Annotated in this window: 33 protein-coding genes; 22 read left to right on the forward strand and 11 right to left on the reverse strand. The window is 62.3% G+C overall.

Features of this window, described 5'->3' with window-relative positions:
• The first annotated feature begins 187 nt into the window (after positions 1 to 187).
• The 19 genes from K0H47_RS14570 (at position 188) to K0H47_RS14660 (ending at position 24,726) form a co-directional block, all read left to right on the forward strand.
• Entirely contained in the window at positions 188 to 1,183 is a 996-nt protein-coding gene (locus K0H47_RS14570) for an aldo/keto reductase (RefSeq protein ID WP_219273034.1), read from the forward strand.
• Positions 1,184 to 1,348: 165 nt separating this feature from the next.
• Positions 1,349 to 3,343, forward strand: coding sequence for a methyl-accepting chemotaxis protein (locus K0H47_RS14575; RefSeq protein WP_063030701.1), 1,995 nt, complete (start codon positions 1,349 to 1,351; stop codon positions 3,341 to 3,343).
• An 81-nt stretch (positions 3,344 to 3,424) separates the two neighbouring features.
• On the forward strand, positions 3,425 to 3,880 hold the full coding sequence (locus tag K0H47_RS14580) for an SRPBCC family protein (protein WP_063030703.1): 456 nt from the start codon (positions 3,425 to 3,427) through the stop codon (positions 3,878 to 3,880).
• A 154-nt stretch (positions 3,881 to 4,034) separates the two neighbouring features.
• A complete protein-coding gene (locus K0H47_RS14585; RefSeq protein WP_093210056.1) occupies positions 4,035 to 4,481 on the forward strand; it encodes a DUF411 domain-containing protein in 447 nt (148 codons plus the stop codon).
• Positions 4,482 to 4,484: 3 nt separating this feature from the next.
• Positions 4,485 to 4,916 (forward strand): YqaA family protein, encoded by a 432-nt coding sequence (locus K0H47_RS14590; RefSeq protein ID WP_219273036.1) that lies wholly within the window; start codon positions 4,485 to 4,487, stop codon positions 4,914 to 4,916.
• 56 nt (positions 4,917 to 4,972) lie between these two features.
• Positions 4,973 to 5,986 (forward strand): alpha/beta fold hydrolase, encoded by a 1,014-nt coding sequence (locus K0H47_RS14595; protein WP_219273038.1) that lies wholly within the window; start codon positions 4,973 to 4,975, stop codon positions 5,984 to 5,986.
• A 25-nt stretch (positions 5,987 to 6,011) separates the two neighbouring features.
• A complete protein-coding gene (locus K0H47_RS14600) occupies positions 6,012 to 6,965 on the forward strand; it encodes a D-2-hydroxyacid dehydrogenase family protein (RefSeq protein ID WP_093197473.1) in 954 nt (317 codons plus the stop codon).
• Between the two features lie 458 nt (positions 6,966 to 7,423).
• On the forward strand, positions 7,424 to 8,983 hold the full coding sequence (gene glgA, locus K0H47_RS14605; protein WP_063030711.1) for a glycogen synthase GlgA: 1,560 nt from the start codon (positions 7,424 to 7,426) through the stop codon (positions 8,981 to 8,983).
• A gap of 17 nt (positions 8,984 to 9,000) precedes the next feature.
• Positions 9,001 to 10,752: a malto-oligosyltrehalose trehalohydrolase gene (gene treZ, locus K0H47_RS14610; RefSeq protein ID WP_177026723.1), complete on the forward strand. Its 1,752-nt coding sequence runs from the start codon at positions 9,001 to 9,003 to the stop codon at positions 10,750 to 10,752.
• Positions 10,749 to 12,833 carry a 4-alpha-glucanotransferase gene (gene malQ / locus K0H47_RS14615; protein WP_219273040.1) on the forward strand — a complete coding sequence of 695 codons (2,085 nt, stop codon included), beginning with the start codon at positions 10,749 to 10,751 and terminating at the stop codon, positions 12,831 to 12,833. Before treZ ends, malQ begins: the two co-directional genes overlap by 4 nt.
• Positions 12,830 to 15,586, forward strand: coding sequence for a malto-oligosyltrehalose synthase (locus tag K0H47_RS14620; RefSeq protein WP_219273042.1), 2,757 nt, complete (start codon positions 12,830 to 12,832; stop codon positions 15,584 to 15,586). The genes malQ and K0H47_RS14620 overlap by 4 nt, the downstream gene beginning before the upstream one ends.
• A 23-nt stretch (positions 15,587 to 15,609) precedes the next feature.
• The gene (locus K0H47_RS14625) at positions 15,610 to 15,870 is read left to right on the forward strand and encodes a DUF2934 domain-containing protein (protein ID WP_093197492.1); all 261 of its coding nucleotides are present in this window, start codon (positions 15,610 to 15,612) and stop codon (positions 15,868 to 15,870) included.
• 123 nt (positions 15,871 to 15,993) lie between these two features.
• Positions 15,994 to 18,153 (forward strand): glycogen debranching protein GlgX, encoded by a 2,160-nt coding sequence (glgX, locus tag K0H47_RS14630; RefSeq protein WP_003207536.1) that lies wholly within the window; start codon positions 15,994 to 15,996, stop codon positions 18,151 to 18,153.
• Position 18,154: 1 nt separating this feature from the next.
• Complete coding sequence (locus K0H47_RS14635; RefSeq protein WP_219273043.1) at positions 18,155 to 19,153, forward strand: acyl-CoA dehydrogenase family protein; 999 nt, start codon at positions 18,155 to 18,157, stop codon at positions 19,151 to 19,153.
• Entirely contained in the window at positions 19,150 to 19,908 is a 759-nt protein-coding gene (locus tag K0H47_RS14640) for a PIG-L deacetylase family protein (protein ID WP_177026727.1), read from the forward strand. Before K0H47_RS14635 ends, K0H47_RS14640 begins: the two co-directional genes overlap by 4 nt.
• The gene (locus K0H47_RS14645; protein ID WP_063030722.1) at positions 19,905 to 20,504 is read left to right on the forward strand and encodes an SAM-dependent methyltransferase; all 600 of its coding nucleotides are present in this window, start codon (positions 19,905 to 19,907) and stop codon (positions 20,502 to 20,504) included. Before K0H47_RS14640 ends, K0H47_RS14645 begins: the two co-directional genes overlap by 4 nt.
• Complete coding sequence (locus K0H47_RS14650) at positions 20,501 to 21,160, forward strand: glycosyltransferase family 2 protein (protein WP_063030724.1); 660 nt, start codon at positions 20,501 to 20,503, stop codon at positions 21,158 to 21,160. The genes K0H47_RS14645 and K0H47_RS14650 overlap by 4 nt, the downstream gene beginning before the upstream one ends.
• A gap of 186 nt (positions 21,161 to 21,346) precedes the next feature.
• On the forward strand, positions 21,347 to 22,108 hold the full coding sequence (locus K0H47_RS14655) for a PIG-L deacetylase family protein (RefSeq protein WP_063033986.1): 762 nt from the start codon (positions 21,347 to 21,349) through the stop codon (positions 22,106 to 22,108).
• A 110-nt stretch (positions 22,109 to 22,218) separates the two neighbouring features.
• The gene (locus K0H47_RS14660; RefSeq protein WP_219273045.1) at positions 22,219 to 24,726 is read left to right on the forward strand and encodes an autotransporter outer membrane beta-barrel domain-containing protein; all 2,508 of its coding nucleotides are present in this window, start codon (positions 22,219 to 22,221) and stop codon (positions 24,724 to 24,726) included.
• Positions 24,727 to 24,854: 128 nt separating this feature from the next.
• Here K0H47_RS14660 and glgB read toward each other — a convergent pair whose 3' ends face one another.
• The 4 genes from glgB to K0H47_RS14680 all read right to left on the reverse strand — a co-directional run bounded on the left by glgB (position 24,855) and on the right by K0H47_RS14680 (position 33,453).
• Complete coding sequence (gene glgB / locus K0H47_RS14665; RefSeq protein ID WP_093197516.1) at positions 24,855 to 27,089, reverse strand: 1,4-alpha-glucan branching protein GlgB; 2,235 nt, start codon at positions 27,087 to 27,089, stop codon at positions 24,855 to 24,857.
• Positions 27,086 to 30,433, reverse strand: a complete 3,348-nt coding sequence (gene treS, locus K0H47_RS14670; protein WP_219273047.1) for a maltose alpha-D-glucosyltransferase — start codon at positions 30,431 to 30,433, stop codon at positions 27,086 to 27,088. The genes glgB and treS overlap by 4 nt, the downstream gene beginning before the upstream one ends.
• Before the next feature lie 167 nt (positions 30,434 to 30,600).
• Positions 30,601 to 32,598 carry an alpha-1,4-glucan--maltose-1-phosphate maltosyltransferase gene (locus K0H47_RS14675; protein WP_219273048.1) on the reverse strand — a complete coding sequence of 666 codons (1,998 nt, stop codon included), beginning with the start codon at positions 32,596 to 32,598 and terminating at the stop codon, positions 30,601 to 30,603.
• Between the two features lie 360 nt (positions 32,599 to 32,958).
• Positions 32,959 to 33,453, reverse strand: coding sequence for an MgtC/SapB family protein (locus K0H47_RS14680; protein WP_063030734.1), 495 nt, complete (start codon positions 33,451 to 33,453; stop codon positions 32,959 to 32,961).
• A 120-nt stretch (positions 33,454 to 33,573) separates the two neighbouring features.
• Between K0H47_RS14680 and K0H47_RS14685 the strand changes: the two genes are divergently transcribed.
• The 3 genes from K0H47_RS14685 (at position 33,574) to mapR (ending at position 36,931) form a co-directional block, all read left to right on the forward strand.
• The gene (locus tag K0H47_RS14685) at positions 33,574 to 33,813 is read left to right on the forward strand and encodes a DUF3203 family protein (RefSeq protein WP_063030736.1); all 240 of its coding nucleotides are present in this window, start codon (positions 33,574 to 33,576) and stop codon (positions 33,811 to 33,813) included.
• A gap of 184 nt (positions 33,814 to 33,997) precedes the next feature.
• Positions 33,998 to 35,413: a cytochrome c oxidase accessory protein CcoG gene (gene ccoG, locus K0H47_RS14690; RefSeq protein ID WP_219273050.1), complete on the forward strand. Its 1,416-nt coding sequence runs from the start codon at positions 33,998 to 34,000 to the stop codon at positions 35,411 to 35,413.
• 108 nt (positions 35,414 to 35,521) lie between these two features.
• Positions 35,522 to 36,931 (forward strand): GntR family transcriptional regulator MpaR, encoded by a 1,410-nt coding sequence (gene mapR / locus K0H47_RS14695; RefSeq protein WP_093197530.1) that lies wholly within the window; start codon positions 35,522 to 35,524, stop codon positions 36,929 to 36,931.
• Positions 36,932 to 37,047: 116 nt separating this feature from the next.
• On the opposite strand, the gene K0H47_RS14700 is transcribed toward mapR, so the two are convergent.
• The 7 genes from K0H47_RS14700 to K0H47_RS14730 form a co-directional block, all read right to left on the reverse strand.
• Complete coding sequence (locus K0H47_RS14700; protein WP_063030742.1) at positions 37,048 to 37,794, reverse strand: SDR family oxidoreductase; 747 nt, start codon at positions 37,792 to 37,794, stop codon at positions 37,048 to 37,050.
• Positions 37,795 to 38,031: 237 nt separating this feature from the next.
• Positions 38,032 to 38,466 (reverse strand): kelch repeat-containing protein, encoded by a 435-nt coding sequence (locus tag K0H47_RS14705; protein WP_219273051.1) that lies wholly within the window; start codon positions 38,464 to 38,466, stop codon positions 38,032 to 38,034.
• Between the two features lie 282 nt (positions 38,467 to 38,748).
• The gene (locus tag K0H47_RS14710; RefSeq protein WP_219273053.1) at positions 38,749 to 40,839 is read right to left on the reverse strand and encodes a bifunctional diguanylate cyclase/phosphodiesterase; all 2,091 of its coding nucleotides are present in this window, start codon (positions 40,837 to 40,839) and stop codon (positions 38,749 to 38,751) included.
• Positions 40,840 to 41,112: 273 nt separating this feature from the next.
• Positions 41,113 to 42,591, reverse strand: coding sequence for an efflux transporter outer membrane subunit (locus K0H47_RS14715; protein ID WP_219273054.1), 1,479 nt, complete (start codon positions 42,589 to 42,591; stop codon positions 41,113 to 41,115).
• Positions 42,588 to 45,695 carry an efflux RND transporter permease subunit gene (locus K0H47_RS14720; RefSeq protein ID WP_063030750.1) on the reverse strand — a complete coding sequence of 1,036 codons (3,108 nt, stop codon included), beginning with the start codon at positions 45,693 to 45,695 and terminating at the stop codon, positions 42,588 to 42,590. Before K0H47_RS14720 ends, K0H47_RS14715 begins: the two co-directional genes overlap by 4 nt.
• Positions 45,692 to 48,793, reverse strand: coding sequence for an MdtB/MuxB family multidrug efflux RND transporter permease subunit (locus K0H47_RS14725; protein WP_063030752.1), 3,102 nt, complete (start codon positions 48,791 to 48,793; stop codon positions 45,692 to 45,694). The genes K0H47_RS14720 and K0H47_RS14725 overlap by 4 nt, the downstream gene beginning before the upstream one ends.
• A partial coding sequence (locus K0H47_RS14730) for an MdtA/MuxA family multidrug efflux RND transporter periplasmic adaptor subunit (protein ID WP_219273056.1) occupies positions 48,790 to 50,075 on the reverse strand: 1,286 nt, incomplete at its 5' end. The genes K0H47_RS14725 and K0H47_RS14730, both read right to left, overlap by 4 nt.

Raw genomic sequence — 50,075 nt, forward strand, 5'->3', positions numbered from 1 at the left:
GGCCGCCCTGGCAAACCCGCCCAGTTCGACAATCCGCACGAATACTCGCATCGCATTAAAACGGTCCACGGGCCGACATCCTTCAGGGATTATTTAGAATTTCATAATAGTGATAGTGGTTTTAGCCGGTTTATCCCGCTTTTGTCGAGGGCAACAATGGAGCCCTTCCCACACAGGAGCTGGACCCATGCACACACGTCAACTCGGTAAAAACGGCCCCCAGGTATCCGCCATCGGCCTCGGCTGCATGGGCATGACCGATTTCTATACCACCGGCACCGACACCGCCGAAGCCATCGCCACTCTGCACCGCGCCCTGGAGCTGGGGATCAACCTGCTGGACACCGCCGACATGTACGGCCCCCACACCAACGAAGAACTGATTGGCAAAGCCATCGCCGGCAAGCGCGACCAGGTCTTTCTCGCCAGCAAGTTCGGCATCGTGCGTGACCCGGCGAACCCGGCGCTGCGTGGGGTGAATGGCCGTCCCGAGTACATTCGCGACGCCATCGACGGCACCCTGAAACGCCTCGGCGTGGAAACCCTGGACCTCTACTACCAGCACCGCATCGATCCTGACGTGGCGATTGAAAAAACCGTCGGCGCCATGGCCGAGTTGGTCAAGCAAGGCAAGGTGCGTTACCTGGGCCTGAGTGAAGCGTCGGCGGCCACCCTCGAACGCGCTCACAAAGTACATCCCATCAGCGCCCTGCAAAGTGAATATTCACTGTGGAGCCGCGACCAGGAAGACAACGGTTGCCTTGCCGCCTGTGAACGCCTGGGGATCGCGTTTGTGCCTTACAGCCCACTGGGTCGTGGCTTCCTGACCGGCGCGCTGAAAAGCCCGGATGATTTTGCGGCGGATGATTACCGCCGCTTCAGCCCGCGTTTCCAGGGCGAGAACTTTGCGAAGAACCTGCTGCTGGTGGACCAGGTACAAGCCCTGGCTGCCGACAAGGGCGTGACGGCCGGGCAACTGGCGCTGGCCTGGGTGCTGGCGCAAGGGGATTACCTGATCCCGATCCCGGGGACCAAGCAACGCAAGTACCTGGAAGAGAACGTCTCGGCATTAGAGGTCAAGCTGAGCCCGGCCGAGTTGGCGGCGCTGGAGGCGATCTTCCCGGCCAATGCAACGGCAGGGCTGCGTTACCCGGAAGCGGTTATGCAGATGCTGGATAAATAGTCCTGCCACTCTGGACCGGGGCTGGCTCGCCAGCTCCGCGCCTTAAATCCCTGCCCTGGGTTTTCTTGCACGATAGTACCTAAAGCTCGCCCTTCCCAAGCCGATAGCCCTTCGAAGCTCTAACAAAGCCGCGTCGCACAATAAACGCTTCGTAAGGACGACCCCATGCCCTCATTGCGCTCTATCCAAACTCGCTACACCCTGTTTCTGGTGCTGTTCGTCCTGTTGTTATTCGTATTGACGGTCGTGGGCATCGGACAGTTGGTGGCCCCCAAGCTGCGCCACACCGAAGAACAGGTGGCCCTCAATCGCATTGCCGAAGTGGCCGAGCAGATCCAGGGCGAACTGAACAAGGTCCAGGCCCAGCAACGCAGCATCACCCAAACCATCCCGCTGCTGGACAGCGACGCCATCGACAAGGTGCTACCCGGCCTGGTGGACCAGTACGGCGAATTGAAAGTGTTTGGCGGCGGCATCTGGCCCCTGCCCAACCAACGCACCCCGGGACGCAACAAGCACAGCACCTTCTGGCACCGTGATGCCTCGGGCAAGCTGGCGGTCAATACGTTCTGGAACAGCGACGCGGCCCCGAACTACTACGACCAGAGCTGGTACAAAGGCGGCCTCGCGTCGCCGCGCGGCCAATGTGCCTGGGCCGCGGCCTACAAGGATGACGCCAGTCAGGAACCGCGCACCAACTGTGCCATGGCCATCCAGCGCGACGGCGCGGCTTACGGCGTCGCCACCATCGACGTGACCCTGGGCTTCTTCAACGACCTGGTGGCCAGCAAGGAAAAAGACCTTGGCGCGCAAATGCTGATTGTCGAAGGCGACGGCAAGATCATCAGCAACAGCACGCGCATCAGCGGCCCGGTGGTGTTGAAAAACATCAGCGAACTGGCTGGCACCTCGGCGTTTGCCGCCCAGGTCAGCGCCGGCCTGGCCCATCGCGACCAATCCCTGCAGCGCAGTGAGTTCGACAACCAGGGCGTGGCCAGCACCTTCTTCATGCGCCCGATCGAGGGCACCCCGTGGTTCCTGGCGACTGCGCTGCCGACTTCGCTGATCACCGCCCAACGTGATGATGTGCTGGGTACGCTGGCGATGCTGCAAATCCCGATGATTCTGCTGCTGGTGCTGTTGCAGGTGTACGCCATCCGCCAGCTGGTACACCGGATGACTGCGCTGAAAACCAATATCGACGCGCTGTCCAACGGCGACGCCGACCTGACCCGGCGCATCACCATCCGCGCCGAGGACGAACTGGGCGCGATTGGCCATTCGGTGAATCGCTTTATCGTCTACCTGCAAAACATGATCGGCGAAGTGACCCTGGCCACCGGCGCCATGTCGTCGAGCCTGGCGCAGTTGCAGCAGACCTCGGCCCAGACCAACCAGATCCTGGTGCGCCATGCCTCGGAAACCGACCAGACCGTCACCGCCATCACCGAAATGAGCTCCACCGCCGATACCGTGGCCGAGAACGCCGCCGAAACTGCGGCGTTCACCCAGCGCGCCAACGAACATGCCGACCGTTCGCGGGTGGTGGTCGGGGAAGCGTCCCGCAGTGTCAGCGCGCTGATCGGCGAAGTTTCCAGCGCCACCCACACCGTGGAAAATATGCGCCAGGATGCCGCGCGCATCACCGAAACCCTCGGCGTGATCGGCGCCATCGCCGGCCAGACCAACCTGCTGGCACTCAATGCGGCCATCGAAGCCGCCCGGGCTGGCGAACAGGGCCGGGGGTTTGCGGTGGTAGCCGACGAAGTCCGCGCCCTCGCCGCCCGTACCCAGGCCAGCACCTCGCAGATCAACGAAATGCTCGCTCGCCTGACTACCGGCGTGAGTTCTTCGGTGACCGCCATGGAAGCCACCCAGGCCAGCTGCCAGTCTGCGGCCGACGCCACGGCCCGGGTGAACACGGGGCTGGACGAGATGGCCGGCTCCGTCAGCCATATCAACAACCTCAGTACCCAGATCGCTACTGCGGCTGAACAGCAAAGCGCGGTGACCGAGGAAATCAACCGCAGCATGGTGCACATCCGCCACATGGTCGAAGAACTGGTGCAAAGCGGCCACGCCACGGAACACAACACCCAGAGCTTGCTGGATGCCAATGGCCGGGTTATTGCATTGATGGGACGCTTCAAGGTGCGTTAAAAAAATAGCCTGAAAGCTCCCGTGCAATGCGCGGGAGCCCGACTATTCTGACAGTTCGCTCCGCCACACAGGAGGTGTGTCATGCACGCAGTTGAGCACCCGATCCGTCTGGAGCGGATCAGTCAGGAACGCTATATCCAGGCCCCTATCGAAACCGTTTACGACTATGTCACCCAACCGGATCGCTGGCATGAATGGCATCCGACATCCCTGGGCGCCGACACCGGCACCACGGGCTCATTGCCCACTGGCCACCGTTTTACCGAGACCATCGACCTGCTGGGTGTGCAGGTACCCATGAGTTATCGCGTGCAGATTGCGCTGCGACCGCGGGAATTCAAGACTGCCTTTACTTCGCTGGCGGTCGACGGCTGCATCCATTATTTCTTGCAGGCCCAAGGCAGTGGCACCTTGTTTACCCGGATCCTCACCTATGAAACCGAACTGCAACTGACCACCCTGCATGCGCGCATGATTGCGCTTTCCAACCAGGCCCTTGACCAACTCAAGCAGCGCCTGGAATCCCCGTCTACCTGACAAATCCGTCATCTCCCTCTCAGCTTTCCGACAGCACCAGGCGGTTATTCTGGTGCTGTCGGTGCTTCGTAAAACTTCGTAACACTCCGCAAGAAACCTTTTGTAAAAAGCAGGGAGAATGCCCGGCTGTTGCCCTTTATCTGACGAGATGACGATGAAAACCACCTTGCGACTGGCCGCGCTGTCGGCCCTGCTCATGAGTACCCTGGCCCAGGCCGCCGAGCTGATCCCGATTGATGTACACCGTGATGCCAATTGCGGTTGCTGCAAGAAGTGGATTGCCCACCTGGAAAGCAACGGGTTCAAGGTCAATGACCATGTGGAAGCCAACATGAGCGAGGTCAAGCAACGCCTGGGCGTGGCACCGCGCCTTGCGTCGTGCCATACCGGCGTGATCGACGGCAAATTCGTCGAAGGCCATGTGCCTGCCGATCAGGTACTGGCCCTGCGCAAGCGCGACGACTTGCTGGGCATTGCTGCACCGGGCATGCCGTTGGGCTCGCCGGGCATGGAAATGGACGGCAGCAGCGATGCCTACCAGGTCATCGGCCTGACTCGCGATGGCAAAGACGTGGTAGTGGCTGACTATCCGGCACGCTGATTGATGCTTGCCGGTTACCTGGGACTGTTTTTCGCCGCCTTCGGCGCCGCCACGCTGTTGCCGATGCAATCAGAGGCGGTGCTGGTGGGGCTGTTGATCAGCGGGCATTACAGCCTGTGGCTGCTGCTCGGGGTAGCAACGGTTGGCAACGTAGTGGGCTCGGTAGTCAATTGGCTGCTGGGCCGCTCGGTGGAGCGGTTCAAGGAGCGGCGCTGGTTTCCGGTGAGTCCGAAGCATCTGGAAAAGGTCCGTACCCACTATCAACGCTGGGGCCATTGGTCATTGTTGCTCAGTTGGGTGCCCATCATTGGTGACCCCCTGACCCTGGTGGCCGGGGTCATGCGCGAGCCGTTCTGGCGTTTCCTGCTGCTGGTGACCCTCGCCAAAGGGGCGCGCTACGGGGTATTGGCCATGCTCACCCTGCACTGGATTTAATCTCCCGTTAATCCCCTCGCCACAGCATCCGGGCACTGTTCCCGGAGCCTGTACCCATGTCCAAAATCCGCTCACTCTGCGTCGCCAGCCTGCTGCTCGGCAGCGCACTTCCCGCTTTTGCCGCCACTGAGGGCCCGACCTACGGACCCGAACTGCAAGGTTTCAAATACCCTTACCCGGTGGAACACTTCACCTTCCAGTCCCAGGGCAAATCCCTGCAGATGGGCTACATGGACGTGCCGGCCAAAGGCAAGGCCAACGGGCGCAGCATCGTGCTGATGCACGGCAAGAACTTCTGTGGCGCCACCTGGGAAGAGTCGATCAAGACGCTGAGCGACGCCGGCTACCGGGTGATCGCTCCCGACCAGATCGGTTTCTGCACCTCCAGCAAGCCGGACAATTACCAGTACAGCTTCCAGCAACTGGCGATCAATACCCACCAACTCCTGGAAAAACTCGGCATTCAGAAGGCCACCCTCCTCGGCCATTCCACCGGCGGCATGCTTGCGACGCGCTACGCCCTGCTCTATCCGCAGCAAACCGAACAGCTGGCACTGGTGAACCCTATCGGCCTGGAAGACTGGAAAGCCATTGGCGTGCCCTATCGCAGTGTTGACCAATGGTACGAGCGCGAGTTGAAACTGACCGCCGACGGCATCCGCAAGTACGAGCTCGACACCTACTATGTTGGCCGCTGGAAGCCTGAATACGACCGCTGGGTCGATATGCTCGCCGGCATGAATAAAGGGCCCGGCCACACCCAGGTAGCATGGAACTCGGCGCTGATTTACGACATGATCTTCACCCAGCCGGTGTACTACGAGTTCAAGGACCTGCAGATGCCCACCCTGTTGCTGATCGGCACTTCCGACAATACCGCCATTGGCAAAGACCTGGCGCCACCGGCGGTCAAGGCGAAGATCGGCAACTACGCGGTGTTGGGCAAACAAGCGGCCAAGCTGATTCCCCACGCCACCCTGGTGGAATTCCCGGGCCTGGGCCACGCACCGCAAATGGAAGAGCCGGCACAGTTTCACAAGGCGCTGTTGCAAGGGCTGAACGCCCTTTAATCCAACCTTTTCGAGGCACGCGTGCATGTCGGTACAGATCGCAGTGATTGATGATTGGCAGAATGTGGCCAGTGGCGTAGTGGACTGGTCAGTCCTGGCGTCGGTCGGCCAGGTGCACTTCCTCCACGACTACCCGGCGGACACCGCCACGCTGATCGAACGCTTGCAGGGCTTCGAGGTGATTTGCGTGATGCGCGAGCGCACCACTTTCGATCAGGCCCTCCTGCAAGGTTTGCCCAAGCTGAAGTTGCTGGTGACCGGCGGCATGCGCAACGCCGCCATCGACATTCCTGCGGCCAAGGCCTTGGGCATTCAAGTCTGCGGCACCGACAGTTACAAGCATGCCGCCCCGGAACTGACCTGGGCGCTGATCATGGCCTCCACCCGCAACCTGCTGGCCGAAGCCAATTCCCTGCGCGCCGGCGGTTGGCAGGTGGGCCTGGGCGGTGATCTGCACGGCAAGACCCTGGGGATTCTCGGACTGGGCAGCATTGGCCAGAAGGTCGCCAAATTTGGCCAGGCCTTCGGCATGCGCGTGATTGCCTGGAGCGAGAACCTCACGCCGGAACGCGCCGCCGAATCCGACGTGACCTGGGTCAGCAAGCGCGAACTGTTCGAGCAAGCGGATGTGTTGTCGATTCACCTGGTACTCAGCGACCGCAGCCGCGGGCTGGTAGACGCCGAGGCGTTGGGCTGGATGAAACCTACAGCGCATCTGGTGAACACCGCCCGCGGGCCGATTGTCGATGAAGCGGCTTTGATCGATGCGCTGGCCAGTGGCCGCCTGGCAGGCGCGGCACTGGACGTGTACGCCCAGGAGCCGCTGCCGGCCGAACACCCGTTCCGCCGTTTGCCCAACGTCTTGGCCACGCCTCATGTGGGGTACGTCAGCGAGCAGAACTACCGCCAGTTCTACCAGCAGATGATCGAAGACATCCAAGCGTGGGCCAAAGGAGTGCCCCTTCGCGCACTAAGCTAGTGCACACATTTCACTTCCCACTCCCCCGTAGCAGCTGTCGAGCCCCAGCGAGGCTGCGTCGGGCGCACTGCCGATCTTGAACCGGAGCGCGCCCGACGCAGCCTCGCTGGGGCTCGACAGCTGCTACGACGTTCATGAAAAAAATTTGTCCTACAAAAATACCCCACAGACCCCACAGGCTCTAGGATCTGTCCTAGACTCATGACCGATGGGTCCGATCCAAAACAAAAACCCCGCAAAAAATCGAAACTTTCCAACTCTGCCACAGGTCAGGTTTAAGGTAAGGCGAGCGCTGACGGTTCACACCGAACGCCCGCCCATCCACTCTATTTAAGACTCCAGCACAACTGGCATAAGCCTTGCCAGTCTGTGTAGCGCTTGTGCGCCTGGCCGCAGGATGCGGTCAACCTTCGCTGATTGCCATATGCCATCAGCCGACCAAAACACGGGAGAGAACCATGATCAGTGCCGCTGTAGATACTCAGGGAGAGCGTTTTAGTCAGCCGGTTGGCGGGCCGACCTCTTTGGTTGACCTTCCCAACGCGGTGCGGCCAGTACCACGTGTCAATCCCAATCGCAAAAAAGTGCTGTTTGTCACGTCCGAAATTGCCGACCTGGTGAAAACCGGTGGCCTGGGCGACGTGTCCGCTGCCTTGCCCCGCGCCATGGCGCACCTGCACGATGTGCGCGTGCTGATCCCCGGCTACCCGCAGGTGCTGGACAGCGACAACCCCATCCATATCATCGGTGAGCTGGGTGGCCACGCTGCATTGCCGCCGTGCAAGATCGGGCGCATGGACCTCAAGGATGGCCTGGTCATCTACGTGCTGATCTGCCCCGAGCTTTACGAGCGCGAAGGCACGCCCTACGGCGCCAACAACGGCCGAGACTGGCCCGACAACCATATCCGCTTCGCCCGCCTGGGCCTGGCCGCCGCCGATATTGCCGCCAACCTGGCGCAAATCCACTGGTGTCCGGACCTGGTGCACGCCCATGACTGGCCCGCCGGCCTGGCCCCGGCCTATATGCACTGGCGCGGGTCACGCACCCCGACGTTGTTCACCATTCATAACCTGGCCTACCAAGGTGTGGTCAGCCTGGCCTCGTGCCCGGAATTGGGGATTCCCGAACACGCCTTGCAACAGGAAGGCATGGAGTTCTACGGCAAGTTGTCTTTCCTGAAGGCCGGCATGGCGTATTCCAGCCACATCACCACGGTCAGCGCCACGTACGCCCAGGAAATCACCACCCCCGAATTCGGCTGCGGTCTGGATGGCTTCCTCGCCAGCAAGACCCAGCAAGGCTTGCTCAGCGGTATTCCCAACGGCATTGATGAAAGCTGGGAATCGTCCACCGACCCGCACCTGACTCACCCTTTCAACATCGGTGACTGGGAAGGCAAGGCACAGAACGCCGCCCATGTACGCAACCTGTTCGGCCTCGATGACTCTACCGGCCCGCTGTTCGCCGTGGTGTCGCGCCTGGTCTATCAGAAAGGTCTGGACCTGACCGAAGCAGTCTCCAGTTTTATTGTCGAAAACGGCGGCCAGATCGCGATCATTGGTCGTGGCGAGCCGGAAGAAGAGCAAGCCATGCGTGCCCTGGCCTTGCGCTTTCCCGGCCAGATCGGCGTGCGCATTGGCTTCAACGAAACCGATGCCCGACGCATGTTCGCCGGCAGCGACTTCCTGTTGATGCCGTCCCGCTACGAACCCTGCGGCCTGAGCCAGATGTACGCCCAGCGTTTCGGCTCGTTGCCGGTCGCCCGCAACACCGGCGGCCTGGCCGACACCATCGAGAATGGCGTAACCGGCTTCCTGTTCAACGAATCCACTGTCGAAAGCTACAAAGCGGCCCTGAGCCGCGCGTTCAAGGTTTTCGCCTTCCCAGGCTTGCTCAACGCCATGCGTTGCCGGGCCATGGCCGCACCGTTCAACTGGTGCCAGGCAGTGGAACCCTATGCCGAACTTTATGAGCAACTGGTAGCGAAAGCGCTGGGAAGATCGGGGAAACAGTAAAAAAGAGGTCTTCATAGATGCCGTCAAGGACTCTGGAAACCTGGCCCCACGGCGCGATCATGCTGGATGCGGAACACACCCGTTTCGCCTTGTGGGCGCCAGACGCGTTTTATGTCAGCGTTGAATTTGAAGAAGGTAAATCGGTCGCGATGCTGCCCCAGGCCGATGGCTGGTTTGTGGTGCAGCTGCAATGTCCACCGGGGACACGCTACCGCTACAACATCGACGGCGAACAGGACGTTCCCGACCCGGCTTCCCGGGCACAGGCCACGGACGTTCACGGCTTCAGCGTGGTGGTCGACCCGCTGGCCTATCAGTGGCGCCAAAGCCACTGGCAAGGCCGGCCCTGGCACGAAGCGGTGATCTACGAGTTGCACGTGGGCGTACTGGGGGGCTACGCGGAGGTCGAGAAACAACTGCCGCGCCTCGCGGAACTGGGCTTCACCGCCATCGAGCTGATGCCCATCGCGCAGTTCCCCGGCGAACGTAACTGGGGCTACGACGGTGTCCTGCCCTACGCCCCTCAATCCTCCTACGGTTCGCCCGAGCAACTGAAACAGTTGATCGACAGCGCGCACCACTATGGCCTCGCGGTGATCCTTGATGTGGTCTACAACCACTTCGGCCCCGACGGCAACTACCTCGGCACCTACGCCAAAGGCTTCTTTCGCGAAGACGTGCACACGCCCTGGGGCGCCGGCATCGACTTTGACCGCCGGGAAGTCCGGGATTTCTTCATCGACAACGCGCTGATGTGGCTGCTGGAATACCGCTTCGACGGCCTGCGCCTGGACGCCGTGCACGCCATCAACGATCCCGAATTTCTTGAGGAGCTGGCGCAAAAAGTACGCCAGCAAGTCGACACCGGCCGCCATGTGTGGCTGGTGCTGGAAAACGAATTCAACCAGGCCAGCCTGCTGGAGCGCGGTTTCGACGCGCAGTGGAACGATGACGGCCACAACGCCCTGCACGTGCTGCTCACCGGCGAAACCGATGCCTACTACACCGACTTCGCCGAAGACCCTACCGGCAAACTGGCCCGTTGCCTGAGTGAAGGCTTTATCTACCAGGGCCACACCACGCGCCATGGCCACGCACGCGGCGAGCCCAGCGGCCACCTGCCGCCCAGCGCCTTTGTGCTGTTCCTGCAGAACCACGACCAGATCGGCAACCGCGCCCTGGGCGAACGCCTGCATCAACTCTGTTCTCCCCAGGCCCTGAGTGCCGCGACGACCTTGTTGCTGATGTCGCCGATGATCCCGTTGGTGTTCATGGGCGATGAAGTCAACGCCGAGGAGCCGTTCCTGTTCTTCACCGATCACCACGGCGAACTGGCCGAGGCGGTACGCGAAGGCCGGCGCAATGAGTTTGCCGACTTTGCCTCGTTCAGCGACCCCGAGCGTCGCAAACGAATTCCCGACCCCAACGCCCTGCAAACCTTCCGCCGCTCGGCGCCCGCCCTCGCCGATTGCGGCGACTCGCAGCTCTACCGCCAGCTACTGAGCCTGCGCCACCAACATATCCTGCCGCACCTGCCCGGCAGCATCGCCTTGGGTGCGCAAGTGCTGGCGGCGGGCGCAGTCACGGCGCGTTGGCGGCTGGGCAATGGCAGCCTGTTGCAGATCGACCTCAACCTGAGCGCCGATTCTCTGAACTACCCGGCCGCCGAGCACCTCCTATTTGTGACGCAGGCCAGCGGGACCGAACAATTGGCCCCCTTCAGTGCCCGCGTCAGCCTCACCCATTCCCCTGTTGGAGAGCACCCTTGAGCGACGCGCAATTGGAAATACTCGCCAGCCGAGCGGGCCTGGCCGTCGATTGGATCGACGCGAATGGCCGCCCGCAACATGTCAAAGCCGACGCCCTGCGCGCCGTGCTCAAAGGCCTGGGCCACCCGGCCGACACCGATGCCGAGATCGAAGCCAGCCTGCAAGACCTGGAGCGCGTGCAACAAGACAAGCACCTGCCGCCGCTGATGACCGTCGACAGCGGCGCGGGTCTGGACCTGGCGCGCTACTTCGCCCCCGGCACGCCGTGCCAGATTCACCTCGAAGACGACAGCGTGCTGGACCTGCGCCTGGACGATAATGCGGTGTTGCCCGGATCGATTCCGGTGGGCTACCAACAAGTGCATATCGACGACCAGCATTTCACCCTGGCCGTGGCACCGACTCATTGCTACACCGTTGCTGAAGCGGTCGACACCGAGACCGCCCGCGCCTGGGGCCTGAGCGCCCAACTGTATTCCCTGCGACGCAGCGGCGACGGCGGCTTTGGCGACACTCAGGCCCTGGAGCAACTGGCCCGCTCTGCCGCCGAACGCGGTGCCGATGCCCTGGCCATCAGCCCGATGCACGCCATGTTCAGCGCCGACACCGAGCGCTTCAGCCCGTACTCCCCGTCCAGTCGTCTGTTCCTCAACAGCCTGTACGCCTCCCCCGGCTGCATCCTCGGTGAGCGCGCGGTGCAAATCGCCATCGAAGCCAGCGGCCTGGCCGACGAGCTGAATGACCTGGAACAACAAAGCCTGATCGACTGGCCATCTGCCGCCAAAACCAAGCAGCGTTTGTTGCGCACCCTGTATGAAGACTTTCGTCAGGGCGACCACCCGCAACATGCCGACTTCCTGAGCTTCCGCCAGGCGGGCGGCGAAGCCCTGGAAAACCACTGCCGCTTTGAAGCGGTGCAGGCCGAACGTGCGGCCAACGGCGAGAGCCTCGACTGGCGCCACTGGCCCGAGGATTGGCAGAGCCCGCAAAGCCCGGCGCTGGTGCAATTTGCCGAAGCCAATCGGAATGAAATCGGCTTCTACGCCTTCAGCCAATGGCTGATCGCCCGTTGCCTCGAACGCGCACAACAAGCGGCCCGCGGCAGCGGCATGGGCGTCGGCTTGATCGCCGACCTGGCGGTGGGCGCCGATGGCGGCGGCAGCCAGGCCTGGAGCCGCCAGGACGAACTGCTGGCAGAACTGACCGTAGGTGCCCCACCCGACATTCTCAACCGCGCTGGCCAGGGCTGGGGCATTTCCGCGTTCTCTCCCGAAGGCCTGAAACGCAATGGCTTTCGCGCATTCATCGAAATGCTGCGTGCCAACTTCGCCCACGCCGGCGGCTTGCGCATCGACCATGTGATGGGGCTGCAACGCCTTTGGGTGATCCCGATGGATGCCTCACCGCGCGAAGGTGCCTACCTGTATTACCCGGTGGACGACCTGCTGCGCTTATTGGCGCTGGAATCGAGCCGACACCAGGCAATCGTTCTCGGTGAAGACCTCGGCACCGTGCCCGACGGCCTGCGGGAAAAACTCATCGCCCGCTCGATCCTTGGCATGCGCGTGCTGCTGTTCGAGCAAGACCACGACGGCCAGTTCAAGCCGATTCTGGATTGGCCGGACAACGCGCTGGCCACCACCAGCACCCACGATCTGCCGACCCTCAACGGCTGGTGGCACAGCCGCGATATCGACTGGAATATCCAGTTGGGCCTGATCGATGCCCCCACCGTCGAACAATGGAGCGAGCACCGCCTGCGGGAACGCCAGGCGTTGCGCCAGGCCTTGAGCCAGGACCCGCAGAACTTCACCGACGAAGTGCGCAACGAAACCGACCACGTCATCGACGCCAGCGTGCGCTACCTGGGCCACACCCGTGCGCCCTTGGTGTTGCTGCCGCTGGAGGACGCGCTGGGGGTTGAAGAGCAATCCAACCTGCCCGGCACCACCGACACCCATCCGAATTGGCGCCGTCGCCTGGCGGGCGATGCAGCCACCCTGCTCGATGATGAAAACGCCGCCCGCCGCCTTGAACTGCTGGCCGTGGCGCGCATCCAGGCCCACGAGCGTGACCGATGAAGCCATTGACGCTACGGGCCACCCAGCGCCTGCAATTTCATAAGGGCTTCACCCTCAACGACGCCGTGCCCCTGGTGCCGTACTTCGCCGAGCTGGGCATCAGCCATCTCTATGCGTCACCGCTGCTGAGCGCCCGTGCCGGCTCCATGCACGGCTATGACGTGGTCGATCCCACCACCGTCAATCCCGAACTGGGCGGCGAACCGGCGCTGCGCCGGCTGGTAGCAGCGCTGCGCGAACATGACATGGGGCTGATCCTCGATATCGTCTCCAACCATATGGCCGTCGGCGGCGCCGATAACCGGTGGTGGCTGGACCTGCTGGAATGGGGCCGCCTGAGTCCCTACAGCGAGTTCTTCGACATTCAATGGCACTCGCCAGACCCGCTGCTCAAGGGCCAATTGCTGATGCCGTTCCTCGGCAGCGACTACGGCGAAGCCCTGCAAACCGGTGCCCTGCCCCTGCGTTTCGACCCGCAACACGGCAGCTTCTATGTCGAGCATTACGAACATCGCTTCCCGATCTGCCCAAGAGATTATGGCGAATTGCTGCCGATCAAGACGTTGGCTGACCGTTTCAGCGGCCTGGCCTACCAGCCAGACGCCTACCTCCAGGCCGTCGCGCTGAAACAGGAGCTGGTCGAGGCTGCCCGCGATCCGAAAACCCTCGAGGCCATCGAAGACAATCTCAACCTCTACGACGCGCGCCAGCCCGAAGGGTTTGCCCGCCTGCACCACCTGCTGGAACAACAAAGCTACCGCCTCGCCAGCTGGCGCACGGCGGCGGACGATATCAATTGGCGGCGGTTCTTCGACGTCAACGAGCTGGGCGGCCTGCGGGTTGAGCGCAGCGCGGTGTTCGAGGCGACCCACGGCAAGATCTTCCAGTTGATCAGCGAAGGCCTGATCGATGGTCTGCGTATCGACCATATCGACGGCCTCGCCGACCCGCGCGGTTACTGCCGCAAACTGCGCCGCCGGGTGGACTCCCTGGCCGGTGGGCGACACTTGCCGATCTTCGTCGAGAAGATCCTCGGCGAAGGCGAAACCCTGCGCGAAGACTGGCAAGTGGACGGCACCACCGGCTACGAATTCATGAACCAGCTGTCGTTGCTGCAACACGGCCCCGATGGCTTCGAGCCCCTGGCCGAGTTGTGGACGCGTCACACCGAACGCCCGTCGTCGTTTATCGAAGAAGCCTGGCTGGCCCGTCAGCAGATCCTCAACGGCTCCCTGGCCGGGGATTTTGAAAGCGTGGCCCAGGCCCTGCTGCAAGTGGCCCGGGACGATGTGATGAGCCGCGACCTGACCCTGGGTGCGATTCGCCGCGCGTTGCAGGAATTGATCGTGCACTTCCCGGTGTACCGCACCTACATCAGCGCCCGGGGCCGCAGCGAACTGGATGACGTGTTTTTCCTGCAAGCCCTGGCCGGTGCCCGCAGTACCTTGAGCGAAGGCGACTGGCCGGTGCTCGACTACCTGGAAAAATGGCTCGGCGGCCAACCCTGGCGCGACCGCCCCTTGGGCCGCGAACGCAAGATGCTCAAGCACGCCTGCGTGCGCTTCCAGCAACTGACCTCGCCGGCAGCGGCCAAGGCCGTGGAAGACACCGCGTTCTATCGCTCGGGCGTCTTGCTGTCGCGCAATGACGTGGGCTTCAGCACCGAACAGTTCAGCGCACCGCTGGAAGACTTCCACGCAGTGAATCAACAACGCCTGCGCACCTTCCCCGACAACCTGCTGGCCACCGCCACCCACGACCACAAGCGCGGCGAAGATACCCGCGCGCGCCTGGCCGTGCTCAGCGAGGCCGCCGACTGGTATGTCGAGCAAGTGGAGCAATGGCGCCCCCTCGCCGCCCGCCTGCGCAGCGATGCCAGCACCCCCTCAGCCGGTGACGAGTTGATCCTCTATCAGGTACTGCTGGGCAGTTGGCCCCTGGACCTGCATCGCGATGATGCCGAAGGCCTGGCGGACTATCACCAGCGCCTCTGGCAGTGGCAACAAAAGGCCCTGCGCGAAGCCAAGCTGCAGAGCAGCTGGAGTGCGCCCAACGAGCTGTATGAACAAGGGGTCGAAGCGTTCCTGTCACGGCTGCTGCTGGAAGATTCCGGCAAGGCCTTGCGCGACGCCATCGGCGAAGCCGCCCAGGCCATCGCCCCCGCAGGCGCCCTCAACGGGCTGGCGCAATCCTTGCTTCGCCTCACCGTGCCGGGAGTGCCGGATCTGTATCAGGGCGATGAGTTCTGGGACTTCACTCTGGTAGACCCTGATAACCGCCGGCCGGTGGACTATCACGCTCGCCAACAGGGGCTGCACACGCCGCCGGACATCGGCGAGCTGATGTTCAACTGGCATGACGGGCGTATAAAACAGGCGTTGATCAGCCAGGTCCTGGGGTTGCGCAAGGTGCATCCGCAACTGTTTCGCCAGGGCACCTACGAGCCTCTGGAAGTGGTGGGCGAACATGCCGAACGGGTGGTCGCTTTCTACCGGGAATACCAGGGCAAACAGCTGCTGGTGGTGGTGCCACGCTGGCCTCACCAGCTGCTTGAAAACGGTGTGTATCCCCTGGTCAACGCGCAGATTTGGGGCGATACCCGGGTCCGATTACCGTTCGCCGCATCAACCCAAAATTGGAAGGGACTTTTCCGAACAGGCGCAGTCACACCAAACAAGGAGCTCATGATCAGCGCTGCCCTGGGGGACTTCCCGGTCAATGTCTTTATCAATCCTGATGATCAAGAAAGCTGAAATTTTCTGTGAGGAGCATTGCGATGAGTACTGAAGACAAACGCATACGCGAACTGGCGCATCAGATCTGGGAGTCGGAAGGTAAACCCCACGGCGAGGACGCGCGACACTGGGAGATGGCGCGCAAACTGGCGGAAGCCGAAGCGTTGACGCCATCCAAAGCGCCAAAGGCCGCTGCCAAGGCCAAGCCTAAACCCAAGCCGCCAGCGCCCAAGCCGGCCGCCAAGCCAAGCGCTGCGCCAGCAGCGAAGAAACCTGCGGCGAAGAAGCCCAAGGCACCCTGACCCGAAGATCCTCCTGCGCGTGCGCCCGCACCGCAGGAGGCCATCCAACCACCGATTTCTCTCCGGCTTCACGCCGGCAAGGCCCCGTTCGGCCCGGAAAAACCCTTTTGCAGGAGCATCTCAATGAGCAAACCCAACAAGCCCAACTCGACGCCGGAAAACGAGCCGTCGCGGATTCGTGAAGGTTTGCCCTTCCCCCTCGGCGCGACCTGGGACGGTCTGGGGGTCAACTTTGCGCTGTTCTCGGCCAACGCCACCAAAGTCGAACTGTGCATCTTCGACGACAGCGGCGAAGTCGAGCTGGAGCGCATCGAACTGCCGGAGTACACCGACGAGACCTTCCACGGCTACCTGCCCGACGCCCACCCGGGGCTGATCTACGGCTACCGCGTGTACGGTCCTTATGACCCGGCCAATGGTCATCGCTTCAACCACAACAAATTGCTGATCGACCCCTACGCTAAACAGCTGGTGGGTGAACTCAAATGGTCCGAAGCCCTGTTTGGCTACACCATCGGCCATCCGGACGCCGACCTCAGTTTCGACGAACGCGACAGCGCGCCCTTCGTGCCCAAGTGCAAAGTCATCGACCCGGCCCACACCTGGGGCAACGACCAGCCGGTGCGCACGCCGTGGGACCGCACGATCATTTATGAAACCCACTTGCGCGGCATCACCATGCGCCACCCTTCAGTGCCTGAAGAAGTTCGCGGTACCTGCGCCGGGCTGATGGTTGACGATGTGCTCAAGCACATTCGCCAGTTGGGTGTGTCGTCGGTGGAACTGCTGCCGGTGCACGCCTTCGTCAACGACCAGCACCTGCTGCAAAAAGGCATGACCAACTACTGGGGCTACAACAGCATTGCGTTCTTTGCCCCGGACCCACGCTACCTGGCCAGCGGCAAGATCGCCGAGTTCAAGGAGATGGTTGCGCACCTGCATGAAGCCAAGCTGGAAGTGATCCTTGACGTGGTCTACAACCACACCGCCGAAGGCAACGAGCAAGGTCCGACCCTGTCCATGCGCGGCATCGACAACGCCTCGTACTACCGCTTGATGCCCGACGACAAGCGCTTCTACATCAACGATTCCGGCACCGGCAACACCCTCGACCTGAGCCACCCGTGTGTGCTGCAGATGGTCACGGACTCGTTGCGTTACTGGGCCACCGAAATGCACGTCGACGGTTTCCGCTTCGACCTGGCAACCATTCTCGGCCGCTACCGCGACGGTTTCGACGAGCGCCACAGTTTCCTCGTGGCCTGCCGCCAGGACCCGGTGCTGCGCCAGGTGAAAATGATTGCCGAGCCGTGGGACTGTGGCCCCGGCGGCTATCAGGTCGGCGGCTTCCCGCCGGGCTGGGTGGAATGGAACGACCGTTTCCGCGACACCGTGCGCTCGTTCTGGAAAGGCGACGACGGCCAACTGGCGGACTTCGCCGGGCGCATGACAGCCTCGGGCGAGATGTTCAACCAGCGGGGTCGCCGGCCATACAGCTCGGTGAACTTCATCACCGCCCACGACGGTTTCACCCTGCACGACCTGGTGTCCTACAACGACAAGCACAACGAGGCCAACGACGAGAACAACCAGGACGGCAGCAACAACAACCTGTCGTGGAACCACGGTGTCGAAGGCCCCACCGACGACCCGGAAATCAACGCGCTGCGCCTGCGCCAGATGCGTAACTTCTTCGCCACGTTGCTGCTGGCCCAGGGCACACCGATGCTGGTGGCCGGTGACGAGTTCGCCCGCACCCAGCACGGCAATAACAACGCCTATTGCCAGGACAGCGAGATCGGCTGGATCAACTGGGAACTGGATGAAGACGGCAAGGCCCTGCTCAAGTTCGTCAAGCGCCTGATCAAGCTGCGCCTGGCGTACCCGATCCTGCGTCGCGGACGCTTCCTGGTGGGCGACTACAACGAAGACATCGGCGTCAAGGACGTCACCTGGCTCGCGCCGAGCGGTGATGAAATGACCATCGAGCAATGGCAGGACAGCCATGGCCGCTGCCTCGGCATGTTGATGGATGGTCGCGCCCAGGAAACCGGGATTCGCCGCCCAGGCGCCGATGCCACGTTGTTGCTGGTGGTCAACGCCCACCACGACATGGTCAATTTCCGCCTGCCACCGGTGCCGGATGGCGGCTTCTGGACGTGCATGCTCGACACCAACCAGCCAGCGGTGCGGGGCCAGGAGCGCTTCGATTTCGATCACGAATACGCCGTCACCGGGCGTTCGCTGCTGCTGTTTGAATTGCAGCATGAGGACGAGGTGTGACATGGCCTTGCATGAGTTTCTTCGCGGCTACCGGGATTACCCGGACACCCATGCCCTTGGCGCTGCGCTGAGGGCTTTGGTGGAGGAAGGCCTGGACCAGTTGCCCTTGCCGGGCAGCGGGCAAACCCTGGAACGTTTCAGCCGACTGGCGCAAGTCGCCGGCCATGACCTGCGCTTGTGCAAGTTGTTTGAAGGCCACACTGACGCCCTGGCGATCATCGCGGAACTCGACAGCCCGTTGCCCCCGGTTGGCAGCACGTGGGGCATGTGGGCGGCCGAGCCGCCCACCGCCAAGGTGCGAATCCGGCGCGATGGCCAGCGCGTGCGGCTGGAGGGCCGCAAGGCCTGGTGCTCGGGCGCAGCGGTGGTCAGCCACGGGTTGCTCACGGCATGGGATGAAGAGAACCGCCAGCAACTGGTTGCAGTGCAAATGCACCAGCCCGGCGTAACCGTCACCGATGAGGGCTGGGCGGCCGTGGGCATGGCCGCTACGGGCAGTGTTGAAGTGCTTTTCCATGACGCCGTTGGCCTGGCTATCGGCAAGCCTGGGGACTACCTGGCACGCCCGGGCTTCTGGCAAGGCGGCATCGGCATCGCCGCTTGCTGGTACGGCGCGGCACAACGCCTGGCCGAGGCTTTGCGCGAGCAATGCAGCAAGCGCCCGGAGCCCCACGCCCTGGCGCACCTTGGCAGCGTCGACAGCGCCTTGCACAGCGCGGCCTGTGTGCTGCGTGACTGCGCCACGCATATCGACCGCCAACCCAAGGCCGATGCCCGGCTATTGGCACAACAGGCACGGGCTTGTATCGAGGAGACGGTCGACCAGGTAATCCATCACGTCGGTCGTGCGCTGGGCGCCGGCCCGTATTGCAAGGACCCGCATTTTGCGCAGTTGATGGCCGACTTGCCGGTGTACCTGCGCCAGAGCCACGCCGAACGCGACCTGGCGGCCCTCGGTGAACAGGTCGCCGGCGAGCCCACAGGGAGGTGGCAACTATGAAAACCAATCCAATCGTTGGCCAGGGCACCCCATTGCACCTGTGGCAAAGCTCGTCGCGGCTGGCCGAACTGCCTTGCGTGACCATTGCCGAACTGGTGCCTGAAGGCCGCCGTGCCGTGATCATCGCGCCGCATCCGGACGATGAAGTCCTCGGTTGCGGCGGCCTGTTGCAAGGCCTTGCCGCGCTGGATCGCCCTATCCTGCTGATCTCCGTCACCGACGGCAGCGCCAGTCATCCCGGCTCACACCGCTGGCCGGTGGAACGCCTGAGCGTGGTGAGGCCGCAAGAGTCGGCGCAGGCCCTGCACCGACTGGGCTTGCCGTTGCACAGCTTGAAATGGCTGCGGGCCGGCTTTCGTGACAGCCAGGTCGCCGAGGGCGAAGAGGATTTGAGTCAATTTATCGAACGCTACCTCAAGCCCGGCGACGTGGTGTTCACCACCTGGCGCGAAGACGGTCACTGCGACCATGAAGCCGTAGGCCGGGCCAGTGCCAAGGTCGCGCGGGCCGTGGGCGCGACTTTACTGGAACTGCCTGTGTGGACCTGGCACTGGGCAACTCCCGAAGATGGCCAGGTGCCTTGGCACCGCGCACGCAAGATCCTCCTGACGCCTGAGGAAGTAGCCCGTAAACGGCACGCTATCCACGCGTTCGCCAGCCAGTTGGAAGGCGACCCGCAGATCGGCTTGCCGCCGGTGCTCGCGCCTTATGTACTGGAGCGCCTGCTGCAACCCTTCGAAGTGGTGTTTGTATGAGTGTCGCCACGCCCTACTTCGATGAGCTGTTCGCCGGCAACGACGATCCTTGGGCCTTTCGCCAACGCTGGTATGAACAGCGCAAACGGGCCCTGACCCTGGCGATGCTGACCCGGCCCCGCTACGCCTCGATTTTCGAGCCCGGCTGTGCCAACGGTGAGCTGAGCTTCGAGCTGGCCCCGCGCTGTGACCGCCTGCTGTGCTGCGACACGGCGCAAGCGGCCGTCAGCCTGGCACAGGCGCGGCTGCAGGGTTTCAGCCATGCCACGGTGCAGCAGAGCCGCTTGCCGGAGCAGTGGCCCAGTGAAACCTTCGAGCTGATCGTGCTCAGCGAGCTCTGCTACTACCTGGACCCGAAGGATTTCGATGAGCTGATCGATCGCGCCCTCGCCTCCCTGACGCCTGACGGACAAATCCTCGCCTGCCACTGGCGCCCGGTCATCGAAGGCTGCCCGCAGACCGCCGAACAGGTGCATGCACGCCTCGGCCAGCGATTGGGCATGCCACATCTGGCGCAGCATCACGAAAGCGATTTTCTACTGGATTTGTGGAGCCGCGACGGCACCACGGTTGCGACCTTGGAGGGACTGCGATGATCGGCATCCTGATACCCGTGCATAACGAAGAAAAACTGCTGCCCGAATGCCTGAAAGCCGCGATGGTCGCCGCCAGTCATCCGGGCCTGCTGGGTGAAGAGGTGCAGATTCTGGCAGTGCTCGACAGCTGCAGCGACCGCAGCGCCATGATCGCCCGCGAATATCAGGTGCACAGCCTGGAAGTGCAGGCGCGAAACGTGGGCCATGTGCGTGGCGTGGGTGCGCGGCATCTGCTCAACAACGGCGCGCGCTGGATCTCCTGCACCGACGCTGATAGCCGAGTTGCTCCCGACTGGCTCGTGGCCCAGCTCGCCTTGGGTGTGGATGCCGTGTGCGGCACGGTGACGGTGGATGCGTGGAGCGAAGGCTTCGACCCGGCGGCGCAAATCCGCTATCACCAGGCCTATGAGGCCCGGGACGGGCATCGGCATATCCACGGTGCCAACCTCGGAGTCAGCGCGGGCGCCTACGTGCGGGCCGGCGGTTTTGAGCCCTTGCCGTGCCATGAAGACGTGGAGCTGGTGCGCCAGCTTGAGCGCTGCGGGGCTTCCATTGCCTGGAGCCACTCGCCCCAGGTCATAACCAGCGCCCGCCTGGATTGCCGCGCCCAGGGCGGCTTCGGTGACTACCTGAAGAGTCTGATGCAAGCCTCCTGAAAAAATTGCGACACCCGGCGGTGTTAAAGCGGCGATTCATAACTATCATCAGTATTCCTTGCACGGCAATCCAGGGTTGGAACGCCGTCGCGCCGCGAGTGCGCCTTGCATGCTCTCGCGTACCACAAGAGCCGTCCCGTCAACGGGGTACGGCCTGCATCACCGATGAACAAGGACGTGACACTCATGAAGCCTGCACTGTTAAGTGACAACCGCCGGGGCCCCGCGCAAATCTGGAACAGCGCCCCGCAACTCGCGCAAATCCCTGCCATCAATCCCGCAACCCTGGTGCCAGCCGGCGCCCGCGTGGTGGTCATCGCCCCGCATCCCGGTGACGAAGTGATCGCCTGTGGCGGTCTGCTGCAATTGCTCAGTACCCTTGAATACCCTCTGCAACTGATCTCTATCACCGACGGCAGCGCCAGCCATCCCGGTTCCACGGTGTGGCCGGTCAAACGCCTGAGTGTGGTGCGGCCCCAGGAAAGTGTCGAAGCCCTGCGCCGCCTGGGTGTGCCCCTGCACAGCCTGAAATGGATCCGTGGCGGCTTTGCCGACAACGCCCTGGCCGCGCGGGAGCAGCAGATGAGCCAGTTCATCGCGCGCTATCTGCAACCCGGCGACGTGGTGTTCACCACTTGGCGCAACGACGGCAACGACGACCATGACGCTGTAGGCCGCGCCACGGCCAAGGCCTGCGGACTCAAAGGCGTGCGCCTGCACGAACTGCCGATCTGGGCGTGGCATTGGCCCGTTCGCGAGACCGCCGCGATCCCCTGGCAGCGCGCACGCAAAGTACGGCTCGACACCTGGAGCGTCGCCCGCAAGCTGCATGCCGCCCACGCCTATGCCAGCCAATTGGCGGGCGACCCGGAAATCGGCCTGGCGCCGATCCTGGCGCAGGTGCTGCTGGAACGCATGCGCGAGCCCTATGAGATTGTGTTTTTGTAGCGCCCCGCCCACTCGTCTGTACCTGTTATTTCTCACAGTAGCGGCGCTTTCAACGCGGCGCTAACGTGAGAACGTGCGCGTGTCGCACGGGCGTCCAGCGAGGGCGGATCATGTCCCTACGGTTTGCAACCCTGATGCACTTGAGTGTCGTCTCTTCGGCCCTGCTGGCGGGGTGGCCGCTGGTGTCTGTCGCCGATTGCGTCCTGGTCCCCACCGCCGGTGACGACACCTTCACCTGCAGCAGCGGCAGCAGCCCGGGCGTCGTCGACACTGCGGGCAACAACACACTGCTGTTTCCCTCCCCTGGCACTGGCGTGATCAATGGCGACGTGACGTTCGGGCCAGGTCGTGATCTCGTGACCATGAATTCGGGCACCGTGGAGGGCACGGTGAATATGGGAGACGGCGCCAATATCTTCCAACTGTTTGGTGGCACTGTGACCGGCAGCATCATCCAGGGCACGGGAAACGGCATCATCCAGATCAGCCAGGGCAGTGCCGGGGCGGTGTTCCAGGGATTGGGCAACAATAACTTTTCCATGAGCGGCGGCATCATCGCCTCGGTGACCCAGGGCGATGGCGACAACGAAGCGAACCTGAGCACCGGCCGTATCATCGGCGACATGACCGCCGGGGATGGCAACAACACGGTCACCGTTTCCAATGGAAGCATCGGCGGCAAAATCAGCGTCGGCAACGGCGACAACCAGATACTCATCAAAGGCGGCGATATCGCCCAGGGCATCTTTGCCGGTAATGGCAATAACGTATTCACCTGGAACACCGCCGGGCTGATCCGCGGCCCCATTGTGACCGGCAGCGGAACCGACCGGGCGTTCCTCGACAACCTGACTGAAACCACCTTGTCGTCCACGCCCCTGCTGGATGGCGGGTTGGGCAACGACGCCCTGACGTTCGACAACACCCGATCCGCCACTCCGCAGCGCTACGTCAACTGGGAAACCGTCACCTTCAACAATGGCTCGGTATTCACCCTGGGCAGCGGCACGTTCACCCTGGGCGACGCCGGTACCCACACCGGGACAATGAACATCAACGTCGGTACGCTACTGGTCACCCAGGGCAGCATCAGCCCGTCTACCACCGGCCAGCTCGTCACCGTGAACAACGCTGGCCTGATCGACATGATTAACGGCAGCGCCACCGACCACCTCACCATCAACGGCAACTACACCGGCAACAATGGGCGCTTGGCCTTGCAAAGCGTGCTGGCCGGCGATGGATCACCCAGCGACCGGTTGATTGTCAGTCAGGGCACGATCCAGGGCAGCACGGCCATCACCATCACCAACCTCGGCGGCGCCGGCGGCCAGACGGTGCAGAACGGCATCCAAGTGGTACAGGCCATCAATGGCGCTACCAGCAGCGACCTGGCCTTTTCCCTGCCAAGCGGCTCGGTTTCGGCCGGGGCCTTCGAGTACTACCTGTACAAGGGCGGCTTCACGCCGGGCACCGCGCAAAACTGGTACTTGCGCTCGTCCGTTGAAGCACCGCCATTGCCCAACCCCGAAGGCCCGCCCTCCGGCATTTTCCCGCCGCCGCCCCCTGATCCCGATAACCCGCCCGTGGGAATCCTTCCACCGGTACCCGCCGACGGCACTCCTGAGCTGCCGGGCATCTTTCCGGGCGAAGAACCTATTCCGATCTACCGCCCGGAAGTGGCGGACTACTCGGTCTTGTTCCCCGCCGTGCAGCAAATGGTCCAGGGCATGTTGAGTACGTATCACGAGCGCATGGGTGACCAAGGCGCCCCACAACAGAGCGGCGCGATACCTGCGGGCTGGGCCCGGGTGTTTGGCAGCCGCACGCGTCAGTCTTTTTCCGGCACCGTGAGCCCGTCCCTGGACAGTTCGCTGTCGGGCTTCCAGGTGGGCACTGATCTCTACGCCTGGACCTCGGACAATGGCCTGACGCAACGCGTGGGATTCTTTGTCGGCCATAGCCGCCTGTCCGGGAATGTCGCGGGGTTTTCCGGTGGTTTCCAGCACACCGACACCGGCGACATCACCTTGCGCGCCGACAGCCTGGGCACCTACTGGACCCTGATCGGCGCCAACCGCGCGTACCTTGACCTGGTGTTGATGGGCACCCGGTTCGACGGCCATGATGAATCCAGCCGGGGCGTGAAACTGCAGACCAAGGGGCACAACGTGGCGGGCTCGGCGGAGGTCGGTATGCCTTTCGCGATTTCCGAGCATTGGGAGGTGGAACCCCAGGCCCAGGTGATCATTGATCGCACCTGGCTGGACAGTCAGAACGACGGGATTTCGGATATTGCGTTCAAGGCCGACACCGCCGTGACCACTCGCCTCGGGGTTCGCTTGCGGGGCGACTACAAGGCCAGCGGGATGCCGGTGCAGCCTTATGTGCGGGCCAATGTGTGGCATGCGGGCGCCGGGACCAACACCGTCACCTTCAATGAATCGACGAATATCAATGCCGACCAGCAATCCACCACGATGGACCTGAGCGCCGGGGCGACGCTGCAGGTTTCGAACACAGTGAAGGTGTATGGCGAGGTGGGGTACAGCCGGAATCTGGACAGCAACCAGCTTAACGGGCGGGAAGGCACGATTGGCGTGAAGGTTGATTTCTAGGCCACAACACAATCCAAATGTGGGGGCCGGGCTTGCCCGCGATGCAGGCACCTCGGTCTTTCAGCTAGACCGAAGTGAGTCTATCGCAGGCAAGCCAGCTCCCACATTTGATCTTCATCGTCTGGAAGTCAGGCGTCCGGTCGCAGGATCAGCACACCCAACGGCGGCAGGTTCAACGAGAGTGACAAAGGCTGCCCATGCTTGGGCTCTTCCTCCGTAAACGCCCCGCCACCGTTGCCAAAGTTGGAACCGGCATAGGTGTCGGCATCGCTGTTGATCACCTCGCTCCAACGCCCGGCAAACGGGACGCCGACCTTGTAAGACTCCCTCGGCACCGGCGTGAAGTTGGCCACCACCAGCACCGGCCTGCCGTCCTTGCTCCAGCGCAGCCAGGCGTAGACGCTGTTGATCGCGTCGTCGCCGATCAGCCACTGGAAGCCCTGTGGCGCGTCGTCCTGGTCGTGCAGCGCCGGTTCTTCGCGGTACAGGCGGTTGAGGTCGCCCACCAGTTTCTGCACGCCCCGGTGTTCGGGGTATTGCAGCAGGTACCAGTCCAGCTGCTGATCGTGGTTCCACTCGCGCCACTGGCCGAACTCGCAGCCCATGAACAGCAGCTTCTTGCCCGGGTGCATCCACATGAAGCTCAGGTAAGCCCGCAGGTTGGCAAATTTCTGCCAGCGGTCGCCGGGCATCTTGTCGATCAGCGAGTGTTTGCCGTGCACCACTTCATCATGGGAAATCGGCAGGATAAAACGCTCGGACCAGGCATACACCAGGCCAAAACTCAGCTCGTTGTGATGGTGGGCGCGGTACACCGGGTCTTGCTGGATGTAGTGCAGCGAATCGTGCATCCAGCCCATGTTCCATTTGTAGTTGAAACCCAGGCCGCCCTGTTGGGTTGGCTGGCTTACGCCGGGCCATGCGGTGGATTCCTCGGCGATCACCAGTGCGCCGGGGGCTTCCAGGGCCACCACGTCGTTGAGGTGACGCAGGAAGTCGATGGCTTCAAGGTTTTCACGACCGCCGTGGCGGTTCGGCACCCATTCACCGGCCTTGCGCGAATAGTCGCGATACAGCATCGACGCCACGGCATCCACCCGCAGACCGTCGATATGGAAGTGCTTGAGCCAGTGCAACGCCGACGCCAGCATGAAGCCATGGACTTCGGTGCGACCGAGGTTGTAGATCAGGGTGTCCCAATCCTGGTGGAAGCCTTCCAGCGGGTTGGCGTATTCGTACAGCGCGGTGCCGTCGAATTGCGCCAGGCCGTGGGTGTCGGTAGGGAAATGCGCCGGTACCCAGTCGAGGATTACGCCAATGTCTGCCTGATGGCAGGCATTGACGAAGTACGCGAAATCCTCCGGCGAGCCGAAGCGCGCCGTGGGCGCAAATTGCGACAGCGCCTGGTAGCCCCAGGAACCGCCAAACGGGTGCTCCATGATCGGCATCAGCTCGATATGGGTGAAGCCCAACTGCTGCACATACGGAATCAAGCGCTCGGTCAGCTCGCGCCAGCTGTACTGGCGGGACACCTCGCCGACTTCGTCCAGTTCGCACTGCCAGGAACCGGCATGCAACTCATAGATCGACAACGGCGCGCTGGGCTTTTGCCGCTCGCCGCGCGATTGCATCCAGTCATGGTCCTGCCAGTCGACTTGCAGCGGCGGAGCGACTTTGGAGGCGGTATCCGGCGGCATTTGCGTGGCCAGGGCCATGGGGTCGGCCTTGAGCGGCAGGATCCCGTGGGCGCCGAGGATTTCGTACTTGTAGGCGGCGCCCGGTTGCAGGCGCGGGATAAAGATTTCCCAGACCCCGGACGGATGACGCAGGCGCATCGGATGGCGGCGCCCGTCCCAGATATTGAAGTCGCCCACCACCGATACCCGACGGGCATTCGGTGCCCATACGGCAAAGCGCACGCCCTGGACGCCGTCGACGCTGGTCACTTGTGCCCCGAGGCAACTGCTCAGGTCGCGGTGATTGCCTTCGGCGAACAGGTACAGGTCCATCTCGCCCAGCAGCAGTTGCTGGAAGCTGTAAGGGTCTTCGGTGACCTGTTCGCCACCGGCCCACTGGATCTTCAGCAGGTACGCCTGGCGGCTGCCGAAGTGCCCGACAAACAAGCCCGGCACCTGGGTCGCATCGAGGCTGCCGATGTGCTCGCCGCTGTCGCGGGCCAGTACCTGGACACTCAGGGCTTCCGGCAGGAAGGCGCGAATGAACTGGCCGCCCTGCTCGTCATCATGGGGGCCCAGGATCGAGAATGGGTCATGGTGTTCGGCCCGTACCAGGGCTTCGATATCAGCAGGCTTGGGCATCACACTCAACTTTTCCTGCAGCGGTTCTTTGCTTGTAAAACTCATGACGACTCCCCACCGCGTGCAGTTTTCGATAATGGTTTCAGCCCGCTGAGCAGCCCGTGCAAACCTTGCAACGGCACCGGCAACCAGCTGGGACGATTCTCTGCTTCGTAGGCCACTTCGTACGCGGCCTTCTCCAGGCTGAACAACGCCAGCGCTGCGTCCTGGCCTTTGGCATCCTGCCAGTCATGGGCCAGTGTAGTCGTGGCGGCGTGATAGGCCTGGATAAATGCCTGTTTGGCCTCATGCAAGTAGCGATCCGCCACCCGCTGCCGGGATGCATTGGCTTCAGGTGACTGGTCGACGCCTTGCACATTCACCGCCATGGCCGCCGCGTAATCAAACGACCGTAGCACCCCGCTCACATCCTTGTACGGGCTATGTTTACCGCGACGTTCAGGCAGCGGCCGCGCCGGCTCGCCCTCGAAGTCAATCAGGTAGGCATCACCCTTCACCACCAGTACCTGGCCCAGGTGCAGGTCGCCGTGCACGCGAATGCGCAACCCGCCCACCGTGGCTTTCGCCAGGTCCTGAACGTAACTGGCGATGGCCTTTTTCTGATCCAGTAAAGCACTGACCAGCGCCTGATCGGCAGGGTTCAACTTGGTTTGATGCTGCTTAAGCAACTGCAACGCGCGGTCGATTTGTGCGCCCACATGCTTGGCCCAGCCCTGGGTGTCCTTGAGGGACGTAACCTCAGGTTTGAAGGCCTTGTTGGTGGTAGGTGCTGCCAGCACCTGGTGCATTTCACCGAGGCGCTGTCCGAGCAAGCCGGCGAAATCCGCCAGTTCGCCGAGGGCGTTGTAGTGCTGTTCCTGCTCGGACATGGCTTCGGCCAGTTCGTCGCGAATCGCTCGCTCCAGGTTGTTCTGGGTCCAGCCCCACGCGTCGCCCTGGTTGCTCAGGTAACCCTGGGCGATCATCAGCAGGTTGTCCTGGCCGTCGGCGTCGTGGCGAATCACCGAGCCCAGCAGCGGAGAGATATGTTCGTAGCCGGCTTCGGTCAGGTAGGCGCCCATCTCCAGTTCCGGGTGAACCCCGGCGCTGACTTTACGGATCAGCTTGAGCACCAGGCTGCTGCCCACCACCACGGAACTGTTGGACTGTTCCGCTGCGAGGTAGCGCACTTCCGATTCGTCGTTCAATTCCAGCTTGGCCAACTGCGCCGTGGGCTCGAAGCGAATCTCGCCATCGGTGGAGTCGAGGACGGTTTTGGCCTGGAGACCCTGGATCACGCCGCGGATATAGGTGTCGAGGCTGAAGGCATCGGTCACCAAACCCACCTGACGCACTCGCCGCACACGGGCAAGCGCCAGTTGTTGCGGCAAGGCGCTGGTGAACTGGTCTTCACCAAGGAAGCCGAATGGCAGCTGATAGCGGCTGACCTGCCCGGCGCTGATGACTTCGATTTCACTGAGCAACACCGGGTGCTGCGGGTCGCCAAAGCGCACGCCGTAGGCGATGTGCACAGCATCGATTGCCGTGTCCTTGCTGGCAAACCAGCGGCGCTTGGGCAGCCACGCCGGCAACGCATTCTGTTCCAGGGTTGTGCGGCACGGCGCTTCGAGCAGCTCTTCCATGCGTTTCTTCAGCACCAAGGTGGTGAAGTCCGGGATGCTTTGCGCCGGTTCCACGTGCCAGCTTGGCATCTGGTTTTCCGCCGCGAGCACGAACCAGTAGAAGCCATACGGCGCCAGGGTCAGCAGAAAATTCAGCTGGCCAATGGGCGGGAAGGCATTCCCGCCAAGCATCTCCACCGGAACCATGCCGGCAAACGCCGAGAGGTCCAGTTCTGCCGCCTGGGCACTGCGGGACACGTTGGCCACACAGAGGATGATTTCATTCTTGCCATCGGCGCCCACGTATTCGCGGGTATACGCCAGGATGCGGCGGTTGCTGGGCGAGAGCATTTTCAGGCTGCCGCGACCGAAGGCCTTGGACTGTTTACGCACGGCCAGCATGCGTCGGGTCCAATTCAGCAACGAGTGCGGGTCCTGGGTCTGGGTTTCGACGTTGACCGATTGGTAGCCGTATTGCGGGTCCATGATCGGCGGCAGTACCAGGCTGGCCGGGTCGGCGCGGGAAAAGCCGCCGTTGCGGTCGATGGACCATTGCATCGGCGTGCGCACGCCGTCGCGGTCACCGAGGTAGATGTTGTCGCCCATGCCGATTTCATCGCCGTAGTACAGCGTGGGCGTGCCGGGCATCGACAGCAGCAGGCTGTTGAGCAGCTCGATGCGCCGGCGGTCACGTTCCATCAGCGGTGCCAGGCGCCGGCGAATCCCCAGATTGATCCGCGCCCGGCGGTCGGCGGCATAGTAGTTCCAGAGGTAGTCGCGCTCTTTATCGGTGACCATTTCCAGGGTCAGTTCATCGTGGTTGCGCAGGAAGATGGCCCATTGGCAATTGGCCGGGATCTCCGGGGTCTGGCGCAGGATGTCGGTGATCGGGAAACGGTCTTCCTGGGCCAGCGCCATGTACATGCGCGGCATCAGCGGGAAGTGGAACGCCATGTGGCATTCGTCACCGTCGTCGCCCTTCTTGTCACCGAAATACAGCTGGGTGTCTTCCGGCCATTGGTTGGCTTCGGCCAGGAGCATGCGGTCGGGGTAGTTGGCGTCGATCTCGGCGCGGATCTGCTTGAGCACGTCGTGGGTTTCGGGGAGGTTTTCGTTGTTGGTGCCATCGCGCTCGATCAGGTACGGAATGGCGTCCAGGCGCAGGCCGTCGATGCCCATGTCGAGCCAGTAGCGCATCACCGACAGGACGGCTTTCATGACCTGCGGGTTGTCGAAGTTGAGGTCCGGCTGGTGGGAGTAAAAGCGGTGCCAGAAGTATTGGCCGGCGACCGGGTCCCAGGTCCAGTTAGACTTTTCGGTGTCGAGGAAAATGATGCGGGTGCCGTCGTATTTCTGGTCGTCATCAGACCACACGTAGAAGTCCCGCGCGGCCGAACCCGGCTTGGCCTTGCGTGCCCGCTGGAACCACGGGTGCTGGTCGGAGGTGTGGTTGATCACCAGTTCGGTGATCACCCGCAGTCCGCGTTTGTGGGCTTCGGCGATAAAGCGCTTGGCGTCGGCCATGGTCCCGTAGTCGCTGTGCACACCACGGTATTCGGCGATGTCGTAGCCATCGTCACGGCGTGGCGAGGGGTAGAACGGCAGCAGCCAGATGGTGTTCACCCCAAGGTCGGCGATGTAGTCGAGCTTGGCGATCAGCCCGGGAAAGTCACCGATGCCGTCGTTGTTGGAGTCGAAATAGGATTTGACGTGAACCTGATAAATCACCGCGTCCTTGTACCAGAGCGGGTCTTTGATAAAGGTGGCAGCCTTGGGTTTCTTCGCCATTGGAAACTCCTGGGAATTCGAAAAATTCTGCCTGAAGGAACTCGGTCAATGTGGGAGCTGGCTTGCCTGCGATAGCGGTGGATCAGCCAGTATCATCTGCACTGACACACCGCTATCGCAGGCAAGCCAGCTCCCACATTTGATCTCCTTTGGATTGGAGATCAGCTTCAGGAAACGGTAATGCGCCAGATACCAAACGGCTGATGCCACGGTTCGATCCGCATCCACTGGGTCTTGCCGTACCAGGTCCAGCGGTGGCCGGTCATCAAGTCTTCGCCCTGGGTCTGAGCATCGTCCGGTAGGCCCATCTCCCACAACGGCAACTCGAAATTGGCCTCCTGGGCGTTGAACGGGTCGAGACTCACGGCCACCAGGATAAAGTTGCTGCCGTCCTCGCTGCGTTTGCCGAAGTACAGGATGTTGTCGTTCCACGCGTTGTAGAGCTTCAGCCCGAGATGCGTCTGCAAGGCCGGGTTTTGCCGGCGAATGCGATTGAGCTGAGCGATCTCGGCAATGATGTTGCCCGGCGCCGTAAAGTCTCGCGGGCGGATCTCGTACTTCTCCGAGTCCAGGTACTCTTCCTTGCCCGGTACCGGGGCCGCTTCGCACAGTTCAAAGCCGGAATACATGCCCCACAAGCCTGAGCCCATGGTGGCCAGCGCGGCACGGATCAAGAAGCCCGCGCGGCCGGATTCATGCAGGAAGCCCGGATTGATGTCCGGCGTGTTAACAAAGAAGTTCGGCCGGAAGCACTCGCGCCATGGCGACTCGTTCAGCTCGCTCAGATACTCGCTCAACTCGGCCTTGGTGTTGCGCCAGGTGAAGTAGGTGTAGCTCTGGGAGTAACCGACCTTGCCCAGGCGCGCCATCATCGCCGGGGTGGTGAAGGCTTCGGCGAGGAAGATCACTTCCGGGTATTTGCCGCGCACATCGCTGATCAGCCATTGCCAGAACGGCAGCGGCTTGGTGTGGGGGTTGTCCACGCGAAAGGTCTTCACGCCCTCTTCCACCCAACCGACCACGATGTCACGCAACTCGGTCCACAGGCTGGGAATCGCATCCGCCGCGTAGAAGTCGACGTTGACGATGTCCTGGTATTTCTTCGGCGGGTTCTCGGCGTATTTGATCGTGCCGTCGGGCCGCCAGTTGAACCAGCCCGGATGCTGCTTGAGCCACGGGTGGTCCTGGGAGCACTGGATGGCAAAGTCCAGGGCGATCTCCAGGCCATGATCGGCGGCGGCCTTGACCAGGTTGCGGAAGTCTTCCCGGGTGCCCAGCTGCGAGTGGATCGCCTCGTGGCCGCCCTCTTCGCTGCCGATGGCATACGGGCTGCCCGGGTCATCGGGCCCGGCGGTCAGGGAGTTGTTCTTGCCTTTGCGATGGCTGCGGCCGATGGGATGGATAGGCGGGAAGTACAGCACGTCAAAGCCCATGTCATGGATCATCGACAGGCGCGAGTGCACGTCGTTAAAGGTGCCGTGGCGCGCAGGATCGTCGGTGATCGAGCGGGGAAACAGCTCGTACCAGCTGGCGAACTGCGCAGCCTCACGCTCCACGTCAATCGGGAACACCGGGCTGATGCTCAAATAGGCGCGGTGATCGGCCTGGGTCATCAGGTGTGCACTGTCATCGTGCAGAAACAGTGCGACTTGCTCGGTTTCCAGCAGGCCGGAGAGTTCGTGGTGCAGCAGCATCAGGCGGTCACGCAGCTCGTTGTCGCTGCGCTCGGCGGCTTGCAGGACCTGGCTGCGGCCTTCCTGCAACTCCAGGCTGACCGGTACCCCGGCCTCATGTTTCTTGCTCAATTCGTAGCGGAAGCTGGCGAACGTGTCGATCCAGGCTTCGATGCAATACTCATGCGGCCCTTGGGCGGTCACGGTGAATGCGCCCTCCCAGCCGTTGTTGCCGACATCGGTCATCACCACACTGTGCCAGCTCTCTTCATTGCGCGGGCGCCAGCGGATCATCACTGCAAGCTTGTCGTGACCATCAGCGAACACCTTGCTGGCAACCTGCACGCGCTGGCCAACCACAGCCTTAACGGCAAACTCGCCGCCATCGATCACCGGAGTGGTGCTTTCAATCGCAATCCTTGGCAGCAACAGTGCCTGGGACAGCGGTAATGTGGAGGTTGAATCGTCTTGGGTCAGTGTTTCAGCAGTCATCGAGCATCTCCCCTTAACGCCCAGTGGACGCTCTTGCGCTTGATCCAAATTCTGAAACGGCAACGCTCTCCCTGAGCAGGGCCGTATAGGTTCCGAGCATGCTGGCGATTGAAAAGTTCAGGTGGATATGACGCCATCGGGCGGGGAATCAAATCCACCGGGCGATTGTCCACCGGTAGAGCAAAGCACAAAGGAGGCCACACCGATGAATATCCCTATTCCAGCTGAAACGCCTGATCCCAATATAGATAAGCCGACATTGCCGCCGACCGAGCCCGACCCGGTTCCCGAGCAGGAGCCACCTGGCACTCAGCCACCACCCGTGGAGGAACCACCGACGACCATGCCGCCGGTCATCGTCTAATCCTTCTCCAGCAGCCGCACTATCCTTGGCATGACGCTGAACACCGCCAATGCCAATAACGTACTGAGCACCGCCGTCGACTCCCGCCCCATCCCCGCCGCCACACCAATGGCGGCGGTCATCCACAAGCCGGCGGCGGTGGTCAGGCCTTTGACGTGCTGGCCCTCTTCATCTTCCTTGCCCTTAAGGATGGTGCCGGCGCCAAGAAAGCCGATGCCAGCGATCACGCCCTGCAGCACACGGCTCATGGCGTCTGCCTGGGAGCCCGACATACTCGGCACTAACACGAACAACGCGGCGCCCATGGCCACGAGCATGTGGGTGCGTACCCCGGCGGCCTTGCCTTTCTGTTCACGCTCATAACCCAGGATCCCGCCCAATATCGCGGCAATCATCAGCCGCACGGTGATTTGCGTGAGTTGCCGGGCATCGCCGATATCGGCAAATTCCGCTTGCAGGGTTTCCCAGACTTCATGCCACCAGGCGTCCATGGACGTGTCCTTGTTAGGGTTCGATAGAACATGGACAGCACCGACCGTCAGTCAGTTGCGCAGAACCATTGCCTTCGCATCCCACCCTAACTAGCAATAGCCCACAAAAAGGAGATCGATATGCCCGTACGTATCGAAGGTCAGCAATGTTTCTTCACCGTCGATGCCGACGGCCAGGAGAAACAACTTGAAGCCACCCATGTCACTGTCGAAACAGACAGCGAGAAATCCATGTCGTTTGTGAAGTTGAACGGTGACTGCACCTACATCACCGAAGCTGAAGCCGACGCATTGACCGTCGCTGGCGCCAAGGATGGCCGTAAGCATTTGAAGGCCACCGACGGTGATTCGGTGATTTGATTGATCTGGATCATCACTGCCTGAAAAGCGCTGCACCCCGCGCACCACCGGGTGCAGCACATTGTCGCAGGTACGCGTTGGCGGCCCATCTGATCCGCTTTTTATCGCCCTACCTGAGTCTGTTATGCAAACAGAGCGCCGGTCATAGTTCATCTGCCTGATGGAGGCTGATGAGCGAAAGACCATGAGCGATAGAATCCCCGTCCGAACCGTAGACGTGTTTGAGCCAGCACATCCAAAGAAGGTGAAGGCCAAATCCAGCGACAACCTGATTCATACCCGCAGTTTTACCGGCCTGTTCCGCACCTTGCGTGTAGCGGGCGCAGGCTTTCTGTTCCTGGCGTTTTTCGGCACCGTGTGGCTGAACTGGGGCGGCCGGCAAGCGGTGCTGTGGGACCTGGCTGAAAGCAAATTCCACATCTTCGGCGCCACGTTCTGGCCCCAGGATTTCATCCTGCTGTCGGCGCTGTTGATCATCTGCGCATTCGGCCTGTTCGCGATCACCGTGTTCGCAGGCCGGGTGTGGTGCGGCTATACCTGCCCGCAAAGCTCGTTTACCTGGCTGTTCATGTGGTGCGAAAAAGTCACTGAAGGTGAGCGAAACCAGCGCATCAAGCTGCAGGCCGCGCCCTGGGGCTTGAACAAGCTGGCCCGACGGTCGGCCAAGCACACACTGTGGCTGGGTATCAGCGTGCTGACCGGGCTGACGTTTGTCGGCTACTTCACACCGATCCGGCCGCTGGCCGAAGAACTGCTGACCTGGCAAATGGGCGGCGTCAGCCTGTTCTGGGTGCTGTTTTTTACCGGCGCTACCTACATCAATGCCGGCTGGCTGCGGGAAGCGGTGTGCATGCACATGTGCCCGTATGCGCGGTTCCAGAGTGTGATGTTCGACAAAGACACCCTGACCATTTCCTACGACGTGGCCCGTGGCGAAAATCGCGGCCCGCGCAAACGTGACATGCAACCGGCGGACGTTGGCCTGGGTGACTGCATCGATTGCCAGCTGTGCGTGCAGGTGTGCCCTACCGGTATCGACATCCGTGACGGCCTGCAAATGGAATGCATCGGCTGCGCCGCATGTATCGATGCCTGTGATTCGATCATGGACAAGATGGGCTATGCCCGTGGACTGGTCAGCTATACCTCGGAGCATCAGTTGCAAGGTGGCAAGACCCATCTGCTCAGGCCACGGCTGATCGGCTACAGTGCCGTGCTGCTGGTGATGATCGGCGCACTGGTGGTGGCCCTGGTGGCGCGCCCGATGGTGTCGCTGGACGTGACCAAGGACCGTGGGATGTTTCGCGAGAACAGCGAAGGCTTGATCGAGAACATCTACAGCCTCAAGGTCATCAACAAGACCCAGCAACGCCAGGATTATCGCCTGGAGCTGGTAGATGGCGATGGCTTCCAGTTGCAGGGCAAGACCGACATCAGCCTGGCGCCGGGAGAGATTACCGATGTGCCGGTGTCGGTGGCGATGACGGCAGACAAGCCGGCCAGCAGCTCCCAGACCATCCGCTTCAAGGTCACGGACGTGGATGAGCCGTGGATCTACAGCGCAGCGGATAGCCGGTTTGTGGCGCCATTGAATCGCTGAACCCGAGCTTTCAGCAACACTGGAGATCAACTGTGGGAGCTGGCTTGCCTGCTCCCACAGTTTGATCTGTGTTCAATCAGCAAAATCCGTTCAAAGCACTGAGACTCAATGAAACGCTACGAAAAATTCGCCGACGACATTGCAGAATTGATTCGCTCCGGCGTCCTCGGCCCCGGCCAACGCGTGCCTTCGGTGCGCTACGCCAGCCAGACCTACGGGGTCAGCCCGTCCACGGTGTTCCAGGCCTACTACCTGCTGGAGCGTCGCGGGCTGATCCGCGCCCGACCGCGCTCCGGGTACTTCGTCAACACCCATGCGCCGAGCCCGTTTTCCGAGCCGGTGGTGAGTGCCCATGTGCACGAATCCACCGAGGTGGACGTCAGCGAATTGGTGTTCTCAGTACTCGACTCCATCAAGGACCCGCAAACCGTGCCCTTCGGCTCGGCCTTCCCCAGCCCGACGCTGTTCCCGCTGCAACGCCTGGCCCGCTCCCTGGCCAGTGCCAGCCGGGAAATGGACCCGCGCATGGTGGTCACCGACATGTCGCCGGGCAACCCGCAACTGCGCCGGCAGATCGCCCTGCGCTACATGGTTGGCGGGCTGATGCTGCCGATGGAAGAACTGTTGATCACCAACGGTGCGCTCGAGGCGCTTAACCTGTGCCTGCAAGCCGTGACCGAACCGGGCGACCTCGTAGCCATCGAAGCCCCGGCGTTTTATGCCAGCCTGCAGATCCTCGAACGCCTGAAGCTCAAGGCAGTGGAAATCCCCGTGCACCCGCGCGATGGCATTGACCTCAAGGTGCTGGCGCAAAGCCTGGAGCGCTATCCGATCAAGGCTTGCTGGTGCATGACCAGTTTCCAGAACCCGATGGGCGCGACCATGCCCGAGGCCAAGAAACAGGAACTGGTGGAATTGTTGCGCAGCCATCAGGTGCCGCTGATTGAAGATGACGTGTACGCCGAGTTGTACTACGGGCAACAGGCGCCGAAACCGGCCAAGGCGTTCGACACCGAAGGCCTGGTGATGCACTGCGGCTCGTTCGCCAAAAGCCTGGCCCCGGGTTACCGCATTGGCTGGGTGGCTGCCGGGCGTTATGCGCAGAAGATCGAGCGGCTGAAGCTGATGACGTCACTGTGTGCATCGATGCCGGCCCAGGCGGCGATTGCCGATTACCTGCAACACGGCGGCTACGATCGGCACCTGCGCAAATTGCGGTATGCGCTGGAGGAGCAGCAAAGCGCCATGCTCGCGGCCATCGCCCGTTACTTCCCGGCGCAGACCCGTGTCAGTCAGCCGGCCGGCGGTTACTTTCTTTGGCTGGAATTGCCGGAGCAGACCGACTCGTTGAAATTGTTCCAGATGGCCCTGGCCCAGGGCATCAGCATCGCGCCGGGGCCGATCTTTTCACCGACACAGCGCTTCAGGAATTGCATTCGCTTGAATTACGGCAGCCCGTGGGATGAGTCGTGTGAGAAGGCGATGGAGACCCTGGGGAAAATTGTGCGTTCGTTTTGACAGGCTGTGTGAAGACAACCGACGCCATCGCGGGCAAGCCCGGCTCCCACAGAGATACGCGATCAATTGTGGGAGCCGGGCTTGCCCGCGATGACGCCCGAACAGGCGCTATAACTTTATCGACCGCCCGCCAGGTCGATGAAGGTCCCGGTGGCATAGGACGCCTTGTCCGACAGCAACCAGATAATCCCTTCCGCCACTTCTTCGGCACGCCCGCCACGGGCCATGGGAATCCCCGGTTCCAGCTTGCTGACCCGGTCAGGGTCGCCGCTCAGCGCGTGGAACTCAGTGAAGATGAAACCTGGACGCACGCCATTGACCCGGATCCCCTCGCCCGCCACTTCCTTGGAAAGCCCCAGGGTGAACGTGTCCAGCGCGCCCTTGGACGCAGCGTAATCCACGTACTCACCCGGGGCCCCGAGACGCGCGGCGGCCGACGACACGTTGACGATGCTGCCACCCTGCCCGCCATGTTTGGGCGACATGCGCAGCAGCGCGTGCTTGGCACACAGGATCGGCCCCAACACATTGGTCTTGAGCGTCTTCAGGATGCGGAATTCGGACATCTCATCGACTCGAGACTTGTGCCCGACGGTACCGGCATTGTTGACCAGCGCCGTCACCCGGCCCAATTCGTTATCGACCCGGTGGAACAGGCCGATCACTTCGTCTTCGATGCTGACATCGGCCCGCACCGCAATGGCCTGGGCGCCGAGGGCGCGCACTTGCTCAAGCACCCGGTGGGCAGCGTCTTCATCAGCCTGGTAGTTGATGCAGATACGATAGCCCTGGGCAGCGGCCAGCAACGCCGTGGCGGCGCCGATCCCACGGCTGCCACCGGTGATGATGACGACTTTGTCCATGTGTAAGGTCTCCTGATTCAACGTGAGCTGATGGATCCAATACTACCTGCGACCGGCAGGTTTTGCATGGGCTCAGGTCAACCCGAGAAGAGCGTGTTGATCACGCCAGGCTAAAAAGCTCGGCATTGGACAGCGGCGCCGGATGAGGGGTGGCCCTCGAGCTCCCCGCAATCAGCACTTGCCCCGCAGAAAGGCAGCACGCGCGGTGGCCGAAACGCCCGGGGTGGAGGGCCGCGGTCAGCGTCCATTGAGCGGACCTCGGATCATAATGCTCGCCGGCAAGGTTGCGGTGTGATTCATGGCATCCACGGGGAGCCAGGCTTTACGCTGCCAATGGCCGGTGAGCGGGTCGTAACATTCAACGCTGTCTTGCACTTGCCCGCCACCGGATTGCTGATTATTGCCGCCGACCACCAAGACGTTTCCTGACGCCAACAGTGTGCTGGTATGGCCGAAGCGCGGCGTGTACAAGGGTCTCGCTGGTGTCCAGCGGTTGGTTGAAACGTTATACAACTGCACGTCACTGATCGACTGGCCGGACTCGCTCCCAGCCGTCAACAGCACAGTGCCCGACTGCAAAACCACAGCCGCACTGGCACTGCGGGGAAACGGAAGCGGCGCGACCGTCGACCACTGCCCTGACGTTTGGTGGTAGAACTCCACGCTGGCCATGATGCGGGTGGTCGATGCGCAACCGGGTGTGCCAGGCGCCAATTGTCGAAACGCGGGCCTGAAGCTTCGCCGGGGCCTTCCCCGGCGATGACCAGTACGCCCAGGTCGCCGATGCCCACAGAATTGTGGAAATAACGGGGTTCGAGCATCGAACCTGTGGGCGTGAATACACCGGTCATGAGCGATGCCATGTCGGTCGGCTCCGAAGTCAGCTTCCTGGAATCGACTCTATACGCGCTGTATCACGGTCGCTACTGTCAGAACTAACAGGTATAACCGCACTCAGCCGCGGGTATCGGCCACTCCGGCGGTGGCCTTTTTAATGTCCGTCATAAATTGGTCCGCCGGCAACGGATGCCCCAGCAGATAACCTTGCAATGAGTCGCAGCCCAGCCGTGTGAGGAAGCTCTGCTGTGAATCGGTCTCGACCCCTTCGGCCACAATACGCAGGCCCAGGGCTTGGCCGAGGGCCACGATGGCCGAGACGATGGCGGCATCGTCACTGTCGTGCTCCAGGTCGCGGACAAACCCACGGTCGATTTTCAGTTCATTGGCCGGCAGGCGCTTGAGGTACATCAGGCTCGAATAGCCGGTGCCAAAGTCGTCGATGGACAGATCGACGCCCATGTCCGAAAGCTTCTGCAACACCGTCATGCTCGCATCGGCATCGCTCATGGCGGTGGTCTCGGTGATTTCCAGGGTCAGGCTGTTGGCCGGTAACCGGTGGCGCTCCAGCGCGTTGGCGACACTCTTGACCAGCCCGGCATGGCAGAACTGCAACGCCGACAGATTCACCGCGATGCGCCAGTCGTGATAGCCCTGGGCGTACCACACCTGCATCTGGCGGCAGGCTTCATTGAGCACCCAGTCGCCGATGGGGATGATCAGCCCGGTCTTTTCCGCCAGCTCGATAAACTTGTCCGGCAATAACAAGCCCTGTTGCGGATGCTCCCAGCGCAGCAGGGCTTCGGCACCGACCGGGCGACCGCTGACGGCGTCGAACTTGGGCTGGTAATACAGCCGGAACTGTTCATGCTCCACGGCGCTACGCAAGTCCTGCAGCAGTTGCAGTTGCTTGCGCGCATTGGTGTTCATCGACACATCGAAAAAGCTGTAGCCGTTCTTGCCCATGCCCTTGGCGTGATACATCGCCGCGTCGGCGTTCATCAGCAGTTCCTGGGGCGTGGCGCCGTTGCCGGGGAACAGCGCGATACCGATGCTGGCGGAGATCTTCAGCTCGTGTTCGGCAACGCGGAACGACTGGTTGATCATGCCCACCTGGCGCTCGGCCAGGCGCAGCGCGTCGTCGGGCTGGGTCAACTGCACCAGCAAGACAAACTCATCACCGCCGATGCGGGCCAGGGTGTCCTGGCTGCGCAAGTCTTCCCGCAGGCGCAGGCCGACCTCCTGCAACAACTGGTCGCCCATGTGGTGGCCGAAGGCGTCGTTAACCGGTTTGAAGCCATCCAGGTCGATAAACATCAGCGCGAAGCAACCGCCCTCCTCGTTCACCCGCTGTATCGCTTGTTGAATCCGGTCAGCGAGCAAGGTGCGGTTGGGCAAGCCGGTGAGCATGTCGTGCAGGGCCAAGTGAGTGAGTTCCTGGTTGGCCTGGGTCAAGGAGTTGGCTAACACCGCGGTACGGGCTTCCAGGCGGGCATCGGCCAGCGAGGTCAGCAGCGCAATGATCAGCACCGCGAGGGTGGTCACCAGCACCAGATTATCCAGGCCCTTGCCGCTGAGGCCTGTCAGGGCTGCGCCGCAAAAACTGCCATCGGCGAAACGCGCAGCGGCCATGCCGGTGTAATGCATGCCGACGATTGCCACGCCCATCACCATCGCCGCTCCGCCCCGGGCCAAGCGCACGTAAGGCGTGTTGCGCCGCAGATTGAAGGCGATCCACAAGGCCGCCGCCGAAGCGCCCACTGCAATCAACAGGGAGGCGGTGAACAGCGTGGGGTCGTAGTCGATGCCGGGCGTCATGCGCATCGCGGCCATGCCGGTGTAATGCATGGCGCTGATGCCGGCGCCCATGATCAAGGCGCCAAACGCCAGCTGCCAGGCAGGTAAGCGCGGCTGGCTGACCAGCCACAAGGCAAAACCACTGGAAAGGACTGCGATCAGCAATGACAGCGCCGTGATGTCGATGTCATAGCCCAGACTGATGGGCAAGCGAAAGGCAAGCATGCCGATAAAGTGCATCGACCAGATGCCCACACCCATTGCCAGCGCACCGCCGCCCATCCACAGGTATACGGCGCGGCCTTTGGCCGTGGCAATACGGCCTGTCAGGTCCAACGCGGTATAGGACGCGAGGATCGCGACGAACAGGGAAATCAGGACCAGGGCGGGGGAATAACTACCGGTGAGCATGGGACTTCTCGTGACCAATGGGCCAAACGGCTTCCGTGCCGGGGTGAAAAGTCGGGGATTGTAGCGAGATTAATTCTTGTACACCTGAAATATTATCGTATAGCCATCATTCAGAATTTGACGCCAAACTACTGGCTCAAAAGCACCGCAAAACCCTTGTGGGAGTGGGCTTGCTCGCGAAAACGGCGGGTCAGTTGACACACAGTTGACTGACCCACCGCTTTCGCGAGCAAGCCCGCTCCCACACAAGCCAGTACAGCTGCGGATCGTTGTTTACTTCTTGTCGCTCAGCTGCATTTGCCCATCCCAACCACCGCCCAGCGCCGCGATCAGTTGCACGCTGGCCACCAACCGGGTTTGCAGCAGGGTCAGCACCGTGCGTTCGTTGCTCAGGGCCGTCGCTTGCACGGTGACCACATCGAGATAAGCGATCAGGCCGGCCTTGTACTGGTTCTGGGTCAGGCGCAGGGATTCACGGGCGGCGTCGAGGGCTTCGTTGCTGACAACCGCTTCGTCTTCCAGGACCTTGAGCTGCACCATGTAGTTTTCCACTTCGCGGAAACCATCCAGTACGGTCTGGCGATACTTAGCTACGGTTTCGTCGTAGGACGCTTCGGCGCGGTCGACTTCCGCCGAACGCTGGCCGCCGTCAAACAGGGTCATGGCGAGTTTCGGTCCCACCGACCAGAAGCGGTTCGGCAGGCTGATCCAGTCGGCGTAGGTGCTGCTGGAATAGCCGCCGGCCAGGCTCAGGGTCAGGTCCGGGTAGTAGGCGGTCTTGGCGACGCCGATATTCGCGTTGGCCGCGATCACCGAACGCTCAGCTTGGGCGATATCGGGGCGGCGCTCCAGCAGTTGCGACGGCAGGCTCACCGGAATCTGCGGCAGCGCCGGAATATCCTTGCTCACCGCCAGGTTGAAGTTGGCCGGCGGCACACCGATCAGCACGGCAATTGCGTTTTCCAGCTGCGCCCGCTGCCAGATCAGGTCGATCATGCTGGCCTGGGTGCTTTTCAATTGGGTCTGGGCCTGGGCAATGGCATCCTTGCCCGAGACACCGGCGCGGTATTGGTTCTGAGTCATTTGCAGGGAGCGTTGGTAGGTATCCACCGTGGCTTGCAGCAAACGGGTCTGTTCGTCCATGACCCGCAGTTGCAGGTAATCCTGCACCAGCTCCGATTGCTGGCTCAGGCGCATCGCCGCGAGGTCCGCTGCGCTGGCTTCGGCGCTGGCTTCATTGGCTTCCAGGCCCCGGCGCAGTTTGCCCCAGATATCGGCTTCCCAGCTCACGCCCAGCTGGGTGTTCAGGGTGTCGCGGATACCGCTGCTGGAGCTGCTGAGGCTGGCGTTACTGCTGCCGGTACCCTGGCTGGCCCGGCTTTTCGAGGCACTCAGGTCAACCGTGGGGAAGAACGCCCCACGGGCACTGCGCACCTGCGAGGCGGCCTGGCGATAACGAGCCTCGGCCTGGGCCACGGTCTGGTTGGAGCTGTTGAGTTTTTCTACCAGCTCATTCAATTGTTTGTCGCCGTACAACTCCCACCAGGCGCCCCGGGCCAACGAGTCGCTGGGCGCGGCCTGGCGCCAGCCCTGGGCCTCTTTGTACTGGGCAGGCTCGGTCAATTCGGGGCGTTTGTAGTCCGGGCCGACGGCGCAGGCGCTGAGCATCACGCCGCACAGGGCCAGGCTCAGCAGCTTGGAGCCGCGAGTCATCGCCAGACGTTGCACGGTGGGAAACGTTGAGTCGGTCATAGCGCAGTGTCCAGGGCAGCATCGGTACGCACTCCGCGCCAACCGTTGAAACGGTGGCGCAGGCGGTCGAGATAAAGGTAAACCACAGGCGTGGTGTAGAGGGTCAGGATCTGGCTGAACACCAGCCCGCCGATAATCGTCAGGCCCAGGGGCTGGCGCATTTCCGCGCCTTCGGCGGTACTGAGCAGCAGCGGCACGGCGCCCAGAATCGCCGCCAGGGTGGTCATCAGGATCGGGCGCAGCCGCACGAGGCAGGCGGCGCGAATCGATTCCAGCGGGCTCATGCCGTCCTTGCGCTCCAGTTGCAGTGCAAGGTCGATCATCAGGATCGCGTTTTTCTTCACCACCCCGATCAGCAGGAACAGCCCCAACAGCGAGATCAGGCTGAATTCGCCCCCCAGCAGATAGATCGAGAGCAACGCGCCCACCCCCGCCGACGGCAAGGTCGACAGAATGGTCAGCGGGTGAATGTAGCTCTCGTACAGAACCCCCAATACCAGGTACACCGCCACCAGCGCACCGAGGATCATGAACGGCTGGCCTTTCTGAGTGGCGGCGAAGGCGTCGGCCGTACCGGCCATCTTCGCGATCACATCTTCGGGCAAGCCGACCTTGGCAATCGCTCGCTCGATAGCGGCCGTGCCCTGCTCCACCGTGACCCCGGGTGACATATCAAACGCAATGTTTTCCGAGGCGAACTGGCCTTCATGGCTGACCCGATCATCCGCCAGGCTGTTTTCATAGTGGGCGATGGCCGACAGCGGGACGCGTGCACCGGTGGACGTGATCACCTGCATCTGATTAAGGGTGATCGGATCCTGGGCGTACTTCGGATTGACCTCCATCACCACCTGGTACTGGTTGAGGCTGTCGTAGATGGTGGAAATCTGGCGCTGGCTGTAGGCGTTGTTGAGCACGGCGGTGACCATGTTCATATCAATGCCCAGGCGCTTGGCCTGGTCGCGGTCGACAATCAGCGTGACCTGGGCCGCACCACGCCCTTCACGGGCATCGATGGCGGTGAGTTCCGGCAGTTCGCGCAACGCGGCGACCACTTTCGGGTACCACAGGCGCAAGGCCGCCAGGTCGCCGCTTTGCAGGATGTAGGAATACTGCGAGGTGGTCTGGTCGCGGCCGCCACCAAATTGCAGGTCCTGGTCAGCCATCAACATCAGGCGCCCGCCCGGTACCAGAGGCACATTCTTGCGCATGCGCTCGATCACCGCCTGGGCAGAAATCTTGCGTTCGCTGATGGGCTTGAGCCGCACCAGCATCACCGCGTTATTGGTGCCGCTGTTGCCGCCAATAAAGCCTGCCACGCTCAACACGGCGGGATCCTGCAGGACTGCCTTGCGGAAGATTTCCATCTTCGGCTGCATGACACTGAATGACAGCCCGTCGTCGCCGCGCACAAAACCGATCAGTTGCCCGGTGTCCTGCTGGGGCATGAAGGTTTTCGGCACCACCACATACAGGGCGACGTTGACCCCGATGGTCACCAACAGGCTGAGCAGCGTCAGGCGCTTGTGACGCAGCACCCAGTCCAGGCTGCGGGCATAGCCGGCCACCATGCGGTCGTTGATTTTCTGGCTCCAGCGCTGCAAGCCTGTCTCCTGGCCTTTGACATGGGGCTTGAGCCAGCGGGCGCAGAGCATCGGGGTCAGGGTCAGGGACACCACCAGCGAGACGATGATCGCCGCCGCCAAGGTGATGGAAAACTCGCGGAACAGGCTGGTAACGATCCCGCCCATGAACAGGATCGAGAGGAACACCGCCACCAGCGAGACATTCATCGACAGCAGCGTGAAGCCGACTTCCTGCGCCCCCAGGTACGCCGCCTTCATCGGCGGCACGCCTTCGTCGATGTGCCGGGAAATGTTCTCCAGCACCACGATGGCATCGTCCACCACCAGACCGGTGGCGAGGATCAGTGCCATCAGCGACAGGTTGTTCAGGGAAAAGCCGAACAGGTACATCACCGCAAAGGTGCCCACCAGCGATACTGGCACCGCCAGGGTGGGAATCAGCGAGGCACGGAAGTTACCGAGGAACAGGTACACCACCAGGATCACCAGGGCCACGGCAATCAGCAACGTCATCTCGGCTTCGTGCAAGGTGGCGGTGATCACCGGCGAACGGTCCATGGCCAGGTTCAGCTTGACGCTGGACGGCAACACCGCCTGCAAGGCCGGCAGTTGCGCCTTGATCTGCTTCACCGTCTCGATGATGTTGGCACCGGACTGGCGGTTGATCACCAGCAGCACCGCCGAGTCGTTGTTGAAGAAGCCGCTGTTGTAGCGGTCCTCGACGCCATCGCTGATCTTCGCCACATCCCCCAGGCGCAGGGCCGCGCCATTCTGGTAGCGGATCAGCAGTGGTTCGTAGTCCTTGGCCTTTTCCAGCTGGTCGTTGGCCTGGATCTGCCAGTTGCGCTCACTGTCTTCCAGCGAGCCCTTGGGCCGGCGCACGTTGGCATTGGCGATGGTGTTACGCACATCGTCCAGGGCCACGCCGTACTGGTCGAGGGCCTTGGGTTCAAGTTCGATCCGCACGGCGGGCAAGGAGCTGCCGCCGATCTGCACTTCACCCACCCCCGGCACCTGGGACAGGCTCTGGGACAGGATAGTGGAGGCCAAGTCGTACAACTGGCCCTTGGGCAACACGTCCGACGTCAGGGACAGCACCATGATGGGCGCCTGGGACGGGTTGATCTTCTTGTAGGTGGGCATGCTGCGCATGCCACTGGGCAGCAGGTTACGGGAGGCGTTGATCGCCGCCTGCACTTCCCGCGCCGCGCCGTTGATGTCGCGATTGGAGTCGAACGCCAGGATCACCCGGGTCGAACCCTGGCTCGACGAACTGCTCATGGTGGTAATGCCGGCAATTGCGCCGAAAGAGCGCTCCAACGGCGTGGCCACCGTAGACGCCATCACCTCGGGGCTGGCGCCGGGCAAGCTGGCCGACACCACGATCACCGGGAAGTCGATCTGCGGCAAAGGCGAGACTGGCAGCAGGTTGAAGCTGACGCCGCCCAGCAGCATGATCGCCAGGCTCAGCAGCATGGTCGCTACCGGCCGGCGAATGAAAGGTCCGGACAGGTTCATGACTCAACCGGCTCCAGACGCGCGGGCTCTTTGCGCCAGCGCCGGCCAAGGCGGTCGAAATACAGGTAGATCACCGGAGTGGTAAACAGGGTCAACACCTGGCTCACCAGCAGCCCGCCAACCATCACCAGACCCAGGGGCTGACGCAGCTCCGCACCGGAACCGGTGGCGAGCATCAACGGCACCGCACCGAACAGCGCCGCCAGGGTAGTCATCAGGATCGGCCGGAAGCGCAACAGCGCCGCCTGGTAGATCGCGGTTTGCGGGTCCAGGCCCTGGTTGCGCTCAGCATCGAGGGCAAAGTCGATCATCATGATCGCGTTCTTCTTCACGATACCGATCAACAGGATGATGCCGATAATCGCGATCATCCCCAGGTCGTTGCCACTGAGCAGCAAGGCCAGCAAGGCACCCACCGCTGCCGAGGGCAAGGTCGAGAGAATGGTGATCGGGTGGATGTAGCTCTCATAGAGCACACCCAGCACGATGTACATGGTCACCACCGCCGCCAGGATCAGCAGCAAGGTACTCGACAGCGAAGCCTCGAACGCCTGGGCTGCACCCTGGAACTGAGTCTGCACGCCGACGGGCATGCCGATGTCCTTCTGGGCCTGGTTGATCAGTTCCACACCCTTGCCCAGCGCCACGCCGGGGGCCAGGTTGAACGACATCATCACCGCCGGGAACTGACCGATATGGGCGATCGCCAGCTGGGCCTGACGCTGTTCCACGTGGGCCAGGCTGGACAGCCGTACCTGGCCGCCGTCGGTGGTTTTCACATGGATCTGGTTCAGGGCGGCCGGGCCGAGGGTTTCCCCCGATTGGGCCTGCAGCACCACGCGGTACTGGCTGGCCTGGGTATAGATGGTGGAAATCTGCCGCTGGCCGAACGCGTCGTACAGCGCATCAGTGATGGTCGAGACCGACACGCCAAGGCGCGAAGCCGCGTCGCGGTCGATCACCAGGTACACCTGCAGGCCTTTGTCCTGCAGGTCACTGGCGACGTCGGAGAGTTCCGGCAGTTGACTGAGGGCGTGCACCAGCTTGTCACTCCACAGCGCCAGCAGCTCGGCGTCCGGCGAGGACATGCTGAACTGGTACTGGGTGCGGCTGACGCGGTCTTCAATGGTCAGGTCCTGCACCGGCTGCATGAACAGGCGGATACCCACCAGCTTGTCCAGCTGTGGTTGCAGGCGCGTGATGATCTGTGCCGCGCTGAGGTCCCGTTCGCCGTGGGGCTTGAGGTTGATCAGCAGGCGGCCGCTGTTGAGGGTGGCGTTATCACCGTCCACCCCGATGTAGGACGAAAGGCTCTCCACCGCAGGGTCTTCGAGGATGATCTTCGCCAGTTCCTGCTGGCGCTGGCTCATGGCCGCAAAGGAAATCGACTGCGGCGCTTCGGAAATGCCCTGGATCACGCCGGTGTCCTGCACCGGGAAGAAGCCCTTGGGCACGACCATGTACAACACCACGGTCAGGCCCAGGGTGGCGATGGCCACCAGCAAGGTCAGCGGCTGGTGCTTGAGCACCCACTGCAACTTGCGCCCGTAGGCTTCGATCAACCAGTCGATCCAGGCGCCGCTGGCCTTGTAGAAACGGCCCTGCTCTTCTTCCTTGGGTTCGCGCTTGAGCAAACGCGCGCACATCATTGGCGTCAGGGTCAGGGAGACCACCAGGGAAATCAGGATCGCCACCGCTAGGGTGATGGCGAATTCACGGAACAAGCGCCCCACCACGTCGGCCATGAACAGCAGCGGGATCAATACCGCAATCAGCGACAGGGTCAGGGAAATCAGGGTGAACCCGATCTGCTTGGCGCCCTTGAGCGCGGCCGCCATGGGCGTCTCGCCTTCCTCGATATAGCGGGAAATGTTCTCCAGCATCACGATGGCGTCGTCCACCACAAAACCGGTGGCGATGGTCAGGGCCATCAGCGTCAGGTTGTTGATGGAGAAACCGGCCAGGTACATCACGCCAAAGGTGCCCACCAGGGAAAGTGGCACGGCAATGGACGGGATGATGGTCGCGCTGAAGCGGCGCAGGAACAGGAACGTCACCATCACCACCAGGGCAATGGCGATCAGCAATTCGTGTTGTACGTCCTTGACCGAGGCCCGGATGGTCTGGGTCCGGTCAGTGAGCACCGTCACGTCCAGGCCGGCCGGCAGGTTGTCGGTGATGCTCGGCAACAATGCCTTGATCCGGTCCACCACTTCGATGACGTTGGCCCCGGGCTGGCGCTGAATGTTCAGCAAGACCGCCTGGTTTTCATTGGCCCAGGCCGCGAGGCGTTCGTTCTCGGCGCCGTCGACGATCTGCGCCACGTCCTTGAGTCGCAGCGGCGCGCCGTTGTTGTAGGCGAGGATCAGCTCGGCGTATTCCTTGGGCGAGACCAACTGGTCGTTGGCGTCGAGCATCGACACCCGCGTGGGGCCGTCAAAGTTACCCTTGGGCTGGTTGACGTTGGAGGCGGCGATCAGGGTGCGCACGTCCGACAGGTTCAGGCCGTTGGCCGCCAGGGCCTCGGGGTTGACCTTGATCCGCACCGCCTGGCGCTGGCCACCGGCGATGCTGACCATGCCGACGCCGCTGATCTGCGCGATTTTCTGCGCCATGCGCGTGTCGACCAGGTCGTTGAGCTTGGGCAGCAACATGGTCTTGGAGGTGATGGCCAGGGTCAGTACCGGGGTGTCCGCCGGGTTGACCTTGTTGTACACCGGCGGTGCCGGCAAGTCCTTGGGCAGCAGGTTGGTGGCGGCGTTGATCGCGGCCTGCACCTGTTGCTCGGCGACATCCATGTTGATGTCGAGGTTGAACCGCAGGGTCAGCACCGAGGCGCCGCCGGAGCTGGTGGACGCCATCTGGGTCAGGCCGGGCATTTGCCCGAACTGACGCTCCAGAGGCGCGGTCACCGCGCTGGTCATCACGTCCGGGCTGGCGCCGGGGTACAGGGTCATCACCCGGATGGTCGGGTAGTCCACCTGGGGCAAGGCCGAAACCGGCAACAGGCGATAAGCGATCGCCCCGGCCAGAACAATGGCCAGCATGCTCAGGGTAGTGGCTACCGGGCGAAGGATGAACAGCCGCGAGAGGTTCATGCGCCGCCCTTTTGCGCCTTGCCGGCATCAGCCGGGCCTTGCTGCGTCTTGGCTGCCGGCTGGCCCTGGAGGTGTTCGGTCGGCGTGGTCGGCACTTCAGTGCTGTCGTTGACCACTTCGATGTCGCTGCCGTCCTTCAGGCGGTCAGTGCCTTCCAGCACCACCCGGTCGCCGGCTGCCAAGCCTTGCTTGATCACGGTGTTGTCGCCGTCGGAGTCACCGATCACCAGCGGACGTACCTTGACCTTCTTGTCGCCATCGAGCACGTAGACGAAGGTGCCATTGTTGCCGAACTGAATCGCCGCCGATGGCGCCAGCACCACGTTATGCAGGGTGTCGGCCAGCAAGTGCACATTCACGAACTGGTTGGGGAACAGCGCCTGGTCCTTGTTATCGAACCGCGCCTTGAATTTCAGGGTGCCGGTGGTGACGTCGATCTGGTTGTCCAGGCTCTGCAGCACGCCGTTGGCTTTCAGGGCCACGTCGCCGCGGTCCCAGGCTTCTACCGGCAGCTTGTTGCCGGCGTGATAACGCGCCAGCACGGTTTCCAGGGTGTTTTCCGGCAGCGTGAAGACCACGCTGATGGGTTGGGTCTGGGTGATCACCGCCAGGAAGGTGGTGTCGTTGGCGGCGACGAGGTTGCCCACGTCCACCTGGCGCAGGCCGACACGCCCGGTAATCGGGGCGCGGATCTTGGTAAATTCGAGGTTGAGCTTGGCGTCATCCACCGCGCCCTGGTTGGTCTTGACCGTGCCCTGGTACTGCAACACCAGCGCTTCGGCGGTGTCCAGGGTCTGCTTGGCGATACTGTCTTGGGCATACAGGTCGCGATAACGTTGCACGTCGACCTGGGCGTTTTTCAGCTGGGCCTGGTTCTGCAGCAACGTGCCCTGGGCCTGGAGCAAGGCATTCTGGTAACTGCGCGGGTCGATTTCCGCCAGCAAGTCACCTGCCTTGACCATCTGCCCTTCTTCAAAGGCGATCTTGACCAGCTCTCCCCCTACCCGGCTGCGCACATTAATGGTGTTCAGTGCGGTGACCGTGCCCAGCGCCTTGTAGTACACCGGGAACTCACCCAGCACCGCGGGCGCCACACGCACCGGCACCGGGCCGGTAGAACCACCAAACCCCGGGCGCATCATGCCCGACTTGCCGGCATGCCCGGCGGGCTTCTTCTCGGCACTGTCTTTGTGGCTGCTGCCGGGCCAGAACTTCCAGCACAAGCCGGCAATGACCAGCAGCACGAGCAGGCCGAACAGCCAGCGGCGGGAGTGACGAGGGG

The sequence above is a fragment of the Pseudomonas sp. Xaverov 83 genome (genome assembly GCF_019352905.1).
Taxonomy (GTDB): Bacteria; Pseudomonadota; Gammaproteobacteria; order Pseudomonadales; family Pseudomonadaceae; genus Aquipseudomonas; species Aquipseudomonas yamanorum.

What these genes read in the sequence shown, in the direction of transcription:
- K0H47_RS14570 (WP_219273034.1), top strand. Translation starts at nt 188, where the DNA reads ATGCACACACGTCAACTCGGTAAAAACGGCCCCCAGGTATCCGCCATC.
- K0H47_RS14575 (WP_063030701.1), top strand. Translation starts at nt 1,349, where the DNA reads ATGCCCTCATTGCGCTCTATCCAAACTCGCTACACCCTGTTTCTGGTG.
- K0H47_RS14580 (WP_063030703.1), top strand. Translation starts at nt 3,425, where the DNA reads ATGCACGCAGTTGAGCACCCGATCCGTCTGGAGCGGATCAGTCAGGAA.
- K0H47_RS14585 (WP_093210056.1), top strand. Translation starts at nt 4,035, where the DNA reads ATGAAAACCACCTTGCGACTGGCCGCGCTGTCGGCCCTGCTCATGAGT.
- K0H47_RS14590 (WP_219273036.1), top strand. Translation starts at nt 4,485, where the DNA reads ATGCTTGCCGGTTACCTGGGACTGTTTTTCGCCGCCTTCGGCGCCGCC.
- K0H47_RS14595 (WP_219273038.1), top strand. Translation starts at nt 4,973, where the DNA reads ATGTCCAAAATCCGCTCACTCTGCGTCGCCAGCCTGCTGCTCGGCAGC.
- K0H47_RS14600 (WP_093197473.1), top strand. Translation starts at nt 6,012, where the DNA reads ATGTCGGTACAGATCGCAGTGATTGATGATTGGCAGAATGTGGCCAGT.
- glgA (WP_063030711.1), top strand. Translation starts at nt 7,424, where the DNA reads ATGATCAGTGCCGCTGTAGATACTCAGGGAGAGCGTTTTAGTCAGCCG.
- treZ (WP_177026723.1), top strand. Translation starts at nt 9,001, where the DNA reads ATGCCGTCAAGGACTCTGGAAACCTGGCCCCACGGCGCGATCATGCTG.
- K0H47_RS14620 (WP_219273042.1), top strand. Translation starts at nt 12,830, where the DNA reads ATGAAGCCATTGACGCTACGGGCCACCCAGCGCCTGCAATTTCATAAG.
- K0H47_RS14625 (WP_093197492.1), top strand. Translation starts at nt 15,610, where the DNA reads ATGAGTACTGAAGACAAACGCATACGCGAACTGGCGCATCAGATCTGG.
- glgX (WP_003207536.1), top strand. Translation starts at nt 15,994, where the DNA reads ATGAGCAAACCCAACAAGCCCAACTCGACGCCGGAAAACGAGCCGTCG.
- K0H47_RS14635 (WP_219273043.1), top strand. Translation starts at nt 18,155, where the DNA reads ATGGCCTTGCATGAGTTTCTTCGCGGCTACCGGGATTACCCGGACACC.
- K0H47_RS14640 (WP_177026727.1), top strand. Translation starts at nt 19,150, where the DNA reads ATGAAAACCAATCCAATCGTTGGCCAGGGCACCCCATTGCACCTGTGG.
- K0H47_RS14645 (WP_063030722.1), top strand. Translation starts at nt 19,905, where the DNA reads ATGAGTGTCGCCACGCCCTACTTCGATGAGCTGTTCGCCGGCAACGAC.
- K0H47_RS14650 (WP_063030724.1), top strand. Translation starts at nt 20,501, where the DNA reads ATGATCGGCATCCTGATACCCGTGCATAACGAAGAAAAACTGCTGCCC.
- K0H47_RS14655 (WP_063033986.1), top strand. Translation starts at nt 21,347, where the DNA reads ATGAAGCCTGCACTGTTAAGTGACAACCGCCGGGGCCCCGCGCAAATC.
- K0H47_RS14660 (WP_219273045.1), top strand. Translation starts at nt 22,219, where the DNA reads ATGTCCCTACGGTTTGCAACCCTGATGCACTTGAGTGTCGTCTCTTCG.
- glgB (WP_093197516.1), bottom strand. Translation starts at nt 27,089, where the DNA reads ATGAGTTTTACAAGCAAAGAACCGCTGCAGGAAAAGTTGAGTGTGATG.
- treS (WP_219273047.1), bottom strand. Translation starts at nt 30,433, where the DNA reads ATGGCGAAGAAACCCAAGGCTGCCACCTTTATCAAAGACCCGCTCTGG.
- K0H47_RS14675 (WP_219273048.1), bottom strand. Translation starts at nt 32,598, where the DNA reads ATGACTGCTGAAACACTGACCCAAGACGATTCAACCTCCACATTACCG.
- K0H47_RS14680 (WP_063030734.1), bottom strand. Translation starts at nt 33,453, where the DNA reads ATGGACGCCTGGTGGCATGAAGTCTGGGAAACCCTGCAAGCGGAATTT.
- K0H47_RS14685 (WP_063030736.1), top strand. Translation starts at nt 33,574, where the DNA reads ATGCCCGTACGTATCGAAGGTCAGCAATGTTTCTTCACCGTCGATGCC.
- ccoG (WP_219273050.1), top strand. Translation starts at nt 33,998, where the DNA reads ATGAGCGATAGAATCCCCGTCCGAACCGTAGACGTGTTTGAGCCAGCA.
- mapR (WP_093197530.1), top strand. Translation starts at nt 35,522, where the DNA reads ATGAAACGCTACGAAAAATTCGCCGACGACATTGCAGAATTGATTCGC.
- K0H47_RS14700 (WP_063030742.1), bottom strand. Translation starts at nt 37,794, where the DNA reads ATGGACAAAGTCGTCATCATCACCGGTGGCAGCCGTGGGATCGGCGCC.
- K0H47_RS14705 (WP_219273051.1), bottom strand. Translation starts at nt 38,466, where the DNA reads ATGGCCAGCGTGGAGTTCTACCACCAAACGTCAGGGCAGTGGTCGACG.
- K0H47_RS14710 (WP_219273053.1), bottom strand. Translation starts at nt 40,839, where the DNA reads ATGCTCACCGGTAGTTATTCCCCCGCCCTGGTCCTGATTTCCCTGTTC.
- K0H47_RS14715 (WP_219273054.1), bottom strand. Translation starts at nt 42,591, where the DNA reads ATGACCGACTCAACGTTTCCCACCGTGCAACGTCTGGCGATGACTCGC.
- K0H47_RS14720 (WP_063030750.1), bottom strand. Translation starts at nt 45,695, where the DNA reads ATGAACCTGTCCGGACCTTTCATTCGCCGGCCGGTAGCGACCATGCTG.
- K0H47_RS14725 (WP_063030752.1), bottom strand. Translation starts at nt 48,793, where the DNA reads ATGAACCTCTCGCGGCTGTTCATCCTTCGCCCGGTAGCCACTACCCTG.